At 74.1% G+C, this 46,464-nt stretch carries 40 protein-coding genes and 3 tRNA genes; 19 read left to right on the top strand and 24 right to left on the bottom strand.

The genetic code is table 11. The features are described from left to right. The 3 genes from G446_RS19065 to G446_RS0103155 all read left to right on the top strand — a co-directional run. Positions 1–905 (top strand): Hint domain-containing protein (locus G446_RS19065; protein ID WP_211228227.1); only part of this gene is annotated, 905 nt, incomplete at its 5' end. A gap of 19 nt (positions 906–924) precedes the next feature. After that, complete coding sequence (locus G446_RS19750) at positions 925–1,455, top strand: hypothetical protein (protein WP_156916495.1); 531 nt, start codon at positions 925–927, stop codon at positions 1,453–1,455. Positions 1,456–1,523: 68 nt separating this feature from the next. Further along, positions 1,524–2,102 carry a hypothetical protein gene (locus G446_RS0103155; protein WP_026409049.1) on the top strand — a complete coding sequence of 193 codons (579 nt, stop codon included), beginning with the start codon at positions 1,524–1,526 and terminating at the stop codon, positions 2,100–2,102. Here G446_RS0103155 and G446_RS21475 read toward each other — a convergent pair. The 4 genes from G446_RS21475 to rpmF form a co-directional block, all read right to left on the bottom strand. Continuing rightward, complete coding sequence (locus tag G446_RS21475; protein ID WP_425393866.1) at positions 1,984–2,733, bottom strand: DUF4434 domain-containing protein; 750 nt, start codon at positions 2,731–2,733, stop codon at positions 1,984–1,986. The two genes, G446_RS0103155 and G446_RS21475, sit on opposite strands and share 119 nt — an antisense overlap. A 733-nt stretch (positions 2,734–3,466) precedes the next feature. After that, a tRNA-Pro gene (locus tag G446_RS0103145) sits at positions 3,467–3,540 on the bottom strand. A gap of 55 nt (positions 3,541–3,595) precedes the next feature. After that, positions 3,596–3,666, bottom strand: a tRNA-Gly gene (locus G446_RS0103140). Between the two features lie 34 nt (positions 3,667–3,700). Beyond that, positions 3,701–3,865 (bottom strand): 50S ribosomal protein L32, encoded by a 165-nt coding sequence (gene rpmF / locus G446_RS0103135; RefSeq protein WP_026409047.1) that lies wholly within the window; start codon positions 3,863–3,865, stop codon positions 3,701–3,703. A gap of 215 nt (positions 3,866–4,080) precedes the next feature. On the opposite strand from rpmF, the gene G446_RS0103130 reads away from it, so the two are divergent. The 3 genes from G446_RS0103130 (at position 4,081) to cysE (ending at position 6,968) form a co-directional block, all read left to right on the top strand. Then, complete coding sequence (locus G446_RS0103130; protein ID WP_026409046.1) at positions 4,081–4,761, top strand: IMPACT family protein; 681 nt, start codon at positions 4,081–4,083, stop codon at positions 4,759–4,761. 436 nt (positions 4,762–5,197) lie between these two features. After that, the gene (gene cysK, locus G446_RS0103125; RefSeq protein ID WP_026409045.1) at positions 5,198–6,121 is read left to right on the top strand and encodes a cysteine synthase A; all 924 of its coding nucleotides are present in this window, start codon (positions 5,198–5,200) and stop codon (positions 6,119–6,121) included. Between the two features lie 271 nt (positions 6,122–6,392). After that, positions 6,393–6,968 carry a serine O-acetyltransferase gene (gene cysE / locus G446_RS0103120; protein ID WP_026409044.1) on the top strand — a complete coding sequence of 192 codons (576 nt, stop codon included), beginning with the start codon at positions 6,393–6,395 and terminating at the stop codon, positions 6,966–6,968. Positions 6,969–6,996: 28 nt separating this feature from the next. On the opposite strand, the gene ligA is transcribed toward cysE, so the two are convergent. Next, the gene (gene ligA, locus G446_RS0103115) at positions 6,997–9,444 is read right to left on the bottom strand and encodes an NAD-dependent DNA ligase LigA (protein WP_034468873.1); all 2,448 of its coding nucleotides are present in this window, start codon (positions 9,442–9,444) and stop codon (positions 6,997–6,999) included. Then, complete coding sequence (locus tag G446_RS0103110; RefSeq protein ID WP_026409042.1) at positions 9,441–10,292, bottom strand: SOS response-associated peptidase; 852 nt, start codon at positions 10,290–10,292, stop codon at positions 9,441–9,443. Before G446_RS0103110 ends, ligA begins: the two co-directional genes overlap by 4 nt. Before the next feature lie 112 nt (positions 10,293–10,404). On the opposite strand from G446_RS0103110, the gene G446_RS15625 reads away from it, so the two are divergent. Then, complete coding sequence (locus G446_RS15625) at positions 10,405–13,797, top strand: FHA domain-containing protein (protein WP_051285601.1); 3,393 nt, start codon at positions 10,405–10,407, stop codon at positions 13,795–13,797. Positions 13,798–14,023: 226 nt separating this feature from the next. Then, positions 14,024–14,272: a WhiB family transcriptional regulator gene (locus G446_RS0103100; RefSeq protein ID WP_026409041.1), complete on the top strand. Its 249-nt coding sequence runs from the start codon at positions 14,024–14,026 to the stop codon at positions 14,270–14,272. Between the two features lie 78 nt (positions 14,273–14,350). Here the strand turns inward: G446_RS0103100 and G446_RS0103095 are convergent, their stop codons facing one another. Beyond that, complete coding sequence (locus tag G446_RS0103095) at positions 14,351–15,811, bottom strand: sensor histidine kinase (RefSeq protein WP_026409040.1); 1,461 nt, start codon at positions 15,809–15,811, stop codon at positions 14,351–14,353. Positions 15,812–15,864: 53 nt separating this feature from the next. On the opposite strand from G446_RS0103095, the gene G446_RS0103090 reads away from it, so the two are divergent. From G446_RS0103090 to G446_RS0103070, 5 genes are all read left to right on the top strand, one after another. Then, positions 15,865–16,359 carry a DUF2505 domain-containing protein gene (locus G446_RS0103090; protein ID WP_026409039.1) on the top strand — a complete coding sequence of 165 codons (495 nt, stop codon included), beginning with the start codon at positions 15,865–15,867 and terminating at the stop codon, positions 16,357–16,359. 169 nt (positions 16,360–16,528) lie between these two features. Continuing rightward, positions 16,529–16,972, top strand: a complete 444-nt coding sequence (locus tag G446_RS0103085; RefSeq protein WP_026409038.1) for an OsmC family protein — start codon at positions 16,529–16,531, stop codon at positions 16,970–16,972. Between the two features lie 49 nt (positions 16,973–17,021). Beyond that, a complete protein-coding gene (locus tag G446_RS0103080; protein WP_026409037.1) occupies positions 17,022–17,693 on the top strand; it encodes a hypothetical protein in 672 nt (223 codons plus the stop codon). Continuing rightward, positions 17,690–18,598 (top strand): thymidylate synthase, encoded by a 909-nt coding sequence (locus tag G446_RS0103075; RefSeq protein WP_084778926.1) that lies wholly within the window; start codon positions 17,690–17,692, stop codon positions 18,596–18,598. The genes G446_RS0103080 and G446_RS0103075 overlap by 4 nt, the downstream gene beginning before the upstream one ends. Next, positions 18,595–19,260 (top strand): dihydrofolate reductase, encoded by a 666-nt coding sequence (locus G446_RS0103070; RefSeq protein ID WP_338072437.1) that lies wholly within the window; start codon positions 18,595–18,597, stop codon positions 19,258–19,260. The genes G446_RS0103075 and G446_RS0103070 overlap by 4 nt, the downstream gene beginning before the upstream one ends. A gap of 603 nt (positions 19,261–19,863) precedes the next feature. Here the strand turns inward: G446_RS0103070 and G446_RS0103065 are convergent. From G446_RS0103065 to G446_RS15620, 4 genes are read right to left on the bottom strand one after another with little or no spacing between them, the layout of a single operon-like run. Next, positions 19,864–20,904, bottom strand: a complete 1,041-nt coding sequence (locus G446_RS0103065; RefSeq protein ID WP_084778925.1) for an ABC transporter substrate-binding protein — start codon at positions 20,902–20,904, stop codon at positions 19,864–19,866. After that, positions 20,901–21,578 carry an ABC transporter permease gene (locus G446_RS0103060; protein WP_026409033.1) on the bottom strand — a complete coding sequence of 226 codons (678 nt, stop codon included), beginning with the start codon at positions 21,576–21,578 and terminating at the stop codon, positions 20,901–20,903. Before G446_RS0103060 ends, G446_RS0103065 begins: the two co-directional genes overlap by 4 nt. Beyond that, on the bottom strand, positions 21,575–22,243 hold the full coding sequence (locus G446_RS0103055; protein ID WP_026409032.1) for an ABC transporter permease: 669 nt from the start codon (positions 22,241–22,243) through the stop codon (positions 21,575–21,577). Before G446_RS0103055 ends, G446_RS0103060 begins: the two co-directional genes overlap by 4 nt. Continuing rightward, positions 22,240–23,208, bottom strand: a complete 969-nt coding sequence (locus tag G446_RS15620; RefSeq protein ID WP_245574562.1) for an ABC transporter ATP-binding protein — start codon at positions 23,206–23,208, stop codon at positions 22,240–22,242. The genes G446_RS0103055 and G446_RS15620 overlap by 4 nt, the downstream gene beginning before the upstream one ends. 90 nt (positions 23,209–23,298) lie before the next feature. On the opposite strand from G446_RS15620, the gene G446_RS15615 reads away from it, so the two are divergent. Continuing rightward, positions 23,299–23,925, top strand: a complete 627-nt coding sequence (locus tag G446_RS15615; RefSeq protein ID WP_084778924.1) for a PadR family transcriptional regulator — start codon at positions 23,299–23,301, stop codon at positions 23,923–23,925. Continuing rightward, positions 23,922–24,929, top strand: coding sequence for a zinc-binding dehydrogenase (locus tag G446_RS0103040; protein WP_084778923.1), 1,008 nt, complete (start codon positions 23,922–23,924; stop codon positions 24,927–24,929). Before G446_RS15615 ends, G446_RS0103040 begins: the two co-directional genes overlap by 4 nt. Before the next feature lie 21 nt (positions 24,930–24,950). Here G446_RS0103040 and G446_RS15610 read toward each other — a convergent pair whose 3' ends face one another. After that, positions 24,951–25,739: a GDSL-type esterase/lipase family protein gene (locus G446_RS15610; protein ID WP_051285600.1), complete on the bottom strand. Its 789-nt coding sequence runs from the start codon at positions 25,737–25,739 to the stop codon at positions 24,951–24,953. Positions 25,740–25,926: 187 nt separating this feature from the next. On the opposite strand from G446_RS15610, the gene G446_RS0103030 reads away from it, so the two are divergent. Beyond that, the gene (locus G446_RS0103030) at positions 25,927–26,700 is read left to right on the top strand and encodes a DeoR/GlpR family DNA-binding transcription regulator (protein ID WP_026409030.1); all 774 of its coding nucleotides are present in this window, start codon (positions 25,927–25,929) and stop codon (positions 26,698–26,700) included. A gap of 137 nt (positions 26,701–26,837) precedes the next feature. Here the strand turns inward: G446_RS0103030 and G446_RS0103025 are convergent, their stop codons facing one another. The 4 genes from G446_RS0103025 to G446_RS21285 all read right to left on the bottom strand — a co-directional run bounded on the left by G446_RS0103025 (position 26,838) and on the right by G446_RS21285 (position 32,572). After that, positions 26,838–29,225, bottom strand: a complete 2,388-nt coding sequence (locus G446_RS0103025; RefSeq protein WP_156916492.1) for an ABC transporter permease — start codon at positions 29,223–29,225, stop codon at positions 26,838–26,840. Positions 29,226–29,236: 11 nt separating this feature from the next. Next, positions 29,237–30,001 (bottom strand): ABC transporter ATP-binding protein, encoded by a 765-nt coding sequence (locus G446_RS21295; RefSeq protein WP_026409028.1) that lies wholly within the window; start codon positions 29,999–30,001, stop codon positions 29,237–29,239. Between the two features lie 199 nt (positions 30,002–30,200). Continuing rightward, on the bottom strand, positions 30,201–31,610 hold the full coding sequence (locus G446_RS21290; protein ID WP_026409027.1) for a sensor histidine kinase: 1,410 nt from the start codon (positions 31,608–31,610) through the stop codon (positions 30,201–30,203). Continuing rightward, complete coding sequence (locus G446_RS21285; protein WP_281170203.1) at positions 31,607–32,572, bottom strand: response regulator transcription factor; 966 nt, start codon at positions 32,570–32,572, stop codon at positions 31,607–31,609. Before G446_RS21285 ends, G446_RS21290 begins: the two co-directional genes overlap by 4 nt. Positions 32,573–33,032: 460 nt before the next feature. On the opposite strand from G446_RS21285, the gene G446_RS0103005 reads away from it, so the two are divergent. Beyond that, positions 33,033–33,509 (top strand): VOC family protein, encoded by a 477-nt coding sequence (locus tag G446_RS0103005; protein ID WP_026409026.1) that lies wholly within the window; start codon positions 33,033–33,035, stop codon positions 33,507–33,509. A gap of 114 nt (positions 33,510–33,623) precedes the next feature. Here G446_RS0103005 and fumC read toward each other — a convergent pair whose 3' ends face one another. Both fumC and G446_RS0102995 read right to left on the bottom strand, forming a co-directional pair. Beyond that, entirely contained in the window at positions 33,624–35,048 is a 1,425-nt protein-coding gene (fumC, locus tag G446_RS0103000) for a class II fumarate hydratase (RefSeq protein ID WP_026409025.1), read from the bottom strand. A 41-nt stretch (positions 35,049–35,089) separates the two neighbouring features. Continuing rightward, positions 35,090–35,485, bottom strand: coding sequence for an MmcQ/YjbR family DNA-binding protein (locus tag G446_RS0102995; protein WP_026409024.1), 396 nt, complete (start codon positions 35,483–35,485; stop codon positions 35,090–35,092). Positions 35,486–35,684: 199 nt separating this feature from the next. Between G446_RS0102995 and G446_RS0102990 the strand changes: the two genes are divergently transcribed. Next, on the top strand, positions 35,685–35,909 hold the full coding sequence (locus G446_RS0102990) for a CsbD family protein (RefSeq protein ID WP_026409023.1): 225 nt from the start codon (positions 35,685–35,687) through the stop codon (positions 35,907–35,909). Positions 35,910–35,990: 81 nt separating this feature from the next. Here the strand turns inward: G446_RS0102990 and G446_RS15600 are convergent, their stop codons facing one another. The 4 genes from G446_RS15600 to G446_RS0102970 all read right to left on the bottom strand — a co-directional run bounded on the left by G446_RS15600 (position 35,991) and on the right by G446_RS0102970 (position 40,615). Then, complete coding sequence (locus G446_RS15600) at positions 35,991–36,926, bottom strand: purine-nucleoside phosphorylase (RefSeq protein ID WP_084778922.1); 936 nt, start codon at positions 36,924–36,926, stop codon at positions 35,991–35,993. After that, complete coding sequence (locus G446_RS15595; protein WP_051285605.1) at positions 36,923–38,389, bottom strand: purine-cytosine permease family protein; 1,467 nt, start codon at positions 38,387–38,389, stop codon at positions 36,923–36,925. The genes G446_RS15600 and G446_RS15595 overlap by 4 nt, the downstream gene beginning before the upstream one ends. Positions 38,390–38,669: 280 nt before the next feature. Then, complete coding sequence (locus G446_RS0102975; protein ID WP_026409022.1) at positions 38,670–39,350, bottom strand: response regulator; 681 nt, start codon at positions 39,348–39,350, stop codon at positions 38,670–38,672. Continuing rightward, positions 39,347–40,615: a sensor histidine kinase gene (locus tag G446_RS0102970; RefSeq protein ID WP_026409021.1), complete on the bottom strand. Its 1,269-nt coding sequence runs from the start codon at positions 40,613–40,615 to the stop codon at positions 39,347–39,349. The genes G446_RS0102975 and G446_RS0102970 overlap by 4 nt, the downstream gene beginning before the upstream one ends. Before the next feature lie 118 nt (positions 40,616–40,733). On the opposite strand from G446_RS0102970, the gene G446_RS0102965 reads away from it, so the two are divergent. Further along, on the top strand, positions 40,734–41,651 hold the full coding sequence (locus G446_RS0102965; protein ID WP_026409020.1) for a CPBP family intramembrane glutamic endopeptidase: 918 nt from the start codon (positions 40,734–40,736) through the stop codon (positions 41,649–41,651). Positions 41,652–41,763: 112 nt separating this feature from the next. Here G446_RS0102965 and G446_RS0102960 read toward each other — a convergent pair. Both G446_RS0102960 and G446_RS0102955 read right to left on the bottom strand, forming a co-directional pair. Next, positions 41,764–41,840: transfer RNA gene (locus G446_RS0102960), tRNA-Met, on the bottom strand. 206 nt (positions 41,841–42,046) lie between these two features. Further along, complete coding sequence (locus G446_RS0102955) at positions 42,047–45,472, bottom strand: UPF0182 family membrane protein (RefSeq protein WP_026409019.1); 3,426 nt, start codon at positions 45,470–45,472, stop codon at positions 42,047–42,049. Positions 45,473–46,464: the final 992 nt, after the last annotated feature.

Genomic DNA, 46,464 nt, shown 5'->3' with positions numbered 1-46,464 from the left:
GAGCCGTCTCCTCAGTGGGCCGCGACCCGTGCTTCCCCGCCGGCACACCCGTCCTCATGGCCGACGGCACCACCAGGCCCATCGAGGACGTGGCCGTCGGCGACCACGTCGCCTGCACCGACCCCGACACCGGCCAACCCACCACCTCCACGGTCACCAGGACCTTCACCCACGAGCACACGCCCACCATCCGGATCCGCACCAGCAACGGCGACCTGGAGACCACTCCAGCCCACCCCCTGTACGTCCACGGCAAGGGCTTCACCCCCGCCGGACACATCCAATCCGGCGACCGCCTGCGCGACAACCACGGGCACCCCGTCACCGTCCACACCGTTACCGCCACCGGTCAGGCGCCCACCGTCCACAATATCGAGGTCAACAACACCCACACCTACCACACCACCACAACCACCGGCACCCACATCCTGGCCCACAACGGATGCACCGTCGAGAACCCAAGGGACCTGGCCACACCCACAGACATCGACCAGGGCACGTGGCGAGGCCTCAACGCGGAACAGCAACTTGACGCGGCACGCAGAGAGCTTTTCAATGCAGCCGCAACCGAGCCGAGGAGGACCTCAACCATGGTCGCCACTTACACTGAGACCCACCCACCCGTCCTCGGCAGACCCGGAAATCTTCATAATGGAGAACACTTCTGCGCAGAAACAAGTGGAAGCAATTACCTTACGAAGATTGGAGGCGCAGCCCCCAGCGACGTAAGGTACACGGAAGCAGTAAGGCCTCGGTACGTGCGGAACATTGCGAACGGAAAACCAACAAAGGACCCTTACGTTCGAGTGTGCGTCAATTGTCAAGATTTGTATGACGAAGACATGTTTCCCCCGAAGGTTCCTCGCGACGAAGGCGGAAGATGGAGTATGCAGAATGGGAATTAACTGGCAGAAAGTCCGAACCATGAAGGGTGTCGGCATGGATCCGGCGCCAATCTTCGACATGCTTCGCTCTCCCGACATGCAAACTGGAGAGCAAGCATACTGGCACATCGAAGGGACTGCATTCTACGCTGGAGGACTAGAGGAAGCCGCCGCACCAGTGACAGAAACTCTAGTCGAAGCATTGTGTGCAGGCGATTACACGGAGTCCGGCCTTTCCTGGGCCGCTGAAACCTTGTTTGAAATTGTCCTCGGAGGCCCCTCAACAAATGAAGCAGAGCACGGCAACATGAACATAGGCAATCATTGCCGCTCTATTGTCAGGTCTCGATTGCCAGACTTATACCAACTAGCCCTCAGTCCCCTCGAAGATGATATCCTCTCGAGTTTCATCCGCATTCTCGGCACAGTCGACGACGACGAGAGAAGATGGCGAGCATTTGTCGAGCAGATGACGAGTCGCAGACTAGGCGTATTGAGCGAGGACGAACTTCACGAGTGCCAGCAGGATCGCGCAGAGCGCGGTGGAGCCTTGTACGAGTGGGGGCAGTAGCCGAACCGCCTGCGACCATAGCCTGCAGTTCCCGCGGGGGACTAAGCCGAAACCAGGAGGTGAATGGGGTGAGTGAGATGAGGCTCGACTGGGGCGGTGTGCGCACCTTGGACGGGGTGGGGCTGGATCCCGGGCTTGTGGAGGCGGTGGTCTCAGCGGGCGGCCGGGCCCAGGGCCGCGAGGACCTGATGATCCTGGACGGTATCGTGTACTACAATCGCTGCCTGTCAGAGGCGGCGCTTCTGGTCACGAGCGAGCTGGTGGAGGCAGTGTGCACGGGGCGCTGCACCGTCCCCTGGGGACTGTACTGGTCCACCGACGCCCTGTACGAGATCAGCCTCGGCGAGACAGCCTCGTCCGAGACGGCGCTCGGTAACATGGGCGTGGCGGACAGGTGCCGCAGCATCATCTGCGACAGCCTCCCCCGCCTCTACCAGGCCGCCGGGAGCATCACCGACGACTACACCCTGGCAAGCTTCGTAACCATCACGGGTATGACCGACCCCGACGAGAACCGCTGGAACACCTTCACCCAGAAGCTCCTCGACCACAACCCCGGACCGGACACCGCGCGGGAGATTGAGGACACCCGGGACTGGCGCGCGAGGAACGGCGGCCCAGCGTATGAGGGCTGCTCGTGGGACTAAGACTGGACCTGGCGTCCCGCCTGGCAGTCCACCCCCATATCAGCTCCGCGCCGAGATCGGTCTGACATCCCGCGGGGCGATCTCCTGCCGCCTCCAGCTCGACATCCGCCGAGGACCGTGGCTGGTCCTCGCCAAGGGCGTCATTCTGGGCACCTGTCCTGAGCAGGTAGGACACGAGAGTCTCCTGAGAGTCCGCCGACACGCGAGCCCTGCTCATGTACATGGACCAGTCGTAGGCCAGTATCTTCTGAGCATACGGCTCGGCGAGCTCGATCTGCTGATCGATACGAGCCTTGTGGGCGCTGCAGTCGGAGGTGAATGTGATGCTTCCCGCCCGACAGGTCGAGCTGTCGCGAACGAACAGCTCGATATTCGCCCACGTCTCGCTCGCGCTCGCGTTCTGCGCCGCGGCGTACAGCGTGGTGACATTCTCGGGCGAGGCCACCGAGTCCTTGTCGCTCGGGCTCACCTTCCCCGTGCCGACGCCGTCCTGGGGCGCGAGGATGACGTCGACCCTTCCGGCACCCGTATGCACGATGTCCCGGAACCGGTCCTCGAAATATGCCGCACGGCTCGGATCCTCGAAAGAGGCGTAGGGGCTGAACACGACGCGGCGCTTCTCCTCCGGCAGGGAGGCGGCGACAACGTCGTTCTGGGACGCATAGACGTTGAGCGTGTGCTGGTGAACGGCGGTGGTCCTGTACGACCGAGGTCTCCCGGCCCTGATAGAGCCCGGCGAAGGAGGTTCTGGCGCCGAATGCCTGCATCCACGACCGGAGCAGGTTGCGCGTGAACGCGCCCAGCGTGCCCATGTACGAGTCGTCGGCCACGTACGCCGGATAGCCCGACGTACCGGGCTGGCCCATCTGCGGAATCGGCATGCCCAGATATACTTTCATACCGTACAGCTCAGCATTCTCCACGGTACTGAGCGCAGCATCGTCTGCGCCCCTCTCATTCACGGCAACGACCAGGCTGTACTTCCCGTCGCTTGCGACACAGGCGTCCTCGCCGTTCGCAGGAAGCAGCCAATAGGTGTAGCGCCTTCCGCCGACGTCGGCGGCGCCGCTCCTGTCCGCGCACTGCAGGGCATCCGAGTAAAAAGGATAATGGGCGCTGTAGGTGAAGACTCGCTCAATCGTCTCCCCGGTGCTCAGCGAAGCCTCGGCCGCGGTGTAGCCGTCCGCGCCATCGATCGCGAAGTCCTTAGAACAGCGCACTCTCCCGCAGGCCGTCCCGAGAACTGCGCTTCAGCTCGGTACTGGATGCGATAATGGTGTCGCTGCCAATTTTATGCATGGCCTCGACCTGTTTATCGTTTTTGCATTAATTAGCGCATACTCGCCGGCGCCCGGGGGAGGCAGTCGGGCTGGCGGGATTCGAACCCACGATCTCCTGCTCCCAAAGCAGGCGCGCTACCAAGCTGCGCCACAGCCCGTTGAAAACGGGACGGGCCGTCGCCGGAGGAACCGGGACGGCCTGCTCGTTCACCGAGCGGGTGACGGGAATCGAACCCGCGCAATCTGCTTGGAAGGCAGAGGCTCTACCATTGAGCTACACCCGCGTGCGAGGACCGACCACTCGGCCCGCGACGGGACTCAGTGCTCCAGGAGTCCGGTCTTGTAGGCCTTGACCAGGCGGCGGGGCACGGTGATCTCGCGACCGTTGACGCGGACGGTGTTGAGCTGGACGAGCTTCGCCTTCCACTGCGCGCGGCGGTTGCGGGTGTTGCTGCGGGACATCCTCCGCTTCGGCACTGCCATGAGCCCGCTCCTTCCAAGGCCGGGGATCGTCGGATCCATCGAGAACTAGACCGAGGGACACCTTAACGAGTTCCGCCGAGCCCGTACCAGCCCCGGTGCCGCGCGATCCGTGTGAGATCAGTCCCTCCGCGGGGCGGCGCCAGCCGGCGATGCGCTCGGCGCCGCGGGCGTATCAGCCCCTGCCGCGGGGCGGCGGCGCATGGGACCATGCCGTCATGTCCGACGACGCAGGCACCCTCACCCTCGCCGGCACGACGCAGCCGGAGACCGACCTGGAGGTCAAGCGCTCGCACTTCCTGGGCCGCGCCGCCCGCACGCGGACGCAGGAGGAGGCCCGCGCCTTCATCGCCTCGGTCCGCGCGGCCCATCCGGCGGCGCGCCACCACTGCTCCGCCTTCATCGTGACCGTCCCCGGCGGCCGGCCGATCGAGCGCTCCAACGACGACGGCGAGCCCTCGGGCACGGCCGGCCGGCCGATCCTGGAGGTCCTGCGCGGGACGGGGCTGGTGGACGCGACCGTCGTCGTCACCCGGTACTTCGGGGGCACCCTGCTGGGAACGGGCGGGCTCGTGCGGGCCTACGGCGAGGCGGCGGCGCGGGCGCTCAAGGCGGCCGCCCGGGTGCGGCTGGTCACCCGTCACCTGTGGGAGGTGCGCGTGGCCGTCGGCGAGGCCGGTCGGCTCGAGGCCGAGCTGCGGGGCGCCGGCGGCGCGGCGGGGCCGGCCGGAGCGGATCTCGCCGTCGAGGAGACGGTCTGGGGCGCCACCCACGCCGTCCTCACCGTGTCGACCGCGAGCCCCGACCCGACCGGTCTGGCAGAGCTCCTGGCCTCCCTCACCCGGGGGCGGGCGGTGCCCGAACCCGCGGGCAGCCGCGTCGTTGAACGCCCCGTGTAAGGGCGCGCCACCATGCGGACGGCGCGGTTGTCCGATCGGCCGCCCGGAGGATATGGTCGCCCCGGTACGAGACGGCCCGCGGCCGTCCACGAGCAGGAAGGGAGGACCCCATGACCGCCCACGGCGTCATGCGCGCGATGTCCCCCTCCTGCTGCCTGTGTCTGTAGAGCGCCAGGCCACGAGTTCGTGCGCGCGATCGCGCGCATGCCCGGCGCTCGGGGTGAGCCCGCCCCATGCCCCGCCCACGATGCCCGCCCCCGCCCCGATACCCGGCGGGCGGGCAGGTCGGCGGACCAGGGCACCGATCAGACCATCCGCGCCAACCGGCACCCGTACCGGATCGCGCACCGAATCGGAGAGCCCGGAAGACCGCTCCGTCTTCCGGCCCCGTCCGACCCCGCCGGAGGCGGGAACACACGAGGAAGAGGCACCCACCATGGCTTACCTGTCCAATATCACCGAGGCCGTCGGCCGCACCCCGCTGGTCAAGATCAACCGCGTCGTCTCGGGACCGGCCACCGTCCTGGCCAAGGTCGAGGCCTTCGAGCCGGCCGGCAGCGTCAAGGACCGCATCGCCCTGTCGATCGTGCGCGCGGCCGAGGCCGCCGGCGCCCTCAAGCCGGGCGGCGCGATCATCGAGGCCACGTCCGGCAACACCGGCGTCGGCCTGGCCATGGTCGGCGCCGCCCTGGGCTACCGGGTCATCATCACGATGCCCGAGACCATGTCCAAGGAGCGCCGGGCGATCATGCGGGCCTTCGGCGCCGAGCTGGTGCTGACCACGGAGGGCGGCGTGGCCGGGGCCGTCAAGCGCGCCGAGGAGATCCAGGCGGCCACGCCCAACTCGATCCTCGCCTCGCAGTTCACCAACCCCGCCAACCCGGCGATCCACCGCGAGACCACGGCGCGCGAGTTCCTGGAGCAGGCTGGCGACTTCGACGCCTTCGTCGCGGGCATCGGCACCGGCGGCACCCTGACCGGCGTGGGCCGGGTCCTGCGCGAGCAGCGCCCCGGGATCAAGATCTTCGGCGTCGAGCCCACCGAGTCCCCGCTGCTGAGCGAGGGCCGGGCCGCGCCGCACAAGATCCAGGGGCTCGGCCCCAATGTCGTCCCCGAGGTCCTCGACCAGGGGATCTGGGACGAGCTGCTCCACATCCCCTCCGACGACGCCATCGCCTACGCCCGTCGCGCCGCCCGCGAGGAGGGGCTGCTCGTGGGCATCTCCTCGGGCGCCGCCCTGGCCGCCGCCGACCTGCTCTCCCAGCGCCCCGAGTTCGCCGGGAAGACGATCGTGACGCTCCTGCCCGACACGGGCGAGCGCTACCTGTCGACCCCCCTGTACTCCGAGTACCTCAACTGAGGCGCCGGGGCGCCCGGAGCCGGAAGGGCGGGGGCGGCGCCCCGCGGCGCCTGACGGAACCGCTCGGGGCGGCGCCCCCGGAGCCGGGGGGACCGGCCCCGGGGCGCACTGGGCCGACGGCGACTCCCCGATCGTCGGGGAGCCGCCGTCGGCCCGGCGCAGGCTCCTCCCGCCGAGTAGCCTGCCCGTAGCGGGGGCGGTCGCCGCCGACCGCCCGACGGCGAGCGGCGCCGCGCGCCGCCCCACGCCACCATCTTCACCGAGGACAACCATGCACCACTCTCACCGGTCCCTCATCGACCTGGCCCGGGAGGATCTGGCCGCCGCCCGACGCCGGGACCCGGCCGCCCGCTCGAGCCTGGAGGTCGCGCTGCTCTACCCGGGCGTGCACGCGCTGTGGGCCCACCGGGCCGCGCACCGCCTGTGGCACACGGGCCACAAGTTCGCCGCCCGGGCGCTGGCCCAGGCCGCCCGCGCGGCCACGGGCATCGAGATCCATCCGGCCGCCAAGATCGGCAGGCGCTTCTTCATCGACCACGGCATGGGCGTGGTCATCGGCGAGACCGCCGAGGTGGGCGACGACGTCCTCATGTTCCACGGCGTCACCCTGGGCGGGGTGTCGATGAACCCGGGCAAGCGCCACCCCACGATCGGCAACAACGTGCAGATCGGGGCCGGGGCGAAGGTCCTGGGCCCGGTCACGGTGGAGGACAACGCCAAGATCGGCGCGAACGCCGTGCTGGTCAAGAATCTGCCGGCGGATCACGTCGGCGTCGGCGTGCCGGCCCGCGTGCGCGACCCCCGCACGGATCCCGAGCTCATGATGGACCCGACGATCTACATCTGACGCGGCGCCCGGCCGGTCCGGGCGGGCCCTACGACTCGGCGGCGCCGGGTCCGTCGGCCTCGGCGGGCCGGACGGCGTCGGGCCCGCCCGCCAGGAGGCGCTCGAAGGCCTCCTCGTCCAGGATCGGCAGGCCCAGCTCGCGGGCCTTGGCCCCCTTCGAGCCCGCGTTCTCGCCGACGACGACGAAGCTGGTCCGCTTCGACACGCTCCCGGCCGCCCGGCCGCCCCGGGAGACGATCGCCTCCTTGGCCCCGTCGCGGGTGAAGCGCTCCAGAGTCCCCGTCACCACCACCGTCAGGCCCTCCAGGGTCCGCTCGACCCGCTCGGCGTCGGCCTCGTCGGCCGTGCGCACGCCGCAGGTGGCCCAGCGGTCGAGGATCTCGCGGTGCCAGTCGACGTCGAGCCACTCCCGCCACGCCGCGGCGATCGTCGGGCCGACGCCGTCGACCCCGGACAGCTCCTCCTCGTCCGCCTCGCGCAGGGCCTCCAGGGATCCGAAGCGCGTCGCCAGCGCGCGCGCCGCCGTCGGGCCGACGTGGCGCACCGACAGGGCCACCAGCACCCGCCACAGCGGCCGCCCCTTGGCGGCGTCCAGCTGGGCGAGCATGGCGGTGGCGTTCTTGCCCGGCGCCGCCGCCCGCTTGACCTCCCCGTCCCTCCCGTAGCTCTGCTTGGACCAGAAGAAGCGGGCCAGGCGCCAGTCCCCGGTGGGCCTGCCGCGCGAGGCCACCGGCCGGTAGACCATCACCTCGCGCAGGTCCTCCACGTCCAGCTCGAACAGGCCCGCCTCGCCGGTGAGGACCGGCGTCTGCTCACCCAGCCCGGCCCCGGCGGCCAGGGCCCGGGCGGCGTCGAGGAGCTCGGCGGCGTGCAGGGCCCGGCGCTGGGAGTCGGTCAGGCGCAGGTCGCCGCGCTCGGTCTTCAGGACGCGGCCGGAGGCCACGGCCGCCAGCGCGTCCTCGCGCCCGGCGTCGGGCTGGGTCAGGGCGGCGGCCGCCTCGTCCCCGAGCCCCTCGACGTCCAGCGCCCCGCGCGAGCCGATGTGGGCGATCCGCTCGGTCAGCTGGGCGGGGCACGAGCGCGCGTTGGGGCAGCGCAGGTCGACGTCGCCCTCCTTGGCGGGGGCGAGCCGGGTCCCGCACGAGGGGCACAGCTCGGGCATGTCGAAGCGGCGCTCGGAGCCGTCGCGGGCCTCGACCACCGGGGCGACGATCTCGGGGATGACGTCGCCGGCCTTGCGCAGCACGACCGTGTCCCCGATGAGCACCCCCTTGCGGGCGACCTCGGTGGCGTTGTGGAGGGTGGCGCGGGACACCGTGGAGCCGGACACCAGGACCGGCTCCATGATCCCGAAGGGCGTCACCCGGCCGGTGCGCCCCACCTGGACGTCGATGTCCAGCAGACGGGTGTGGACCTCCTCGGGCGGGTACTTGTAGGCGGCCGCCCACCGGGGCACGCGGGAGGTGTGGCCGAGCTCTGCCTGCAGGAGGATCGAGTCGAGCTTGAAGACGATGCCGTCGATCTCGTGGATGAGGTCGTGGCGATGCTCGGCGTAGCGGGCGATGAAGGCCTCCCGCTCGGCCCGGCCGCGCACGACGGCGTTGTAGGGCGACACGGGCAGGCCCCAGTGCTCCAGCAGGCCGTACCACTCGTGGAGCAGCTCCGGCAGCTCCTCCCCCGGCGCCGGGGTGATCGCCCCGATGCCGTGGGCGATGAAGGCCAGGGGGCGGGTGGCGGTGACGGCGGGGTTCTTCTGGCGCAGGGACCCGGCGGCGGCGTTGCGGGGGTTGGCGAAGACCTGCAGCAGCGGGCGGCCCGCGGCCTCCCGCTCGACATTGGCGGTGCGGCGGGCCTCGTTGAAGTCGCGGAAGGCCCCGACGGGGAAGTAGACCTCGCCGCGCACCTCCAGCAGCGCCGGGTGGGAGTCGCCGGCCAGGACCAGCGGCACGGAGGCGATGGTCCTCACATTGCCGGTCACGTCCTCCCCCGTGGCGCCGTCCCCGCGGGTGGCTGCCCGGGTGAGCACGCCGTCCTCGTAGGTCAGGGCGATCGCCAGGCCGTCGATCTTGACCTCGGCGGTCATGGGCAGCTCGTCGTCGGGCACGCCCGTCTCCTCGGCCATGCGCGCCGCCCACTCCTCGACCTCCTCCAGGCTGAAGACGTCCCGGAGGGAGTACATGCGCTCGTGGTGGGGCGCGGGGGCGAAGTCGGTGACGGGCCTGCCGCCGACGCTGCGCGTGGGCGAGGAGGGCAGCGACAGAGCGGGGTGGGCGGCCTCGAGCTCCTCCAGCTCGCGGTAGAGCCGGTCGTACTCGGCGTCGGACATGGGCGACTGGGCGTCGACGGCGTCGTAGTAGGCGTCGCGGGCGCGCTCGATGACCCGGACCAGGTCCGTCCACCGCTCGCGGGCGGCGGCGGGGACGGCGATGAGGTCGGGGGCCGGCTGGTTGCTGCTCACGGGCCCATCCTCCCTCATGCCTGCGACACGATCGCGCCGGGGTCGACGGGGGCGATGAGGCCGGGTCCCCGGGCCCGGACATCGCCGACGGCGGGGCCGACCTCCCACCAGCGCAGGGGCGCCCTGGGGCCGCGCAGGAGGCGGGCGGCGCCCGCCCCGTCGCGCACGGAGGGGTCGAGCCAGGCGTCGGCGTCCTCGCGGCGCAGGGCGACGGGCTCGCGATCGTGCAGCCAGGCGAGGTCCCGCCCGGCCGGGCGGGTCAGGATCGCGCAGGTCAGCAGCCAGCCGTCGTGGAGGGCGGGTCCGGGCCGCGGGCCGTCCGGGGCGGGCTCTCGGACCCCGGGAGCGTCGGGCGGGGCCTGTTCCCGGGCTCCTCCCGACGGCGCGGGCGGGCGCCACCAGGAGCACAGCCCGGCCAGGAGGAGCGGCGCGCCGTCGGCCGCGGCCAGGGCGAAGGGGCGGCGCCCGGGTCGGGCGCCCCGGGCATCGGGCGCACCGCCGGGGCCGGCGGCGTCGCGGCGCCACTCGTACCAGCAGTCGGCGGGGACGAGGACGCGGAAGTCCCGCATCGCCGCCCGGAAGGTCGGTTTGACGGCGGCCGTCTCGCAGCGGGCGTTGAAGGCGCGGCGGGCGGCCCGCGGGTCGGCGGCCCAGGGCGGCAGCAGGCCCCACCGGGCGCAGTGCAGGGCCCTGCCGGGCGCGCTCCCCCCGGGGCGGGCCCGGTCGCGCTCGACGACGACGCGCACATCCGCCCCCGGCGCGAGGTTCCAGGAGGGCCCGGGGTCCTCGTCGGCGGGGATGGGCCGGGCGCCGAGGTGGTCGGCGAGCGCCCCGCTCGCGCTCCATGAGCCGTATCGTCCGCACATGGGGCCACTGTCCCACACGGGCGCGGCTCCACAGGCCGCTCCGGGCGCACCCCCGGTGCGCGCCGTCCACAGGGGCGCTGCGCCGCGCCGCCGTTTCGGGCACCGTGGAGGGGTGACCGCTCCCCTCCTGACCTCCCCCGCCGCGGCGGGCCCCCGCCCCGCGGGCGCCGGCGCCCGCGACGCCGGCGCCGCCCGGGCCGGCGTCCCGCTCCGCGCGGGCCCGGCCGGCGCCGACGAGCCCGGCGTCGCGGCCGCCGCGGCCCAGGCCCGCGAGGCGCTGGGCACCGCCTGGCACCTCGCCGTCGTGCACGGCCCCGACGCCGGGCTCGTCCTGGCCCTGCCCGACGAGCGCGAGACCGTCATCGGGCGGGGCCCCGTCCTGACCGACCCCTGCATCTCCCGCCGCCACCTGCGGGTCAGGGCCGGGGCGTCGCGGGTCGCCGTCGCCGACGCCGGCGGGACGAACCCCGGAAGGTGGGAGGGCCCCGGGCGGCGCCGGATCGGACCGCGACCCCGGCGGTGGCGCGAGGGAGCCCGCCTGCGCCTGGGCGAGAGCGTGCTGGAGCTGCGCCGCCGCCCCTCCCGCCTGGCGGTGCCCCTGCCGGCCGGGGCGCGGACGCAGCGGCTGGTGGCGGCGTTGAGCCTCCTGGGCTCCCTGGCCGTCATCCTGGTCATGGCGGCGGCCCTGCGCTCGGGCGGGCGCGGCGGGCTGGGCGCGGTCATGGTCCTGCCGATCCTCCTCATGGCCCTGGGCCGCCTCGCCCCGACCCTGACCGGCCGCCGTCGCACCGGCGGACGGGCGGGCACCGGCTGGCGGGGGCGCGGCCCCGACCCGCCCTCGCTGCTCCTGGCCCTGGCGCAGGCGGGCCCCGGCCCCGGCCGGGGCGAGGCGGAGCGGACCGCGCCCTCCCTGGCCGCCTGGTGCGGGCGACGGCGGCGCCGGGACCTGCTGCGGCTGCCCGCCGGGGAGGCCGTCGCGCTGCGGGGCGCGGGCGCCGCGAGCGCGGTCGCCTGGTGGGGCGCCCAGGTGATGGCCGGCGGATCGGGCCGGATCGAGGCGCAGGGGTCGGGGATGCGCGCGACCTGGGGGGACCGGGGCCGCGAGCGCAGCGCCCATCTGCTGGCGGCCGACGGCGCCCGCCTGCCGCCCGCGGCCACCCTGGTGCGCCGCCCGCCCCGGCGGGTGCCCGAGCTCGCGGCGCGGTGGTGGCCCGTGGCCGTGGCGCTGGGCGGGGCCGGGGACGCGCCGGAGGAGGGCGACGCCGGCCTGGGCGAGGAGCGCCTGCCGGATCTGGTCGCCCTCGAGGACGTGGTGGGCGAAGTGGACCGGGAGCGCACGCGCCGCCGGTGGGCCCGGTCGTCCGGCGGGGCGGGGCTGGAGGCGGTTCTGGGCGTCTGCGAGCGCGGGGCGGTGCGGGTGGACCTGGTGCGCTCGGGGCCCCACGCCCTCATGGCGGGGACCACCGGCGCGGGCAAGTCGGAGCTGCTGACCTCCTGGCTGCTCCAGCTCGCCCTGGCCCTGCCGCCGCAGCGCCTGAGCCTCGTGCTCGTGGACTACAAGGGCGGGGCCGCCTTCGGGGCGCTGACGGACCTGCCGCACACCGCCGGGCTGCTGACGGACCTGGATCCGGCCCTGACCACGCGGGCCCTGACCTGTTTGGAGGCGGAGGTCGGGCGCCGCGAGCGCCTCCTGGCCGAGCGGGGCGCCAAGGACCTGTCCTGCCTGGACGCGGGGGCGGCGCCGGCCCGCCTGGTCATCGCCGTCGACGAGTTCGCCGCCCTGGCGTCGGCCCATCCGGAGGTCCTGGAGGGGCTCATGCGGGTGGCCGCCCAGGGGCGGAGCCTGGGCATTCACCTCATTCTGGCCACGCAGCGCCCCGCCGGGGCCGTCTCCCCCGCGATCCGGGCGAATACGGCGGTGCGCGTGTGCCTGCGGGTCCTGGATGCGGCCGACTCCGTCGACGTCGTGGGCTGCGACGAGGCCGCCCGGCTCGGCTCGCGTCCGGGGCGCCTGGTCGTGCGCGGGGTGGAGGGCGCCGAGCACGTGGCGCTTCAGGCGCCCTGGTGCGGGGACGGGGCGCAGGTGGCGGGGATCGTCGCCGAGCTGGGGGCGGCCGCCGCCGGGCTGGGGCGGCCGTGGCGCCCCTGGGCTCCGCCGCTGCCGGAGCGGGTGACCCGCGCCGAGGCCGCGGCCCCGCCCTTCGCGGATGCGCGGGGCGCGGGCGGGCCCGGTTCGGTCCTGCTGGCGGTGACCGACGAGCCCGCCCGCCAGCGCACCGGGCTGTGGCGCTGGCGCCCCGTCGAGCCGCTGCTGGTCCTGGGTTCGGCGGGCTCGGGGCGCTCGAGCGCGCTGGCCTCGGCGGCGTCGGGCGCCGCGGGCGCGGGCGCGGCGGTCCACCTGTGCGCCCTGCCGCCGCGGTGGGGGTCCCTGCGCCGGGCCCCGCGGGTCGGCACCGTCGTCGACGCCTCGGATCCGCGGCGTCTGGCGCGCCTGTGGACGCTGGCGGCGGAGGGCCGGCTCGCCGGGGGGCTGCTGGTCGTCGACGGGGCGGACGCCCTCGTGCCGGTGGTGGACGAGGCGCTGGGGCCCGGGGAGGGCAACCGGCTCCTGGAGTCCATGTGCCGCACGGCGGGCGCCACCGGGACGGGGCTGGTGGTCTCCGCGGCCCTCGCCGCGTCGACGGCGCGGTGGGCGGCGCCGCTGCGCGACCGGCTCGTCCTGGGGGCGGGCGAGCCCGCCCAGGCCGCGCTGGCCGGGCTGCCCCGCGGGCTGGTGACGGGGCGCCGGCCCGGCTGCGGGGTCATCCTGGGCGCCGCGGGCCCGGTCCCCTGCCAGGTCGTCCTGCCCGACGCCGACGAGCTCGACGGGGCACCGGGCGGGGCCGGGCCCGGGCCGCTGCGTCTGGAGCCGATCCCCCGGCTCGTGCCCTGGAGGGGCGGGGACGGGCCGGGGGCGCCCGTCGTCTGGGCGGTGGGCGGGGACGCGGCGGCGCCCGTGCCGGTTCCCGAGGGCAGTGTGCTCGTCGTCGGCCCGCCCGGGTCGGGCAGGTCGACGGCGCTGCGCGTCCTGGCGCGCGCCGTCGCCGAGTGCGGCGGGGACCCGGCCGGCGGGCCGGACGGGGCCGGGACCGGCGGGGACTCGTCGGGCGGGGCCGGCGGCGGGCCGGACGGGGCCGGGCCGCTCGTCGTCGACGACCTGGACCGGGCCGGTCCGGAGGTCCTGGCCGAGGCCGAGCGGGCGCTGGCGCGCGGGCGGCGGGTGCTCGCCTCGGCGACCACCGAGCGCGCGGCCGCCGCCTACCGCGGGGTCCTGGCGGATCTGCGCTCCCGCGGCGCCCTGGTGGTCCTGTGGCCGATGCTGGGCCCGGCCGCCCAGGTCGCGGGGGTGAGCCTGCGGGCGGTGTCCGATCCGAGGGCCCCGACGGCGCCCGGGCGCGGGGCCCTGGTCCACCGCGGCGCGGCCCGGCCCATCCAGATCGCCGATGACGCCCCGGGGCGCCCCTGAGGGTCCGTTCCTCAGGATCGGCGGAAAATCAAGGATTCGAGGCTGTGAGGATCATGACAGGTCCACGGCGCAGGTCTCACGTCGGAGGTCTTGCCCAGTCGGTAGCGGCGTGTGAGGGTTGGCCAAGGACAAGGTCACCCGCCGCATCGCCTCGGCAGTCTGAAGTCTGATGACTACTTCGAGGGCGGCCCGTAGCCGCAGCACGACACCGTAAAAGGGGGTCCTCATGGACTGGCGCAGCCAGGCAGCATGTCTCACCGTTGACCCGGAGCTCTTCTTCCCCGTCGGCAACACCGGTCCCGCCATCGCCCAGATCGCCGAGGCCAAGATGGTGTGCGCCCGTTGCGAGGTCGTCGACACCTGTCTGAAGTGGGCCCTGGAGAACGGGCAGGACGCCGGCGTGTGGGGGGGCATGAGCGAGGACGAGCGCCGCTCCCTCAAGCGCCGGGCGGCGCGCGCGCGCCGCTCCTCCTGAGCCCGCAGCGCTCGGCGCCCGCCGGACCGCGAAGGTCCGGCGGGCGCCGTCGTTCGCACCCCCGATCCGGCCCGGGCCTCAGGCCTCCGTCAGGCGGGCCCGCACGACGACGTCGCTGCCGTGCCCGCCCTCGATCGGCAGCCAGTCGATGGTGCCGCGCAGCTCCCCGCGCACGAGGGTCTGGACGATCCTGGTGCCCAGGCCGGACATGATCGCGCCCGGCTCCACCCCGACGCCGTCGTCGATGACGTGGACCTCCAGGCTCTGCCCGTCGCGCAGGGCCCGCACCGTCACCGTGCCGTCGCGGTCCCCCAGCCCGTGCTCGACGGCGTTGGTGACCAGCTCGGCCAGGACGGTGGCCAGCGCCTGGGCGGTGTCGGCGTCCACCGTCCCGAAGGCCCCCTCCAGGCGCGTGGTGACCGCCCCGGTCGCCGTCGCCACCAGGGCGGCGCCGCGCAGGATCGAGGCGAAGACCTCGTCGAAGTCGACCTTCTCGTCGACGTTGTGGCTCAGGGCCTCGTGAACCGTCGCGATCGTGGCCACGCGGCGCTCCGCCTCCGCCAGGGCCTCGCGCGTCTCGTCGTTGGTGGCCCGGCGCCCCTGCATGCGCAGCAGCGCGGAGACGGTCTGGAGGTTGTTCTTCACCCGGTGGTGGATCTCCCGGATGGTGGCGTCCTTGTTGAGCAGGACCTGCTCGCGGCGCCGGATCTCCGTCACGTCGCGCACCAGCAGCACGGCGCCGGCGCGCCGGTTCTCGCGCCGCAGCGGGATCGAGCGCAGGGCCAGGTACACCCCCCCGACCTCGACCTCCGTCAGCCAGGCCTGGCGGCCCATGAGCACCACCGCCATGGTCTCGTCCACGAGCGTGCGCTCGGGGATGATCGAGGTGACGGCCTCGGCGAGCTGGCAGTCCCCCACGTCCACATCTATGCCCAGGCGGTGGAAGCAGGAGCGGGCGTTGGGTGTGGCGAAGCGCACGAACCCCTCCTCGTCCAGGTGCAGGACGCCGTCGGCCACCCTGGGCGTGCCGTGGCGCATGACCGTCCCGGCGCCCCGGATGGGGAAGTCCCCCCCGGCGATCATGGTGCACAGGGCGTCGGCGAGGTCCTCCAGCGGCTTGTCCACGATGCGCCCGCCGCGGATGAGCCCCACGGAGGTCTCCCGCGTCATGATGGCCACGGCCCGCCCGTCGCGGACCACCGGCACGTACTCCTCGCGCACCGCCGTCGTGCCCGTCCACGCCGGCGCCGTGGCCATGAGGATCTGCGCGCTCTCGAAGGTCTCGACGGCCATGGCCTCGCGGGCCGCGGGCATCCTGCGGCCGATCACGTCCTCCAGGTGCACGGTCGAGCCGGTCGAGGGCCGGCAGTGGGCGACGGCGACGAAGCGGTTGGTCGCGGTGCGGGCCCACAGGACCAGGTCGGAGACCGACAGGTCCGCGATGACCTGCCAGTCGGCGATGAGCTGATGGAGCCAGTCGAGGTCCGATGTCGACAGGTCGGCGATCCCGCGCAGCGTGGAGGATAGGAGAATCGGCACACACGGGATCCTACCGAGGCCCGCGGGCCCGACCGCGTGGCAGGATTTGCCCCATGAAGAAGACCATCACCCTCACCTACCCGGCCGGTCCCGAGCGCGTCGCCGCAATGCTCGCCGACCCCGATTATCAGCGCAAGCGCGCGGAGCGCGCGGACCTGTCCGACGCCTCCATCGACGTGGCCGTGCGCGGGCGCGGCTTCGTGTCCACCATCTCCGGCTCGGTCCCGCCCGAGCGCCTGCCCTCCGCGGCCAAGCGCTTCATCCGCTCCGCCCCGTCCTTCAACCTGTCGGAGTCCTGGGGCGAGCCGGCCGACGACGGCTCGCGCACCGGCGACCTGGACGTGGCCCTGCGCGGCGCGCCCGTGAAGGTGGGCGCCACCTCCAGGATGGAGGGCTCCGGGGACTCGACGAGCGTGGTGTACGACGTCGACCTGGACGTGAGCATTCCGCTGGTGGGCCGCAGCATCGAGGAGCGGGCCATGGGCCTGGTCGACCGCGCCGTCGCCGACGAGGAGGCCCGCGGAGCGACCTGGCTCGCGGAGCATTGATCCGCACCGATCACTGAGGAGCAAGCACGACCCCGGGGGCGGGGCGCGGGCCCGGAAGCCGGGCGGCGCGCCCCGCCCCCTCGACGCGGGCGGGCGGGGGCGGAGTCACAGTGCGACGGGTCGATTCAGGTACGTGACACGATCGTCCCGGCGTGACACGATCGGCCGCATGAGCGAGCCCAGCGACGTCATCACCCCGACCGAGACCAACTCCGTGTGGGCCGAGCGCACCGGCACCCGCCGCTATCTCGCGCACAACGCCCGGGGCGCCCAGGTCGCGGTGGGCATGGGCCCGGGCGAGTTCACGCCCGGCGAACTGCTCAAGGTCGCCCTGGCGACCTGCAACACACTGTCCGCCGACCACCGCCTGGCCAAGGCCCTCGGCGAGGACTTCGACGCCAACGTCATCTGCGCGACGCTGAAGAACGAGGAGGAGGAGCGCTACTCCGACTTCGACGTCCAGATCGTCGCCGACCTCGCCGCCCTCGGCCCCGACCAGCTCGCCGTCCTCACCGAGCGGGTGCGCCGGGCGGTCGACCGGGGCTGCACCGTCGGCCACACCCTGGACAAGGGCGCGGCCATCCGCCTCCACCTGCTCGACGACGAGGGCTGAGCGGCGCCGCACACTTCCACCCCCATCCAGGCCGGACAAGGAGAGCATCATGGCCACCACCCCCTCCGCCGTCGAACGGGCGCTCGACGCCGCCATCGCCCTGCCCGCCCGCAGGATCCAGGAGAGCATCGCCCGCATGCGCCGCGAGCGCCCGGACGCCGACACCGCCGAGCTCGTCGAGATGGCGGCCTCGCGCTTCCGCACCGAGGCGGCCCTGACCTCGGGCGCCGTCGGGGCCTCCGCGGCCCTCCCGGCCGTGGGCACCGGCACGGCGGCGGCCCTGACGGTCGGGCAGACCGCCGTCTTCCTGGGCAGCGCCGTCACCTACGTCCTGACCGTCGCCGAGCTGCAGGGGCTGCGGGTCGTGTCCCCGACCAGGCGCAGGGCGCTGGTGCTCTCGGCTCTACTCGGCGAGGACGGGTCGGAGGCGGTGAGGGGGAGCCTGGGCCTGTCCGTCCTGTACTGGGCGGCGCAGAGTCTGGCCCAGATGCCCCTGACGACGGTGAAGTCGATCAACGCCCAGCTCACCAAGCGGATGGCCAAGCGCACGGCCGCCAAGGGCGGGGCGCTCGCCGTGGGGCGGCTCGTGCCCTTCGGGATCGGCGCCGCCATCGGCTGGACCGGCGGGCGGGCGCTGGCCAACCAGGTCATCGAGGGGGCCAAGGCGGCGCTCGGCCCCGCCCCGGAGTCCGGGGCCGAACCCGCCCTCATCGAGGCATGAGCGCCCCCGGCTCCCCGACCGGGACCGGAGGCCCGCCCGTCCCCGGTTCTGCGCCCGCCTACCCGCACCTGGCGGCCATGGGCCTGACGCCGCCCGCGGGGGTCGATGTCGCCTACGAGGAGCTGCTCGCCGAGGTGCTGCGGACCGGCGCGCCCAAGGGCGACCGCACCGGCACCGGCACCCGCTCGCTCTTCGCCCGCCGGCTGCGCTACGACCTGTCGGCGGGGTTCCCTCGCCTCACCACCAAGTTCGTGGCCATGAAGCCCGTCAAGGGCGAGTTGCTGTGGTTCCTGCGCGGAGGCACCAATGTGGACTGGCTCCACGAGCACGGCATCACCATCTGGGACGAGTGGGCCGGCCCCGACGGCGGGCTCGGGCCCGTCTACGGGGCCCAGTGGCGCAGCTGGCCGGGGCGCGACGGCGGCGCGATCGACCAGATCGCCGGACTCATCGACACCCTTCGCCGTGACCCGGACTCGCGGCGCATGGTGGTGTCGGCCTGGAACGTGGGCGCCCTGGATGAGATGGCCCTGGCGCCCTGCCACGTCCTGTTCCAGTGCTACGCGACCGGCGGGCGGCTGAGCCTGCAGGTCTACCAGCGCAGCGCCGACCTGTTCCTGGGTGCGCCGTTCAACATCGCCTCCTACGCGCTGCTGACCCATATGCTCGCCCAGCAGGCCGGCCTGGAGGCGGGCGAGCTGATCTGGGTCGGGGGCGACTGCCACATCTACGCCAACCACGTCGACCAGGTGCGCGAGCAGCTGTCCCGGGTGCCGGCCGCCCACCCCTTCCCGACGCTGCGCCTGAGGCGGGCGGAGTCGATCGACGACTACGGCATGGACGACATCGACGCCTCGGCCGGCTACGCGCACCACCCCGCCATTAAGGCGCCGGTGGCGGTGTGAGCGGGGCCGCGGGGCCGGATCCGGATGACGCCGGCGTCGGTGCGGCTGGCGATGCCGCGGGCCCGCGCGCCCCGGGGCCGGGCGCGCGGCTGGGCCTGATCTGGGCGCGCGACCGCACGGGATTGCTCGGCGCCGGCGGCGCCATGCTGTGGCGGGTGCCCGCGGACTTCCGCCACTTCAAGGCCACGACCCTGGGCGGGGCGCTCATTATGGGGCGCGTCACCTGGGAGTCGATCGGCTCGGCCCTGCCCGGCAGGCGCTCGATCGTACTCACCCGCAACCGCACGTGGGGCGCGCCGGGGGCGACCGCCGTCGGCGGACTGGAGCAGGCCCTGCGCCGCGGGCGCGAGGCGCTGGACGCCCTGGGCCCCGACCCGCGCGGGGAGGCCCACCGGGGCCTGCCGCGGCTGTGGGTCATCGGGGGCGCCGACGTCTACGGCCAGGTCCTGGACGAGGACCTGGCCGAGTGGGCCGTGGTGTCCACCCTGGCGCTGGACGCCTCCGACCGGGTCGTCGGGCGGGCGGCGGCGCGCGCGCCCGAGCTCGACGCGGGCCGGTGGCTGTGGGACCCGGCCGCCAGCGACGCCCCCGGCCGGTGGCGCCCCGTCTCCGGCGACGCCGCCTGGCGCGTCGATCACTGGGCCCGCCGGGGCCGCCCGTAGTCCCGGCCCCGTGGAGCGGGTCGCGCCGACCGACCTCGACGGGCGCGCATAGGTCGCGCTGCACGACATCTGCTGCGCCACTTCACCCTCTGCTGTACGAGAAAAAGGGGCGCAGCGGAGGGTGAGAGGGCGCGGTAGAGGGGAAGTGGCGCAGCAGACGGCCCGACGTCGCCCCGTTCCCGGTCGGGAGCCGCCGGGGAGGCTCCCATAGCGCCCGCCCGTCTCGGATCGATCCCCGACTCCATCCCATGCGTCCCGATTGTCCCATCACCCCCATCCTTCACTCGCTCGGAAGGCGTGGGAGGGGTGCGGGGAGGCGCGGGAGCGAGAAATGGCGCTCCGGGAGGAACGTTCGGCCCCCGCCCCGGTAGCGGGTCTGCGAGAACCGCGGAATCATGCGGAAACCGCCGGGCCCGTCCGGAGTGCCGAGGCGAACGATCCTCCCGGAGCGCCAAAACCGGCTCTGCAGGACGCGCGGGACCGACGTCACCGAGTAGCCCGCATCGCGCAGGACCTCAGGTCGGTCGGAGGCGCCCCGGAGCCCACACCGGAGTTCGGCGCACAACGAACGATCCCGCGAGGGGGGAAGGGGAGAGCGCCCGCTCAGGCGAGCATGCCCTGAGCGGTCAGCCAGTCCTTCGCGATCGTGGCGGAGTCGAGCTGCTCGCCGGTGGAGCGCTTGTTGAGCGCGCGCAGCTCGTCGGCCGTGAGCGCGGCCTGGACCGCGTTGATCGCCTGGACCGCCTTCGCATTGAGGCTCTCCGACACCAGCGGGACGACGTTCTGCGGCAGGACGAGGTTCTGGGGGTCCTGGAGGACGACCAGGCCGTTGTCGCCGATGGCGGGGCTGGAGGTGTAGATGTCGGCGACGTCGACGTCCCCCTTGGTCAGGGCCTCGACGGTCAGCGGGCCGCCGGAGTCCTCCACCGGGGTGACCTCGGCGTCGACGCCGTAGACCCGCTTGAGGCCCTCGGGCCCGTAGGGGCGGGTGGCGAACTCGGAGTTCGCGGCCACCTTCACGGTCCGCCCGAGCTTGGCCAGGTCGGCGATCGAGGCCAGCCCGTTCTTCTGGGCGCTGTCGCCGGTGACGGCGTAGGAGTCCTGGTCCGTGGCCGCGGCGGCGTCCAGCACCGTCAGCCCCGCGGGCAGGGCCGAGGCCAGGGCCTTGAGGATGGAGTCGGTGTCGGTCGCGCCGGTGTCCTTGGCGTAGTACTGGAGGAGGTTGCCGCCGTACTCGGGCAGAACGGAGATCGCCCCGGACTCCAGCTCGGGCAGGTAGATCTCGCGCTGGCCGATCTGGTACTGGCGGGTCACGGTCAGGCCCGCGTGCTCGATCGCCTGGGCGTAGAGCTCGGCGATGATCTCGTTGGAGTAGTACTGCTGGCTGCCGACGACGATCGCGCCGGCGGCGCCCGCGGCCGAGGCGCCGTCCCGAGCCAACGGGTCGCCCCCGCCGCCGCAGGCGGCCAGCGCCGAGGCCAGGGTCAGGGTCCCCGCCCCGCCCAGGAGGGAACGCCGGGACAGGGGGTGCGGGGACGGCGGGCGCCGGGCAGGGCGGGAACCGGTGGCGCCGCGGGAGTCGAGCGCGCCGCCGGCGCCGAGGTGGCCGGGGGCGTGGATGTTAAAGGTGTCGTGGGGGATCATCGGGTTTCCTTTCGGAGGCGCGCGCCGGCGGGGGTCACGGCCCGCTGGACGAGGATGAAGAGGATCTCGGAGACGAGGGCCAGGGCGATGACCAGCAGCGCGGAGGCGAGCATCATGGCGTAGTCCTGCGTCTTGAGTCCGAGGAACATGAGGCGCCCCAGCCCTCCGGCGCCCGTGTAGGCGGCCAGGGTCGCCGTGGCGATCACCTGGAGGCTCGCCGAGCGCAGCCCCCCGACCAACAGCGGCGCCCCCAGCGGGATCTCGACGCGGGTCAGGACCTGGAGCCCGCTCATGCCGCAGGCGCGGGCGCCGTCGACGGCGACGGGGTCGGCCGCCTCGACGCCGGTGTAGGCGCCGGCCAGGACGCTGGGCAGGGCCAGGACGACGAAGGCGAGCATGGGCGCGGCCAGGCCGATGCCGAGCCACAGCCCGAACAGCGTGAGCAGCCCCAGGGTGGGCAGGGACCGGGCCGCCCCCAGGAGCGCGGCCACCCGGTCGCGCCCCCGTCCGCTGTGCGCCACCCACCACCCCAGCGGCAGCCCGACGACGCAGGCCAGGGCCACCGCGGCCAGGGAGTAGATCGCGTGCTGGGCCGCCAGGCGGCCGATGCCCAGAGGGCCGGTCCAGTGCGCCGCGTCCCGGATGTAGGCCAGGGCGGCCAGGATGTGGGTCATGGCGCCCCCTCCCCCGCCGGGGCGCTCGCGGCCGCCCGGCGCGTCCAGGGCATGGCCAGGCGCCCGCCGACCAGCACCAGGGCGTCCAGGGCCAGCGCCAGGGCCACCGTGAGCACGACCCCGGTGAGGACCTCGACGCCCAGGTTGCGCTGGAGCCCGTCGGTGAACAGGAAGCCGAGGCTGCGCACCCCCAGGACCGCCCCCACCGTGGTCAGGGACACCGTGGAGACCGTCACCACCCGCAGGCCCGCCAGGATGGCCGGCCCCGCCAGCGGCAGCTCGACGGCCAGGAAGCGGCGGACCCGCCCCATGCCCATGGCGGTGGCCGCGTCCACGGCGTCGGCGTCGACGCTGTCGAGGGCGTCGACGCAGGCGGGCACGAGCAGCGCCAGGCCGTAGAGGGTCAGAGCGACGACGACGTTGACGGGGTCGTAGACCCTGGTGCCCAGGACGATGGGCAGCACCACGAACAGGCACAGGGAGGGGACGGCGTACAGCAGGGAGGCGCCGGTCACCAGCGGGCCGCGCGCCCAGCGCACCCGCTGGGCCAGGCGCGCCATGGGGATCGCCAGCACCAGGGCGGCGGCGATCGCCGGGGCCGCCTGGGCCAGGTGCACCACGAGGTAGTCGCCGATGAGCGGCAGATTGGCGGCGACCCAGCTCATGGGCGCCCTCCCAGCTCCGCGGCGCTCCCGGCGCCCCGGCGCCCCGCGGGCGCCGCCGCGCGCCCCGAAGGCTCCCCCGGCCCCCCGGCCAGGCGCCCCAGGGCCCGCCCGGCGCCGTCGAGAACGACGCGCCGGCCCGCCGCCTCCGCCAGGTGAAGGGCGCGGTCGGCGTCGTCGAGCCCGAGGAAGCGCACGACGAAGTCGTCGACGGGATCGGCCAGCAGCTGCGCCCCGCTGCCCCTCTGGGCGATGCGGGCGCCGTCGCGCAGGAGGATGATCTCGTCGCCCAGCGCCAGGGCCTCGTCGACGTCATGGGTGACGAACAGGATCGTCTTGGCAAGCTCGGCCTGGATGCGGATGAGCTCACGCTGGAGCTCGCGGCGCACGAGGGGGTCGACGGCGCCGAAGGGCTCGTCCATGAGCAGCAGGCCCGGGTCGGCGGCCAGGGCCCGGGCGACGCCGACCCGCTGGGCCTGGCCGCCGGAGAGCTGGTGGGGGTAGCGGCGGGCGAGGTCGGGGGCCAGTCCCAGCAGGTCCATCAGCTCGCGGGCCCGCTCGGCGGCCCGGCGCCCGTCGGTGCCGATCAGGCGCGGGACCAGGGTGATGTTGTCGATTACCCGCCGGTGCGGCAGCAGCCCGGCGTTCTGCATGACGTAGCCGATGGAGCGGCGCAGCCCGACCGGGTCGCGCGCCAGGACGTCCTCGCCGTCGAGCAGGATGCGCCCGCCGGTGGGCTCGACCATGCGGTTGACCATGCGCAGCAGGGTCGTCTTGCCGCAGCCCGACGAGCCCAGCAGGACGGTGGTCGATCCCGAGGGCACGGTCGCGCTGAAGGAGTCGACGGCGGGCCGGTCCGGGCGCGGCGCCCCCGGCGGGGGCGCATAGCGCTTGGTGACGGCGTCGAACTCGATGACGGGGGCGCGGTGGGCGGCGACTGCCGTGGCGGCGGTCGTCTCGTTGATCACAATGGCGTCCTTCCAGCACCGCCGGTTGCGCGGCGCGCGTTCACCGTATCAGCGGACCTCCATCATGTCTATTCGATGTATGCTGTGTCGGTGCTCGACCGCAAGATCCTCGGCTTCCTCGACGACGGCCCGCTCCACGGCTACGAACTGCGGCGGCGGATCACCGAACTCGACGGCCCCGGCGCCCGCCTGTCCGAGGGCGCCCTCTACCCCGCCCTGGCCCGCCTGGAGAGGGCCGGCCTGATCACCCGCACCGCGCGGACCGGCGCGGGCGGGCGCGCCCGCCGGATCCTGACCATCACCGACGCCGGCCGCGAGCGCCTCCACGAGCTCCTGCGCTCGCCCGCCCGGGAGGAGATGGAGGCCATGCCCGCCTTCCTCGGCGTCCTGGCCTTCCTGTCCCACCTGCCCGACGCCGCCGAGCGCCGCGCCGTCCTGCGCCGCCGCCTGAAGATCCTCCAGGACGGCCCGCCCTCCTTCTTCTACGACGGGGACGGCCGTCCCCGTCGGACCGCCGCCGAGCCCGATCCCTACCGGCGCGGCATGACCCTCATCGCCGCCGCGGCCAGGCGCGAGGAGATCGCCTGGCTGCGCCGGATCCTGTCCGACGGCGCCGATGCCGCCGAGGCCAATGCCGATACCGCTGTCAGCGCCGGCGCCGCCGAGGCCGGCGCCGGCCCCCGCAGCACCGACACCGACGACCAGGAGCGGACATGACCACCCCCACGACCCGAACCGCCCCCGCCACCATGCGCGCCGCCGTGCTCAGCGCACCGGGCCTGGACAACCTGCGGGTGAAGGACCTGCCCGTCCCCGACCCGCCCGAGGGCTGGGTCAGGATCAGGGTCATGGCCTTCGGCCTCAACCGCAGCGAGTACCACAGCGTGACCGGCCAGGCCGAGGGCATGACCTACCCGCGGGTGCTGGGCATCGAGGCCGCCGGCGTGATCGACCTCGACCCGGCGGGCGAGCTCGCCCCCGGAACCCAGGCGGCCACCATGATGGGCGGGATGGGGCGGACCTTCGACGGCGGCTACGCCCAGTACGTCGTCGTGCCCCGCGCCCAGGTCCTCACTTTCTCCTGCGACCTGCCGTGGCCGGTCATCGGCTCGGTGCCCGAGACCCTCCAGACCGCCTACGGGTCGCTGACCACCGGCCTGGACGCGTACGACGGCGGCAAGAGCCTGCTCGTGCGCGGCGGCACCTCGGCCCTCGGGCTGGCGGCGGCCGCGCTCGCGGCGGAGCGCGGCTGCCGCGTCCTGGCGACCTCCCGGCGCGAGGCGGGACTGGAGCTGCTGACCTCGCGCGGCGTGGAGCCGGTGCTCGACGACGGCCGGATCGCCGAGCGGGTGCGCGGGCTCGTGCCGGGCGGGGTCGACGGCGTCCTGGAGCTCGTGGGGGCGCCCACCCTGCGGGACTCGCTGCGGGCGACGGCTCCGGGCGGCGTCGTCTGCTTCACCGGCATGCTGTCGGACTCGTGGACGATCCCGGACTTCTACCCCATGGACTGGATCCCCAACGGGGTGCGCCTGACCGCCTACTCCGGCCAGTCCTCCGACCTGCCCGCCTCCGAGCTCCAGCGGGTGCTGGACCGGATCGCGGCCGGCGCCCTGGAGCTGCTGCCGGTGCACGCCTACTCGCTGGAGGACATCGTGGACGCGCAGCGGGACATGGCCTCCGGCGCCCGCCGGGGCAAGCTGGTGGGCCTGCCCTGGGACTGAAGTGAGGCCGGCGGGCCGGGCTCAGACGGCGGGGTCCGGCGCGCCGGCCGCGAGCGCGTCGAGCATGGCCCGGGCGACCATGCCCGCGGCCATCTCGTAGCCGGCGGCGGAGGGGTGGAAGCCGTCGGCGGCCCAGAAGCCCTCGTCGAGGTCGCAGTGGGCGACGTCGACGAAGGGGATGCCGCGGCGCGCGCAGATGGCGGCGGAGGCCTCGGTCTGGATGTCGGTCCACTCGCGCAGGACGGAGCGCAGGGTCGCCATGAGCGCGGGGCTGCGGTAGAGCTGGCCGGAGCTGCAGGCCACGACGTGGCGGCCGCGCCGCACCGCGCCGTCCAGGACCGCGTCCAGGTCCTCGGTCCACTCCTCCAGGCTGCGGCGGGCCATGAGGTCGTTGGAGCCGGCGCACACGAAGAGCAGGTCGGCGCCGTCGACCTCGGGCAGGAAGCGGTAGCGCACGCGGCGCATGGTGGCCCCGAGCCTGGCGTGGGTGGCCCATTCGACGTCGCGCCCGGTGCGGGCCGCGACCCTGCGGGCCACGCGGGGCACGAGGGCCTGGTCCTGGGCGTCGACCCCCGAGCCGGCCACGAGCGAGTCGCCGACGGCGGCCAGGCTCAGTGGCTCCCCGGCCTCGCGCGCGCGGCCGGTTCCGGCGGGCGAGGCCGTCCCGGCGGGCGAGACGACGCCGCGGCGCTCGCCGGGCGGTTCGGGGGCCAGGTGCACGGTGCGCCGGGCGATGAGGGCCTGGGCGAGGGCGACGGGGCGGCGCAGGCGCCGTCGGATGCCGGCGGGAGGACGATCAGGGGTGTTCACGGGCGGCGATTTTAGACCGACTGGTCGGCGGCGGCACCCGGGTGCGCGTCACGCCTCGCGGGAGGTCGAAGCGGGCGCGGACGGCCTTACCGATGCGACGCGCACCGGTGACGAGCATGATGATCGTCTCCATCCTTCGTCTGCACGAGAAGTGATCATCCTTCTCACGTCCGCCCCGGAGGCACTCATGAGCACCTTCTCCCCCACCGAGCGTCAACGGCGCATCCTGCGCGTCCTGTCCCCCACCACCGCCATCAGCGTCACCGCGCTGGGGCGGCTGACGGACGTGTCCGCGGTGACCATCCGCCGCGACCTGACCGAGCTGGCCCGCGAGGGGCTGGTGACGAGGGTGCACGGCGGCGCGCTGCGCGCGCCCCTGCGCGGCGAGCCCCAGCCGATCGCCCTGCGCCGCACGGAGGACCTGGAGGTCAAGCGGGTCCTCGCCCGCGCCACGGCGGCCATGATCTGCGACGGCGAGAGCGTCATCATCGACAACAGCACCACCTGCGACCTGGTGGCCCAGGAGCTCGTCGGCAGGAGGATCAGGGTCCTGTGCCTGTCGGCGGGGGCCGCCGCCGACCTCGCCCGCACCCCCGGTCCCGTCGTCAGCGTTCCCGGCGGCATCGTCCAGACCGACACCCTGGCCATGCTCAGCGCCACCGCGGTCGACGCCGTGCGCCGCTTCCGGGCCGACGTCGGCGTGCTGGGCGCCTGCGCCGCGTCCCTCGCGAGCGGGCTGACGTGCGTCGAGGACGACGACGCGACCATGAAGGCCGCCATCATCTCCTCCTCGGCGAGGCGCCTCATGCCCGCCGCGCCCCGCAAGCTCACCCGGTCCTCGACCTACCGCTTCGGCGACCTGGGGGACCTCGACGCGCTCCTGACCACCACCGACGTCGACCCCGATACGGTGGCCGATCTGCGGGCGGCGGGCGTGGCCGTCGAGTTCCACGAGGTGTGAGCGCCTCCCCGCGGGAGGGCCGGCCGAGACCAATCCCGCGCCGCCCGCCCCGACCGGGCGGCCCCCTCGCCCGCGGGAGGGCCGAGGGAGCCGCGCCGTCGGGCGCCGGCGGCCCGGGCCGGGCCGAGGGCGGCCCTTCAGCCCTGGGCCACGAGCTCGTGGGTCGAGATGCGCCGGATCCGCAGGGACAGGGCCGTCACGACGAGCCCGGCCACGAGCACGACGGCCCCGGGGATTCCGGCCCACAGGGCGGGCGGGACCCGCGCGTCGGCCCCGAGCGGCCCCACCACCCGCAGGATCGCGCCGATGAACGGCCCGAGGGTCAGCGCCCCCACGGCCGCGCCCGCCGTCGTCCCCGCGATCACCGGGGGCAGCACGGTCCACAGGAGCTGGGCGCCCAGCTGCCGGCGGGTGAAGCCCAGGGCCTTGCGCACCCCCAGGGAGCGGCGCTCCTCGCGCAGGAGGGTCCCCACGACGAGGACGACCACCATGAGGATCGTCACGGCGCTGAAGGAGCCGACCAGCGCCGCCATGACGGGCACGGCCGACAGGTAGCCGTCGAGGGACAGCAGGACCGCCTCGCGCTGGTCGTGGATGACGAACGCGTCCTCGCCCAGGGCCGCGCGGATCCGCTCGGACACCCGCGCGCTCTCGCCGGGGGTCTTCGGGGAGACGAGGTTGACCGCCAGCGCCGCGGGGCTCTGCGCGTCGATGCGCCGCGCTCCCGCCAGGGTGACGTAGGCGAACCGGCCGAGTTGGCGCCAGCCCGTGGCCAGGCCCGTGACCAGGAAGCTCACCCGCCGGTCCCCCACGTTCACACTCCACGTGTCCCCGACCTCCAGGCCCAGGGAGCGGGCCAGGCCGGCGCCCAGGACGATCTCGTCCTCGCCGGCCGGGTACCTGCCCTCGCGCACGGGATCGAAGCGGAAGTCGGCGTCGGAGTCGACGCCCAGGAAGAGGGTCTCCCGGCCGTCGACCTCGGGCGTGATGGCCACGAAGGGGTAGGCGTTCGCCACGCCGTCGACGGCCTCAACGCGGCTGCGCGCCCCGGCCGCGTCCGCGCCGGCGCTCATGTGCACGTCCAGGTCCTCGATCTCGCCGGAGATCAGCCGCAGGGTGCGGTCCTCGTCCCCCAGGAGCGCGGACGTCAGGCCCAGGACCGACACGGCGACCGCGCTGGCCACGGCGACGGTGAGGGCCACCGTGATCGAGCGGCGCAGGCTCTGCAGCGCCTGACCGGCGCCGAGCACCGCCGACAGCGGGCCGGGCGTCGTCGTCAGGGGCAGCGGCGAGCGCCGGAAGGAGTGGGCGCGGTGCCCGCCGCGCAGCATGTCGACGGTCGTGGTGCGCTTGAGCCGGCGCACGGTCAGGGCGCTGACGGCCAGGACCACCGCCGTCACGACCCCGCTGGTCAGGATCAGCCCCGTCCACGAGAAGTCCGCCGTCCACGTGGTGCCCGACTGGGAGTTGACCAGGGAGGTGAACAGGGGCATGGCCGCGTAGGAGCCCAGGGCGCCCGCCGCGGCGGCCGGCAGGGCCAGGCCGCCGAAGCACCACGTCAGTGAGCGCGCCGCCGCCCCGGAGGTGAAGCCGCAGGCCCGCAGCGCCCCCAGGGCCGGCAGGTCGCGGGCGAGTATGGAGCGCAGCGTCGAGCGGATGACCAGGACGGCGACCAGGGTGATGAGCAGCGCCGTCGCGGTCAGGATCGCCCCGAGGATCCCCGAGGGGATCGAGGTCGCCGTGGAGAGGACCTCCAGGTCCACGGTCAGGTTGAAGGGGGCCATCGGGTTGGTCCGGTCGATCTGGTCCTCCACCAGGTCCTCCAGCAGCGCGGCGGCCTCGGCGGGGCTCGCGGCGTCGACCTCGACCAGGGTCGCGCGCGCGGCGCCGGGGAAGGACCCGGGGCCGTGCGCGCCCGGCTCGGCGGCGGCGGCCCAGGCCCGCTCGAAGTCCGCCGTCGGCAGGCCGATCCCCAGGATCTGCAGGCCGGGGACGCCGAAGTAGGAGTCCTCGAAGAAGCCCTGGATGTGGAAGGTCTCCGGCCCGGCCGGGGTGGTGATCTCAATGGTGTCGCCGGCCCTGTAGCCGCCGACGGCGCGCAGCAGGTCGGGCATCCACACGGGGCGCTCCACCGCCGTCGGGGCGGTGGCGGTGATCGTGCGGCGCCCCAGGTCGCCGGGGTCGTCCGCGTCCCACACGGCGGCCATGACGCTGAGCGTGCGCCCGTTGAAGGGCACCGAGATCTTGTCGACGAGGGTGCGGGAGGCCTCGGCCCCGGTCACGGAGGGGTCGGCCCGGACGATCCGCTCCAGCTCCGCGGGCGCGCGGGTCGTGGGGAAGACGGAGATCGCATCGGCCGTATGCCACCGCCGGGCCAGGATCTCGGTCTGGCGCGGGAACTGCTCGAGCAGCACGACGGCGGTGTTGCCCAGGAACCCGACCATGACGGACAGGACGACGACGGCCGCCGCCAGCGCCCGGTGCCGGCGCAGGTCGCGGCGGATCAGCAGGGGCGTGGGGCCCATCCTCAGCATCTTCACCACCCCATCTCGGCGAGGAAGGCGGTCAGGGCGGCGGTGCGCGCCGCGTCGTCCGGGCCACGCCGCTCCCCCAGGTCCAGCTCGCCGCGGATCTTCCCGTCGCGCAGGTAGAGGATCCGCGAGCCCCGCAGCGCCGAGCGCAGGTCGTGGGTGACCATGACGATGGTCTGCCCCTCGGCGTGGACCCGCCCGAGCAGGTCCAGGATCATCCCCGAGTAGTGGGAGTTGAGCTGGCCGGTGGGCTCGTCGGCGAAGACGGCGGCCGGGCGGCCCACCAGGGCCCGGGCGATGCCCACGCGCTGGGCCTCCCCGCCCGACAGCATCGCGGGGTACTTGCCCCGATCCGCCTCGGGCAGGCCGACCAGGTCCAGGAGGCGGTCGCACCGCTCGCGCGCCCGGGCGCGCCCGCGCTCGACCAGCAGGCCGATCGCCATGAGGTTGTCGATGACGCTGAGCTGGTCCAGCAGGTGCACCTGCTGGAAGACGAATCCGCAGTGGTCGCGCCGGAACCTGGCCAGGGCGTCCTCGTCCAGGCCGGAGATGTCGACGCCGTCGACCTCCACCCGCCCCAGGCTGGGCCGGTCCAGGCCGGACAGGGCGTAGAGCAGCGTCGACTTGCCCGCCCCGGAGGGCCCCATGATGACGGTGAAGGAGCCGCGCTCGACCTCCAGATCCAGGTTGCGCAGCACGTGCTGCTGGCTGCCCCCGTGGGAGAAGGTCCTCGAGAGCCTCTCGGTGCGGATGACGACGTCGGCGGGCATGGGGTCTCCTTTCGGCCGCTTCCACGCTACGGGCGCGGCGATGACGAACGGACGACCGAATTACGACGATTCCCCGACGACTCCCCGACGATCCGGCGCTCCGGTGGCGGCCCGCCGGTGCGCGGAGGCCCTTGCGGCGGGGGCGCCGGCCCGCCGGCGCTGTCCGCCGCCGACGATCCGGAAGGGCCCGGCCGCGACCTCAGGCCAGGGGCAGCATGAGGCCGACGACGAGGCCGCCGTCGTCCCCCAGCGACAGGTCCAGGCCCCCGCCCATGCGCTCCATGAGGTCGGCCGCCGTGTGCAGGCCCAGCCCCTGGCCGGGCGTGCCCTCGGCGTTGGGGCCCCGATGGCCGCGGCGGGTCAGCAGGGCCAGCTCGGCCTCCGGCGCGCCCGGGCCGTGGTCGGCCAGGCGCAGCTCGAGGAAGGGCTCGTCGGGCAGGACGCGGGCGGTCGCGTCGATGCGGGTGCCGGCGTACTTGTAGGAGTTGGTCACGACATTGCCGACCACCTGCGCCAGGCGCCCCGGGTCGATGCGCACCAGGGCCTGCGGCAGCGGGGCCAGGTCCACGAGGCGCAGGTGGTCGCACTCGGTGAGGATCGGGGCCAGGCGCTCGGCGGGCAGCTCCACGGGCGCGAGCGCGAGGGCCGGGTCGTCAGCCCCGTGGGTGCGCACCAGGTCGGTGACCAGGGAGTCGATGCGGTGCGCCTGACGGACCACCAGGGCCAGGCGCTCGTCCTGACCGGCGTCGGCGGTGGTGGCGCGGATGAGCTCGGCCGTCGCCGTGATCGTGGCCAGCGGGGTGCGGATGTCGTGGCCGATGTCGGCGACCAGGCGCTCCTTGGACGCCCGCGCCTCCTGCTCGCGGGCGCGGGCGGCGCGCAGCTCGGTGCGCATGAGGTCGAAGGACTCCGACCAGGCGCCGAACACGTTGCCCCGGTCCATGGGCAGGGCCCGGTCGAGATCGCCCCGGGCGACGCGGTGCGCGAAGGCCTCCAGGCGCCGGAAGGGCGCGACGACGCGCCGGTGGAGGAGGGCCGCGGCAACCAGGGCCGGGGCGAGCACGGCGACGAGCGCGGCGGAGGCGACGACGGCCAGGCGAGTGCGCCCGGCCCGCAGGGCGGCGTTCGCACGGTCGTCGACGACGACCACGCCCACGAGGGCGCCGTCGACCACGACGGGGGCGGCCAGGGAACGCTCGGCGGCGCTGCGCGCAAGCAGTTCGACGGCGGCATTCGTGCCGGCGTCCGACGTGCTCCCGTCCGTCGCGCCGCCGCCCGCCGTGCTCCCGTCCCCGTCCATCGCGCCGCCGGGCGCATCCCCGTCCGCCACGTCTTGCGCCTGCACCGCCGACGGCGCGACCCCGCCGGGGGCGGCGCGCAGGCGCACGGCCCCGTCCCGGCCGATGACGGTGACCGCGGCGCCGACGTCGGCGAAGTCCTCCGCGCTCAGGGACTCCCAGTGGTCCCGGGCCGTGTGGACGGCCAGGTTGAGCGCGGCGGCGTCGGGGCGGGGCAGTGGGGCCAGCGCCGTCGTCCACACGGCCGCCAGGGCGAGCAGGCCGACTGAGACGAGGACGATGACGAGGCGGCGCACGCCGTGGCGGCTCACGGAGCGCCCCCGGGCCCGTCCGCGTCCGCCCGGCCCTCGCCGTCCGAACGGTCCGCCGTCCCGGGCCCGCTCGACGCGGACCCGTCCGGCCCGGGCCCGTCCGCTCCCGCCACCGCCCCGGCCTCGTCCGCCTCGGCGAAGAAGTAGCCGCGGCCCCACACGGTGCGCAGGTGGACCGGCGCGTCCGGATCGGCCTCGATGCGCCTGCGCAGGCGGCGCATGTGGACCGTCAGGGTCCCCTCCGAGGTGTAGGGCTCGCCCCAGACGGCGTCGATGATGTCCCGCTTGGAGCACACGCGCCCGCGGTTGCGCACCAGGTGGGCGAGGATCCGGTGCTCGATGGCGGTCAGGTGCACCTCCCGGCCGTCCACCCACGTGCGCCCGGCGTCCAGGTCGATGCGCAGGCGCCCGTCGTCGACGTCGGGCACCCGCGCGGACGACCCGGCGCGGCCCGGCGCCCGCTGACCTCCCGGTGCGCCGCCCTGGCCTCCCGGTTCTCCCGGTGCGCCGCCCGGCCCACCCGGGGCGGAGGGCGCCGCCCCCTGCGCGCGCGCCAGGGCCCGGCGGACCTTGGCCAGGAGCACCTGCAGGGAGTAGGGCTTGGTCAGGTAGTCGTCGGCCCCCAGGTCCAGGCCGAGCACCTGGTCGGCCTCGCTCGTGCGCGCCGAGACGAAGATGACGCCCGCCCCCGGCGCCGCCTCGCGCAGACGGGCGCACAGGGCGAAGCCGCTCATGCCGGGCAGGGCGACGTCGAGCAGGACCACGGCGGGCGCCAGCGCGGGCAGGTCGGCGAGGGCGGCCTCGGCGGTGGCGCGGTGCTCCGCGCGGAGTCCGAAGGCCTCCAGGTACTCGCGCGTCGAGCGCGCCAGCTCGGCCTCGTCCTCGACGAGCAGCACGTCGACGCCCCCGCCGGTCGCCCCGGCCTGCGCGCGTCCCCCGCCCCTGGTGCACATCCTCGACATGCCCCCAGTCTCGCACCCGCCGGCGCCCGCCACGGACCCGCAGTGCCGGCCGTGGCCGAGTTCGCGCACGGCTCGCACCCGCCAGCGTCCGGCACGGACCGCCCGTGCACGAGATCGTCACTTAACCCGCGAGCACGTCTGCTAGAGGTACGTGCTCGCGGGTTAAGTGACGTGCTCGGCGGTTAAGTGACGTGCTCGGCGGTTAAGTGACGTGCTCGGCGGTTAAGTGACGTGCTCGCGAACCCGGTGCGCTGGCGGCGGGCCGCGGTGCGCCTCCGCACCCCCGACACCGGCAATGCGGCGATCGTTTCCCACTCAAACGATCAGCGGCGTTGATCGAATGACCCCATACCGTTGGCATCGACGAGGACCACCCGGGTTGATCGTTGAGAACGCGCAACTCGCGACATCCGACCGGACGATCGGAGCGCCGCGGCCGAAGCGCACGAGGAGACCGACCATGCCGCACATCGACCACGCCGCCCTCTGGGTCACCGATCTCGACGGCGCCCGCGACTTCTACTCCCACTGGTTCAACGGGCACTCCAACGGCCTGTACGAGAACCCCCGGACCGGGCTGCGCACCTACATCCTCCACTTCACCGACGGCCCGCGGGAGGAGCGGCGCACCCGCCTGGAGCTCATGAGCCGGCCCGACGTCGCCGCGCCCGCCGCTCCCGCCGAGGCCGCCGACGTCGCCGCGCCCGCCGAGCGCACCGGCCCGGGCTGGGCGCACGTGTCCTTCTCCCTGCCCGGCCGCGACGACGTCGACCGGCTCGCGGCGGACATGGCCGAGGCGGGCGTGAGGCTCGTCGACGGGCCCCGCCAGACCGGCGACGGCTACTACGAGGCCGCCATCCTCGACCCGGAGGGCAACCGCGTCGAGCTCCTCGCCGACGACTACTCCGACGACGTCGCCCTGCGCCCGTCCCACTGAGACCGGAGCGCCGGCAGCGGGATGCCCGCCCGCTGGGCGGGGTGAGCGCTGCGGCCGGGGCGCTGGGACCGCGAAGCGCCGGTGGGCGCGGAGTCGCCCCCGCGCCCACCGCGCTCACTCGTCGGCGGCCGAGGGATGGGTCATGTCCGCGGGCACCACCCAGGCGTCGAACTCCTCGGGCGTGACGAAACCGAGCTCCAGGGCCGACTCGCGCAGGGACAGGCCCTTGTGGTGGGCGTTCTTGGCGATCTTGGAGGCCTTGTCGTAGCCGATGTGGCGGTTGAGGGCCGTGACCTGCATGAGGTTGGTCTCCAGGTTGTGCTCGATGCGCTCGCGGTTGGGCTCGATGCCGTAGGCGCAGTGCTCGTCGAAGGACACGCACGTGTCGCCCAGCAGCTGGATGGACTCCAGGACGCACCAGGCCATGACCGGCTTGAAGACGTTGAGCTGGAAGTTGCCCTGGGAGCCGGCGAAGCCGACGGTGGCGTCGTTGCCGAAGACCTTGGTGGCCACCATGGTCATGGCCTCGCACTGGGTGGGGTTGACCTTGCCGGGCATGATGGAGCTGCCGGGCTCGTTCTCCGGGATCAGTAGCTCGCCGATGCCGTTGCGCGGGCCGGAGGCGTACCAGCGCACGTCGTTGGCGATCTTCATGAGCGCGTCGGCCAGGACCCGCAGCGCGCCGGAGACCAGGACCAGGGCGTCGTGGGCGCCCAGGGCGGCGAAGAGGTTGCCGGCCTGCGTGAAGGGGATGCCGGTCTCGGCGCTGATCTTCTCGGCGGTCAGCGCGCCGAACCTGGGGTGGGCGTTGAGCCCGGTGCCCACGGCGGTGCCGCCGATGGCCAGTTCGCGGGCCCGGGAGTCGGCGTAGCGGATGGCGTCCAGGGCGAAGTCGATCTGGGCGACCCAGCCGGAGATCACCTGCCCCAGGCGGATGGGGGTGGCGTCCTGGAGGTGGGTGCGGCCCACCATGACGACGTCGTCGTACTCCTTGGCCTTGGCGTCCAGGGTGCCCCGCAGCCGCTCCACCCGCGGGTACATGGCGGCCAGCTCGCTGACGACGGCGATGTGCATGGCCGTGGGGAAGGTGTCGTTGGAGGACTGGCCGCGGTTGACGTGGTCGTTGGGGTGGACCGGGGTCTTGGAGCCGAGGACGCCTCCGGCCAGCTCGATGGCGCGGTTGGAGATGACCTCGTTGGCGTTCATATTGGACTGGGTGCCCGAGCCGGTCTGGAAGACGACCAGCGGGAAGTGGGAGTCGAGACGGCCGGAGATGACCTCGTCGCCGGCGGCGGCGATGAGCTCGGCGATGTCGCGCGGCAGCTCGCCGAGCTCGGCGTTGGCCAGGGCGGCGGACTTCTTGAGCACGCCCAGGGCCCTGATCAGGGGGCGGGTCAGGACGAAGGTTTCGCGGCCGATGTTGAAGTTGTGCAGGCTCCGCTCGGTCTGGGCGCCCCAGTAGCGGTCGGAGGCGACCTCGATGGTGCCCATGGAGTCGGACTCGGTGCGCGTCGTCGCGCTGGACTTGTCAGATGCCATGGGCCAAGGCTATACGGCGGGCGCCGCCCCGAGGGCGCCGTTCAGCCCGTCAGGCCCGCGGCCCGGGCGTAGGCGGCCGGGTCCACGGGGCGCGCGCGGCGCGCCAGCCCCTCGACGACGAGCAGGTAGGAGACGACGACCAGCTCGCGCACGAGGTCGGCGTCGAGGCTCTCCCCCGGCGTCAATGTGATCCAGTGCCGCTTGTTCATGTGGTAGCCGGGGGCGATGTCGGCGTACTGGTGGCGCAGCGCCGCGCCGTCCTGCGGGTCGGCCTTGAGCGTGAGCATCTGCGGGCCGGTCGTCTCGGTCAGCAGCGCGAAGATCCTGCCGCGGACCCTGTAGACGTCCCAGTCGGGGCCGAAGGGCCGGTCGAACTGGGAACCGGGCAGGGCCCGGGCGATCTCGTGGGCTCTGGCCCGCAGCTCGTCGGCGTTCACCGCCCCATCATGCCCCGACGGCGCCGGGGCCGGGCGCGGCGCTCGTGCCCGACGGCGCCGGGACCGGGCGCAGTTCCATCGTCGCCCGGGACCGGGCTCCGCCGCCGGGGCGCTCCGAGCGGCCCCGCTCCCAGGAAGCGTTCAGAATGTCTTGGCAGCCTTCCCCCCGTCATCATCGACGCAACGGAAGGAGCCGCTCATGGCCGACAAGGACGCCATCTACGACCGGGTCGCAGGCAAGGCCAAGGAGACCGCCGGGAAGGTCACCGGGGACAAGGAGACCGAGACCGAGGGCAGGCTCCAGAACATCGAGGGCAAGGTCGCCGAGAAGGTCGGCGAGGTCAAGGACGAGGTCGCCGAGAAGGCCGACGACGTCAAGGACGCCGTCAAGGGCGTGGCCGCCCGCTTCAAGAAGGACGAGTGAGGCCCCGACGCCCCTTGCGCTGAGGCGCCCGGCACCCCGCGGGGTGCCGGGCGCCTCGCAACGTCCGCACCGGGGTGGCGGTCAGGCGCCGTCGGGTCCTTCGCGCACCTTCAGCGCAGTCTCCAGCACGGCCCCGACCCCGGCGGCGAGCACGGGGTGCGCGGCCGCGGCCAGGCGCACGACCTCGTCGGGGTCGGTGGGCTCGGCGGACAGGGACAGGTCGGACACGACGCTCATCCCGGCCACGCGCACGCCGAGCTGATGCAGGGCGACGGCCTCCAGGACGGTGGACATGCCCACGCAGTCGGCGCCCAGGGAGGCCAGCATGCGGGTCTCCGCCATGGTCTGGTACTCCGGGCCGCGGACCATGGCGTAGGTGCCGGCGCGCCGGGTGAGCGCGCTCAGCACCCCCGCGAGCTCCGGGTCCCACACGCCGCGCACGTCGACGAACACGGTGCCGGCGAAGGGCGAGGCGCCGGAGAGGTTGAGGTGGTCGGTGATGGCCATGACCTCCCCGATCCGCCAGTCGCGCAGGCAGCCGTTGGCATTGATCAGGACGGCGGCGCGCACCCCGGCGGCCGCGGCGGCCCGGACCAGGGCGACGACGGGCGTCGTCCCGCGCCCCTCGTACAGGTGGGTGCGGCCGTGGGCGACGAGCACCCGCGCCGAGCCGCCGGCGCCCGCCGCGCGCTCGAAGGAGTCGAGGCGGTCGGCGTGCCCGGGCGCCGCGGGCGCGGGCACGCCGGGCAGGTCGGACAGCGGCAGCGCGGCCGCCGACTCGCCCCAGGCGGCCAGGGCCCCCTCGGCCCCCGATCCGAGGACGACGAGCAGGTCGTGGCGGGCCGCGCCGGTGCGGCGGGCGATCTGGTGGGCGGCCTCCAGGGCTGGGCCGGGCCCGTCCCGGCCGCCGGATGCGGTCAGCGCCTCCAGCAGGGCGGGGCCGACGGCGCCGGTCCGCGCGGGGGCGGCGGGCGGGTTCGCGGGCCGGTCCGCGCCGGGCGCTCCGACGGCGCTCATGCGCGCGCCCCGTCACCGTCGGCCGCACCGCCGTCGGCCTCCTGGGCCCGCACGCGGCCGCGCCCGAGCGTCAGGTGTCCGACCAGGCCGATGAGCAGAGCGGCGAGAACGCCCAGGTTCGCGCCCGCCCAGGCGCCGTCGCGCCCGCCCAGGGGGCCGAGCAGGTAGCCCTGCCAGCCCAGCCAGGAGGCGGCGGTGTTGACCACGAGCCCCCAGCCGACCGCCGTGCCGGCCGCCACGAGGGCGATCGCCTCCCAGTTGACCGAGCCGTAGACGCCGTCGGGGGTGAACAGGGCGGCCTCGTCGTAGTCGCGGCGGCGCAGGAGGACCTCGGCGATCATGACGCCGGCCCAGGCGGCGATGACCACGCCGAGGGTGGTCAGGAACCCCTGGAAGGGGCCGAGGAAGTCCTTGGCGCCCAGGACGACGGCGATGGTGCCGACCGTCATGATCGTGGCGTCGACGGCGGTGGCGACGTACCGCCTGACGGGCAGGCCCGCGGCCAGCAGGGACAGGCCCGAGGAGTACAGGTCCAGAATGATGCCGCCCGCGAGCCCCAGGATCGCCACGAGCGCGAAGGGGATGAGGAACCAGGTGGGCAGGATGGTGGCGAGCGCGCCGATGGGGTCGGAGTCGATGGCGGTGCCGAGAGCGGCGTCGGACCCCACGAGCATGGTGCCGGCGATGACGAGGACGACGCAGGGCAGGGAGGAGCCGAAGGCCGTCCAGCCGATGACGCCGGGGGTCGAGGCGGTGCGCGGCAGGTAGCGGGAGTAGTCGGCGGCGGCGTTGACCCAGCCCAGGCCGAAGCCGGTGGCGACCATGACGAGGGCGCCGATGAAGGCGGCCGCGCCCCCGGCGGGGAGGGCGGCCAGCGCCCGGAGGTCGATCCTGGGGGAGACGAGCAGCAGGTAGACGACGGTGAGGACGCCGGTGGCCAGGGTGATCCAGGTCTGGACCCTCATAATGGTGTCGAAGCCGAGGATGCCGGCGAAGGCGGCCAGGCCCACGGTGAGCAGGAAGCCGACGATCTGGGCGCCCGCCCGGTTGTGCCATCCCAGGGTCTGCAGGACGGTGGCCGAGGCGAGGGTGGCGGTCACGCACAGGACGGTCTCCCAGCCGACGGTGAGCATCCAGGAGATGGCCGCGGACAGGCGGTTGCCGTTGTAGCCGAAGGCGGCGCGCGACAGGGCCAGGGTGGGGGCGCTGCCGCGCTTGCCCAGGACGGCGACCACGCCGCACGCCAGGAAGGAGACGACGACGCCGATGGTGCCGGCGATCGCCGCTTGGACGAAGGACAGGCCGAATCCGAGCACCCACGCGCCCCAGGACAGGCCGAGGACGGAGATGTTGGCGGCGAACCAGGGCATGAACAGGTCGCGGGGCCGGCCCTTGCGCTCGGACTCGGCGATGACGTCCAGACCCGCGTTCTCAATGCGGGAGGCGGGGTCGGGGGCCGGGATGGATCCAGGCGCGGGGGCCGGACGGGGATCGGGAGCGGCGGGATCGGGAGCGGCGGGGTCGGGGGACACGGGCGTTCCCTCCTTTCTCGGGTGAGGCGGCGGCCGGTGCGCGGCGCGTCCGTCAGGTGTCATGACACCTGACGCTGCGTCGGCACTGTAGCACCGCACGGGCCGGTCCTGTCCAGCGGCGCCCGCCGGGCCCGCTCAGCAGGGCCCCCGGGCCCCGCGCCGGTGCCCCGCCCCTTCCGCCCCGGCCCCGAACCGGGCCGGCGACGGCGCCTCAGTGGCCGGTCCCGTCGCGCCCGGAGTGGAGGGCCTTGTACAGGGTCAGTGCGAGCACCGTGCGGTCGGCGGCCCGGAGCTTGCGCAGCAGGGCGGAGACGTGGTTCTTGACCGTCCCCTCGGCCAGCACCATGCGCGCGGCGATCGCCTGGTTGCTCAGGCCCTCGGCCACCAGGGCGGCCACCTCGCGCTCGGTGGGGGTGAGCAGCGCCAGCGCGGGCGGGCCGTCCCCCTCGTCCCCCTCGTCCCGCTCGTCCCGCGAGGGGGCCAGGGCGAGGCGGGCCACGCGCGGGTCGATGACCAGGCCGCCCGCCGCCACGGCGCGCACCGCCTCGGCCAGGGCCTCGATGGAGGTGTCCTTGAGCAGGAACCCGGCCGCCCCGGCGGCCACCGCCCCCCGGACGACGTCGGGCTCGTCGAAGGTGGTCAGCACCAGGACCGGCAGGCCCGGGTGCTCCCGGGCGCACCGGCGCACGAGCTCGATCCCGTCCATGACCGGCATCTTCGCGTCCGCCAGGACGACGTCGACCTCCTCGGCGCGCAGCACCGCCAGGGCCTCGGCGCCGTGGGCGGCCTGGGCCACCACGTCGACGCCCTCGACGGTGCCGAAGAGCATGACCAGGCCCCGGCGCAGGAGCTGCTGGTCGTCGACCACGAGGACCCGGAGCGCGCCGCTCACGACGCCCCCCGACCGGAGGCGGCGACGACCTCCTGCGGCGGGAGCGTCAGCGCCAGCCGGAAGGAGTCGTCGTCCCGGCCCGCCGTGACCGAGCCGCCCAGCTCGGCGGCGCGCTCGGACAACCCGCCCAGCCCGAAGCCGGCGGAGGCGCCGCCCTCACCGCCCACCGGCGCCCGCGGCACCCGCGGGCGCAGCTCGACGGGAATGTCATTGGTCACCGTGACGAGGGCGCCCCGGTCGACGGCGCTCACGCGGATGTCCACCGAGCGCGCCCGGCAGTGCCTGAGGGCGTTGGTCAGACCCTCCTGGACCGTGCGGTACATGAGGAGCTCGGCCGCCTCGGTGAGCGATCGCGGGCTCAGCTCGTCGGTCACGCGCACCCTCACCCCCGTGCCCCGGAACGACGCCGCCACGTCCTCCAGGCCCGCGACGCCGCGGTCGTCCTCGGCGCGCACGGGGCTCAGGGCCCGCACCCACATGCGCATCTCGCGCACCGCCTCCCGGCTCGTGCGCTCGGCCACCGCCACCTCCTCCCAGGCGGCGGCGGGATCCGAGTGACGCACGCGGCCCGCGAACTCCAGACTCATCCCGATCCGGGTCAGCCGGTGCCCGAGCCCGTCGTGCAGCTCGTGCGCGGCCCGCGCGCGCTCTTGGGCGAGCATGAGCTCCTTCTCCAGCACCGCCCTGCGCCGGAGCTTCTCCAGGGCCGCGTCGCGCTCGGCGATCGCGCGGCGCTGGGCGGCCAGGGCGACGTCGTACCTGGACAGGGCCAGGCCGAGGGCGGTTCCCAGCGACATGAGAACCGCCGCGGGGATGTCGAAGAGCAGGATCTCCGCCGGTCCTCGTCCCAAGACCAGGAGCAGGGCGGCTGATGCGGCGGGCATCACCGCATCGCCGACCAGACTCGCCCGCACCCCGACGTCGATGACGAGCAGCGCGGCCGCCACGATGAGGGCCGGCACGACGAAGCCGAGAGTCCCCAGCAGCGCAGGACCGGTCAGGAGCACGAGCACGGCCACCGAGCAGGCGGCGCGGGCGCGCCCGGCCGCCGCTCTGCGCCGCGCCATCCACATGACCCCCACGACTCCCACCGTCGTCAGGACGTAGCACGCCCACGCTCCCCCGCGCGGTTCTCTGAACAGGAACTGCAGCCCGACGAACGCCAGGCACACGAGTGAGAGGACCTGCAGGACGGGCAGGAGCGCGGCGCCCGTGGGCGAGTCGTCCTCCGTCCGCCCGCCGGTGCTCCGCTGCTGGGTGCTCACCCGGTCACCGTAGCCCGGAGCACCGCGCGATGTCCCATGACCGCGGTCATGAATCCGCACCGGGAATCCGGCCCCCGGTCACGCGCGGGCGCCGCGGGTGCGCTCGTAGCGTCGGGGCATGGCAACTCAACCGCGCACCGCAGCGTCCTCGCAGTCCCGGTCCCCGCAGCCCCGCCGCCGCCCGCCCGGGTGGGCGCGCGTGGTGCTGGCCCTCGTCGCCTTCGCGGCCGCCGGATCCTCCCCGCTCCTGGCCGACCTCATCCCCCCGCTGCGCGACGCGCTGGCCTCGGACGACCTGGTCCCCGTCCTCAGCGCCCGGACGGTCCTGTCGCTGATCCCACTGGTCTTCTACCTCCTGTTCACCGCTGTGCTCACCCGCTGCGCGGACCACCGGCCGCTGCGCGCCGCGGGCCTGACGCTCAACCGCCGGGCGGCGAGCGCCTTCCTGGCGGGGACCGGACTCGCGGTGCTCATCACCGTCTGCCTCGCCGTCGTCTTCTACGCCCTGGGGATCGGAGGGGCTCCCGGCCTGAGGCGCCCGGATCTGACTGCCGGCGGCGCCCCCGTGTGGCTCGTGCTCGTCTTCATCCTCTCGAGGTGCTACGTGCTCCAGGGCACCGGGGAGGAGGCCCTCATGCGCGGATACCTTCTTCAGAGCCTGTCCGATCGGCCCGGGCGCGCCGTGTGGATCTCGACGCTGGCCTTCACCTCCCTGCACCTGATCTCCCAGGGCGGGCAGCAGAACGTCGCGGACCACGTGTTCTACCTCGCCACTCCCTTCGGCTTCGCCCTGACCGCGGCCTACCTCTCACTGGTCATGCGCAGCGTGTGGGCCGGGGTCGGCATCCACGGGGGCCTCCACCTCGGCAACGCCATCGTTCAGATGGTGGGTCTGGAAGCCTCGGGGCCGATCGTGTGGATCGTCACCGGGGCGGTCTTCAGCGGCGCCGGCCTGGTGATCGCCTCCCGCATCAGCAAGCAGCGGTGGGCCGAAATCGCCGCGCACGGCCCCTACTCCCCGCCGATCGACCGCTGAGCTCAGGTTCGCGCCGATAACCCGATAACCCGCCGAAGACATGCCCGCACGTGCATAGCGCAAAGTCCCCCGGCACCTGATGGTGCCGGGGGACTTGCCGCCGGTGCGGCGATGGTGGCGGGGGAGGGATTCGAACCCTCGACCTCCGGGTTATGAGCCCGGCGAGCTACCGAACTGCTCCACCCCGCGGCGGTGCCACCAACGATAGCCCCGACCGCCCGCGAACTCCAAGCCGCTGAGCCGTGCCCTTGCTCACCAACCCCTGCTCACCAAGACGGCAGGGGCGGGGGCCGACGACGCGCTCCCGGCGTCGTCGCCCCCCGCCCGGCGCGGCGCTGCGAGCCCGCTCCGGGAACCCGCCGGACCCCGTCACGCGGGCGCCCCGCGCCGGGCTTTCAGCCCTTGAGCCGCCTCTGGGCGTCGATGGCGCGGTCGACCGCGTCGGAGAGCCGGCTCTGCGCCTCGCCGAGCTTCGCCAGGTCGCCGTCCCTCATGGCCTGGTCGGCGTCCGTCTTGGCGGTCTGGGCGTCGGACAGGGCCGCATCCAGATCCGCCTGGGGGTCGCCGGTCGAGGTCCCCGCCGTCGGAGAGGCGGCGGCCGTCGGAGTCCGGGCCGCCGTCGGCGGGGCGGTGGTGGCCTGCGCCGTCGGCGCCTGAGTGGGCGCCGCCGAGGCGCCGCCCCCCTCCTCGCCGGACGGAGCGGTCGTGGTCGAGGTGTCATTGGCCGCCGCGGCGTCGCCGTCGACCGTCTCCTCCCCCGTGGTCGCGCCCGAGTCCCCGCCGAAGACCTGGTTGAGGGCCTCGGAGAGGGTGTCGGCGAAGCCCACCTTGTCGCCGAAGGCGACCAGGACCTTGCGCAGCAGCGGGTACTGGGTCCCCGAGGAGGACTGGACGTAGACCGGCTGGACGTAGAGCAGCCCGCCGCCCACCGGCAGCGTCAGCAGGTTCCCCTTGATCACCTGCGAGCCCTGCAGGCCCCCCAGCACGTTGAGGACCTGCGAGACTTCGGTGCTGGAGTTGAAGTAATTCTGCACCTGCCCCGGCCCCGGCACATTGGACGAGCGCGGCAGCTCCAGGAGCCTGATCCGGCCGTAGCCGGGATTGCGCACCCCCGCCTGGCCCGAGTTCGTCTCGGAGTCGACGGCGAGGAATCCGGTGAGCACGTTGCGCCCGGTGCTGCCGCCGGGGATGTAGACGCTGGACAGGGAGAAGCTCGCCGACTCCTGGCCCGGCATCTGCAGCGTGAGGTAGTAGGGCGCCTGCGGCGACTCCCCCACCTGCGAGGGGTCGGAGTCGCGGGTCGGGTCGTCGGGGACCTTCCAGAAGTCGCCGCCGGAGTAGAAGTCGGCGGCCGAGGTCACGTGGTAGCTGGCCAGAATGGTGCGCTGGACCTTGAACAGGTCCTCCGGGTAGCGCATGTGCGCCATGAGGTCGGCGCTCATCTGGCTCATCGGCGTCACCGAGCCGGGGAAGACGGCCTTCCAGGCGGCCAGGATCGGGTCGTTCTCATCCCACTCGTACAGCGTCACCGAGCCGTCGTAGGCGTCGACGACGGCCTTGACGGAGTTGCGCACGTAGTTGGACTCCTCCGGCGCCCCGAGCAGGTTCGCCTGTCCGGTCGCCTCCGACATCGTCTCCTCCAGCGACTCGTGCTGGGAGTAGGGGTAGTTGTTGGTCGTGGTGTAGCCGTCGAGGATCCACACGACCCGCTTGGGCGTGGAGGGATCGCCGTCGTGGTCGACGACCGCCGGGTAGGGGCTGCCGTCCAGGGTCAGCCAGGGGGCGACCTTCGAGACCCGCTCGGCGGGGTTGCGGTCGTAGAGGATCTGGGAGCCGGCGCGCACCTCCTGGGAGAAGAGGATGTTCATCTCCTGAAAGCGCACGGCGTACAGCAGCCGGTTGAGGGGGTTGGACACGTTCGGGCCCCCGTTGCCGGCGAAGGTGGTGTTGACCTGCCCGGAGGGCGCGGCGTCGTCGGGGTAGTCGAGCTCGTGCGGACTCCCGCCGTCGTCGCCGCCCACAATGGAGTACGACGGCGAGGACTGGCCGAAGTAGATGCGCGGCTCGTACTCGCCCAGATCGCCGCTGGAGGGGATCCCGCCCTCCCAGAACGCGGGCGAGCCGTCGGTGCGGGCCGTGTTGCCGTAGGCGGTGACGACGCCGTAGCCGTGGGTGTAGACCGTGTGCTCGTTGATCCACGTGCTCTGCCCCGACCCCAGGCCGTTGAGGTTGAGCTCGCGCACGGCGATGACCGTGTCCCGGCTGACCCCGTCGACCCGGTAGCGGTCGACGTTGAGCAGGTTGGCGAAGCCGTAGTACTGCTTGTTCTGCTGGAACTGGGTGAAGCTCGGCGAGACCTGGTTGGGATCCAGCAGGCGGATCGAAGTGGTCGACTCGGCGTCCTCCTTGAGCTGGCCCGCCGTCGCCTCCGTCACGGCCGCGTAGTTGGAGGTCTCGACCCCGTCCAGGCCGTAGGCCGCCAGGGTCGCCTTGATATTGCGGTCGATGTACTGCGACTCCTCCCGCTGGGCGTTGGGGTCGACGACGAACTTCTGAATGACCGCCGGGTAGGCCAGGCCGATGAGCAGCGCCGAGACCACCATGACCACCACGCCCGTCACGGGCAGCTTCCACGACCTGGCGCGCACCGAGGCGAGGAAGAGCACGGCGATGGCCACGGCGATGGCGGCCAGGATCGCATTGGCCGGGATGACGGCGTTGACGTCGGTGTAGCCGGCGCCGTCGAACTTGGAATTCGAGGAGTACAGGGCCGAGTAGCGGCTCAACCAGTAGCCGGCGCCCCGCAGCAGGCAGAACAGGGCGAGGAACACCGCCAGGTGCACGCGCGCGGCCCTGGTGAAGTGGGGCGAGCGCGCCACGGAGATGCCCCCGTAGAGGTAGTGGACGATGACGCTGGCCACGCCGGCGAAGATGACGACGCGGCCCAGGTAGGACATGACGACGTTCAGGACCGGCAGGATGAAGACGTAGAAGGACACGTCGAGGCCGAACTGGGGGTCGCTCACGCCGAAGGGCCGGGAGTGCAGGGCCAGGAGGATCTCGCGCCAGTGCGGGGCCAGCTCCCACAGCGAGGCCAGCAGCCCCAGCACCGCGGGCACGCCCCACACCAGGGGGCGGCGCAGCGGCTCGACGGCCGTGCGGTAGGCCTCCAGGTTGCGGGTGGCCTCGTCGTGCGGCAGGCCGATCTCACGGGACCGGTAGGCGGTGGTCATCGCGGCGAAGACGGCGCCGAACATCACCAGGAAGCCGATCACGAACAGGACGCCGGAGGCGATCCACTGGGTCCAGATGACCCGGGAGAAGCCGAGCTGGTTGAACCACAGCACCTCGGTCCAGGTCTGCGACAGGAACACGACGACGGCGCCCAGGGCGAAGAGGATGATCAGGGTCCACATCAGGGGGCCGGGGCGGCGCCCGGGCTCGCGCTCGCGGCGATCCGGGCGGGCGGGGCGGGAGGACCCCCCCGAACCGGACCCCGCGGAACCGCGCGAGGCGCGCGGCGGCCGGATGCGGCCGCCCCTGCCGAAGAGCGCGGCGGGGTCGAAGCCGAAGGGGTTGCCGAGGACGGGCTCGTCCTCCTCGTCGTCGGTCCGACGGCGACCGGCGTGCCGTCGGGGCTCGTCGGACGTCCCGTCGTCCTTGTCCTTGCGGGAGCGCGCCGGGCCGCCCGGGCGCGAGGAGTCGGCCTGGTGGAACCCGCCTCGCACGCGTTCCTCGCGGCTGGCGTCGTCGTTCGAGGCGCCGGGGGCGTCGTCGCCGTCGGGCTTGTCGTTGGATTCGTCGTCGGGCCTGGTGCTCACGATCACTCCGTGTCTGGGGAGGCGCGCGCGGCGCGCGGAACTTGCGGCGCGAGGAGCGCCGAACGGGCCCATCGTCCCACAAGTCGCGGCGGGCCCAAAAACCCGCGCCGCGCCGGGGCGGGGAACCGGCCGGGACCGCGACGCCCGCCGCGGCATCCGCCATTGCGCCTGCTCCACTGAACCCACCGCGGTGCCCACCACTGCGCTCTTCTCGCGCTGGCCCCTGCGCGCCCCGCCCCGGAGGCCGAAGACGCGGTCCGGGACCCGGGGCGCCGTCCGTCGGCGTGTCTCCGCCCCGGGGGGAGTCGGCCGACAGCATCCCGGCCGTCGCGCAGGCGGGGGCGCGCCCCTGCTCCCTGGGGGAGTCGATTCGGTGATGTCACCTCAGGTCGCATTGTGCGAGGCGGGCTCGCGCGGATCGAGCTGGGGCGGATTTCGTCGCGCTGGGCTCGCACGGCGCGAGGTGGGGTGGACTGCGTCGCGCTGGGCTCGCATTGCGCAAGCCGGACCCGGCCCGCACCGGCCCCCGGCCCCGGGATCTCGTTGAGCGGAGCTGGAATTACGCAAGCCGGACCCGCCCCGCCCCGCCCCGCCCCGGCTCGGGCCGCCATCACCACCTGACCGGAAGAACACCACATCAAGAGACTTGACTCGCTGGCCCGGTCTCGACCGCGCCACCCCGGTCTCGACCAGCCTGAGCCCGGCCCCGGGCTGGCCCGGGGCCGGCGGGGTGTTCCAGTTCGCGGGTCCGTCGTCGTCCCCGCCAGCGCCGACTCGGGGCCGTCGCGAGCCCGGTCCCGGTTCCCACCCCATCCCGACTCGTCCCGGCCGGGTCCGCAAGATCGCCGGATAACCCGCGAGCACGTCACTTGACCCGCGAGCACGTCTACCAGAGGTACGTTCTCGAGGGTTACCCGGCGATCTCACGGACCGGGCGGCGCCCGCTGCCGGGGCGCACCCGGCCCGCCGACACCCGCCCGCAAAACCGACGC

The sequence above is a fragment of the Actinomyces dentalis DSM 19115 genome, from assembly GCF_000429225.1.
Lineage (GTDB): Bacteria > Actinomycetota > Actinomycetes > Actinomycetales > Actinomycetaceae > Actinomyces > Actinomyces dentalis.
The sequence above is the reverse complement of the archived record's forward strand: the minus strand, read 5'-3'. Positions and strand labels throughout refer to the sequence as shown.

Coding starts and splice junctions, on each gene's coding strand:
- G446_RS19750 (WP_156916495.1), top strand. CDS start 925: ATGAAGGGTGTCGGCATGGATCCGGCGCCAATCTTCGACATGCTTCGC.
- rpmF (WP_026409047.1), bottom strand. CDS start 3,865: ATGGCAGTGCCGAAGCGGAGGATGTCCCGCAGCAACACCCGCAACCGC.
- G446_RS0103130 (WP_026409046.1), top strand. CDS start 4,081: ATGTCCGACGACGCAGGCACCCTCACCCTCGCCGGCACGACGCAGCCG.
- cysK (WP_026409045.1), top strand. CDS start 5,198: ATGGCTTACCTGTCCAATATCACCGAGGCCGTCGGCCGCACCCCGCTG.
- cysE (WP_026409044.1), top strand. CDS start 6,393: ATGCACCACTCTCACCGGTCCCTCATCGACCTGGCCCGGGAGGATCTG.
- ligA (WP_034468873.1), bottom strand. CDS start 9,444: ATGAGGGAGGATGGGCCCGTGAGCAGCAACCAGCCGGCCCCCGACCTC.
- G446_RS0103110 (WP_026409042.1), bottom strand. CDS start 10,292: ATGTGCGGACGATACGGCTCATGGAGCGCGAGCGGGGCGCTCGCCGAC.
- G446_RS0103100 (WP_026409041.1), top strand. CDS start 14,024: ATGGACTGGCGCAGCCAGGCAGCATGTCTCACCGTTGACCCGGAGCTC.
- G446_RS0103090 (WP_026409039.1), top strand. CDS start 15,865: ATGAAGAAGACCATCACCCTCACCTACCCGGCCGGTCCCGAGCGCGTC.
- G446_RS0103085 (WP_026409038.1), top strand. CDS start 16,529: ATGAGCGAGCCCAGCGACGTCATCACCCCGACCGAGACCAACTCCGTG.
- G446_RS0103080 (WP_026409037.1), top strand. CDS start 17,022: ATGGCCACCACCCCCTCCGCCGTCGAACGGGCGCTCGACGCCGCCATC.
- G446_RS0103075 (WP_084778926.1), top strand. CDS start 17,690: ATGAGCGCCCCCGGCTCCCCGACCGGGACCGGAGGCCCGCCCGTCCCC.
- G446_RS0103065 (WP_084778925.1), bottom strand. CDS start 20,904: ATGATCCCCCACGACACCTTTAACATCCACGCCCCCGGCCACCTCGGC.
- G446_RS0103060 (WP_026409033.1), bottom strand. CDS start 21,578: ATGACCCACATCCTGGCCGCCCTGGCCTACATCCGGGACGCGGCGCAC.
- G446_RS0103055 (WP_026409032.1), bottom strand. CDS start 22,243: ATGAGCTGGGTCGCCGCCAATCTGCCGCTCATCGGCGACTACCTCGTG.
- G446_RS0103040 (WP_084778923.1), top strand. CDS start 23,922: ATGACCACCCCCACGACCCGAACCGCCCCCGCCACCATGCGCGCCGCC.
- G446_RS0103030 (WP_026409030.1), top strand. CDS start 25,927: ATGAGCACCTTCTCCCCCACCGAGCGTCAACGGCGCATCCTGCGCGTC.
- G446_RS0103025 (WP_156916492.1), bottom strand. CDS start 29,225: ATGGGCCCCACGCCCCTGCTGATCCGCCGCGACCTGCGCCGGCACCGG.
- G446_RS21295 (WP_026409028.1), bottom strand. CDS start 30,001: ATGCCCGCCGACGTCGTCATCCGCACCGAGAGGCTCTCGAGGACCTTC.
- G446_RS21285 (WP_281170203.1), bottom strand. CDS start 32,572: ATGTCGAGGATGTGCACCAGGGGCGGGGGACGCGCGCAGGCCGGGGCG.
- G446_RS0103005 (WP_026409026.1), top strand. CDS start 33,033: ATGCCGCACATCGACCACGCCGCCCTCTGGGTCACCGATCTCGACGGC.
- fumC (WP_026409025.1), bottom strand. CDS start 35,048: ATGGCATCTGACAAGTCCAGCGCGACGACGCGCACCGAGTCCGACTCC.
- G446_RS0102990 (WP_026409023.1), top strand. CDS start 35,685: ATGGCCGACAAGGACGCCATCTACGACCGGGTCGCAGGCAAGGCCAAG.
- G446_RS15600 (WP_084778922.1), bottom strand. CDS start 36,926: ATGAGCGCCGTCGGAGCGCCCGGCGCGGACCGGCCCGCGAACCCGCCC.
- G446_RS0102965 (WP_026409020.1), top strand. CDS start 40,734: ATGGCAACTCAACCGCGCACCGCAGCGTCCTCGCAGTCCCGGTCCCCG.